This window comes from Dyadobacter frigoris, from assembly GCF_005280585.1.
GTDB lineage: Bacteria > Bacteroidota > Bacteroidia > Cytophagales > Spirosomataceae > Dyadobacter > Dyadobacter frigoris.
In genome coordinates, this window is record NZ_SZVO01000019.1 from 115,343 (window position 1) to 173,013 (window position 57,671).

Genomic DNA, 57,671 nt, shown 5'->3' on the forward strand with positions numbered 1-57,671 from the left:
CAAAACAGCCTTTACTTTAAACATAGCTGACTGATAATGCGATTTGGTAGAAAGATCCGTAAACTTTTCCATCAGTTTTTCGGCTGTTATGAAAGTCCTGGCTTCTTCTTTTGTAAACATAACCGGCGGCAATCGGTAGCCGTCCATGATAGAATATCCTATACCGGCTTCTCCAATAATGGGGACTCCGGCCTCTGAAAGGGTATTCATATCTCTGTAAACCGTTCGGAGGCTGATCTCAAATCGTTCGGCCAAATCCTGAGCTTTTACAATTTTTCTGGATTGCAGCTGAATTAAAATGGCGGTGATACGGTCAAAACGGTTCATAAGAGAGAATAGGAAAAGCAGGTTTCAGTGCACTAAAGTAGTCAGATTAAATGCTTCTGCCACCAATTCGAAAGAACGTTTTCTGGATTCAAAGCTAGCGGACATGGATGAAATAACAATTTCGTCTACTTCGAAATCGTTGGCAAGTTTTGTAAGCTGTTCTTTCACAAAATCTTGTGTGCCGGAAATGATCCGACCGCTGTTGTATTTTAATCGTTCAAGTTCGCCGGGTGTGAAACGATAATTTCTTACAATTTCCGGATCCGGGAAGGGTCCTGATTTTCCCTTTTCAAATTCAATTAAAATATAATCCATCATTTTTCGCATTGCCATGGCTTGTTCTTCGGTCTCTCCGCAGATCACGAAAATAGAAAGTATAGCTTGCGGGGTTTCAAATTGTGCCGATGGTTTAAAGTTTTTCCGATAGGTTTCAACGACGTCAGGTCCAACAAAACCGTTAATAAATTTGGCAACAGCAAGTCCCATGCCAAACCTGGCAGCAATTTTACTGCTACCGCCGCTCGAACTCAAAATCCATTGCATGGGAGTTGTGATAGATTGCGGAGTGGCATAAATAAATCCTCGTTCTGTGCCTGCGGTATCACCGAAAAAATGCTGTAAATGTTCCAGCTGTCTTAAATAACTTGACTCGCTGAAATCGTTGGAAGGATTTAAAATTGTGGAAGTAACGCGATCTGTACCTGGTGCACGTCCCATGCCCAAATCAATTCGGCCGGGAAAAAGCGTTTCCAGCATCCTGAAATTTTCTGCAACTTTTAAAGCACTGTGATTCGGCAGCATTATTCCGCCTGAACCAATCCGGATATGACTGGTTTCATCTGCCAGTTTTACCATCAACACTTCCGGTGTGGAGCCGGCAATAAAAGTTGAATTATGGTGCTCTGATATCCAGAAACGGCTGTATCCAAGCTTTTCGGCCAGTTTTGCTGTTTCAATAGTTTCGAGAATGGCTTCTCTTACATTATTTTCATGACGAACAACAGACTGGTCAAGTATTCCTATTTTTATATTATTCATGGTGATATTTACTCTTTTTAACAGAACAACAGGGGTGACATTTCTATTCCAATACGGAGAAAAGAAAAACCAGTGATTCTTGAAATTGTAAAATGAAGTCGTTTAAATTAAATCGATTCAACCCATTTCAAAAAATAACAACATAGCAAAAGGTTATTTCAAAACACGTATCCCACCATCACTATTCAAGTAATCTCAGCAGGCATTTTTCGATAACAGAAAAACAGTCATAGCAGCCTTCCAAGGTAGCCTTTGAAACAGCAACCGAACTATGAAAAGTCATATAGAGTTGTGCGGCGACAGTACTGAATTCTTTTGGTAATTATATTGTCTTCAAACCAATTTAAGACTTTTTATTTTAATCGTATTGGTATTATTTTAGATTTTCCCTGAATTTCAAATGCTGTTTCCTGGAAATTGGCTGCACGTGTTGCAGGGAATACATTATTAGAAAAACCATATTTTTCTTTTGGTATACCTAAGAAATTAAGATCCATTTTTCCATTATTGTTTTCATCCAGATAGATCGAAATTCCATATTTCCCATCGGGGATGTCATCAAACGGTATACTGATTTCGGATAAATTACGGACGTCAACTTCCTTCTTAAATTCAGGATTTTTTCCTGCGAAAGTTTCCTTGGAACTATACCAGCCAATAAATAGCTTTCCTGTTTTATTTTCAAGGTTGCTGATCAGCAAAGTTTGTTTGCTGTTAATGCTCAACACAAAAGAGGAGAAAAGAAAAAAAGCAAAAGTGGCAGTGTAAATTAATTTCATAATGTGCTTTGATAATGTGTTTAGTTATTTAAATGGTGAAGTTTGAATTATGAATTGCAAAAAACCATACTCAACCTATCAGGAAAAGCGGCATGGGAACACTAAACCAGAAATATTTTAACCCGTTTCCGTCGCAGGTGCTTTTTTGATAATCAAGCTGATTGATTGCTACATAAATGTTGGCAGGTAAAATGGTGATAAAAAAGAGTATTACAGTGAAGTTATTTTGAAAATTGAACTGTTTTGTATGCAATTAAATGATACGTAAATCAAAGGTTAACTTCTGGTTTATTTTGGAATTTAAGAATTATAATGGGATTGACTCTATTTCAATTTAATAGATGAATTATAGATTAAAATCAGGCACAGTTTTTATAAAACATAGTTTGAAGATTACACTTATCATCTCAAACATCATGACAGAATTTCAATACAACGACTTGTTCAACTCAATAATGAGCGAGTTTCCAGGGACTCAACTTCCTGATAGTTATCCGAATATAGGTAATCCAACAATTATGCCTCCAATGAATCCGACTCCGGATATTCCAGGCCCGGATGCTCCCGAAGTAGTTCCGGGTACAAATGTGGAGCCACAAACGGAGGATGGAGATGACGTACCAGCCAAGGATGGCAAACCATCCTGAGTAAATTAAAGAGAAATAAATGTATTTATCTGATTATTAGGTAGATATATTTATTGCTGCTGGCTATTTTATGACTTTCATTGCTATTATTTTGACAGGCAATTTAAGTGTCTGATTTTTCTCTCCATCTCCTGTTTCCCTTACCTGAATTTTTTTAACTACATCCATACCGGAAATTACCTCGCCGAAGGCAGCAAAACCTTGGCCGTCAGGATTTCTTTTTCCGCCGAAATCAAGTTCAGGCTGATCATTTATACATATAAAAAATTCCGATCCGGCAGATCCTGGGATATTTCTGGCCATGGATAATGTTCCGTTCAAATGTTTCAATCCGGTAATATTCGTTGACTCGTGCTTGATCCTGGGGAAGTTTTTGGTTGAATCATCGCCCAGGCCACCCTGGATTACCTCAATTTTAATTTTCTTATTTGCCTGATTATCCATACGCACCACCCGGTAAAATGTGGCTCCGTCATATCGATGCACATTTACATATTTGAGAAAATTGCTGACAGTCAGCGGTGCCTTTTCCGGGTTTAGTATTAAAACAATATTTCCAATTTCAGTCTCGACTAAAATTTTTTGAGCAGAAACGACAGAAGTGGAAAATAGGAATCCAGTCAAAAGCAATAAGATATTTAGTTTGAAGCTTTTCATTGATAGTAAAATATTAAAGGTTAATGCAAGTAGTCAAAATTTTGTCTGGGAATATGTTGATATTGGTTAATTTTTATGAGATTGATTTCTTTTACATAAATTGGGCATGTGAAGAAATCCCTCGTTACTTTTACACGATAGTAACACAGCTAAAATATTGATATGAATTACCCCCTTATTGCCCAGCAAACCAGCATTTCAGAAAAACAAATTCGTAATACAATACAATTATTTGATGAAGGAGCAACGTTACCTTTTATCTCCCGATATCGGAAAGAAGCAACCGGCGGTTTGGATGAAGTACAGATCGGAGCGATTAAAGATGCCTACCAAAAACAACAGGAAGTGGAGAAACGCAGGGAAGCAATCCTGAAAAATATTGAAGAACAGGGAAAGCTTACTTCAGAGTTAAAAAAACAAATTTCCGGCGTTTTTTCACTTGTAGAACTGGAAGATCTTTATCTGCCGTATAAACAAAAGCGAAAAACCCGTGCTTCAATGGCTATTGAAAAAGGCCTGGAACCACTTGCGAAGCTTATTTTCGAAGGTCGGGAATCTGATCCGGAAAGAAAAGCATTATCCTATTTGAATGATCAGGTTGAAAAAACGGACGATGCTTTGCAAGGAGCGCGCGATATCATGGCGGAATGGATCAGTGAAAATCAGGATGCGCGAGGCCGGGTTCGTTCCATTTTTCAGCGGAATGCACTAATCACATCAAAGGTAAAGAAAAAGAAAGAAGAAGAAGGCGTTAAGTATCGCGATTACTTCGAGTTTTCTGAGCCGCTTTCCAGAATTCCGTCGCATCGTTTACTGGCATTAAGAAGGGGAGAAGAGGAAGGTTTTTTGAGTGTGGACATTTCTCCGGATGAAGAACAGGCGATCAGTAATCTGGACAGGATTTTTGTAAAAGGTACACCAGGAAGCAAGGATCAGATTGAAACTGCGATTCGGGATAGTTATAAAAGATTGCTCAAACCGGGAATTGAGACTGAATTTACAAATCTTTCCAAAGAAAGAGCGGACCAGTATGCAATCCAGATTTTTACAGAAAACCTGAGACAGCTGCTTCTTGCATCTCCGCTTGGACAAAAAAATGTTCTGGCCATTGATCCAGGTTATCGTACAGGGTGCAAAGTTGTAGTGCTGGACAGCCAGGGAAATCTCATTTCGGACAAAGTCATTTATCCATTTGATAAATCTAATGAAGCAAGTGCGACTTTGTCTGATCTGATTCAGAAATTTAAAATTGAAGCAATAGCCGTTGGTAACGGAACAGCTGGTCGCGAGACAGAGGACTTTGTTAAAAAACTTTTGTCTGCAATTAAGAAGTCGGATGAAATCGGATTGTTCTCAGTAAGTGAACAAGGTGCGTCTATTTATTCTGCGTCGGATGTAGCCCGTGAAGAATTTCCTGATAAGGATGTTACCGTTCGTGGCTCAATTTCAATCGGCCGCCGTTTGATGGATCCTCTGGCAGAATTAGTGAAAATTGATCCGAAGTCAATCGGTGTAGGGCAATATCAACACGATGTTGACCAGAAAGCATTGAAGAATGCTTTGGATGTAGTCGTAGAAAGCTGCGTAAATTCCGTAGGCGTAAATCTCAACACGGCAAGTAAGCATTTATTGCGCTATGTTTCGGGTCTTGGACCCGCTTTGGCGCAGAATATCGTGGATTTTAGGTCGAAAAACGGAGATTTCAAATCGCGTCAACAACTTTTAAAAGTGCCGAAGTTAGGAGCAAAAGCTTTTGAACAGGCTGCCGGGTTTCTTCGTATTGAAAATGGGTCTAATCCTTTGGATAATAGCGCGGTACATCCGGAAAGCTACCCGATTGTCGAGCGTATGGCCAAAGATGTTGGTGCAACCGTCAAAGATCTTGTTCAAAAATCAGAATTACGCAAGGAAATTAATCCGTCTAAGTATGTATCTGATGCCGTGGGACTTCCGACTTTGAAAGATATTTTGCAGGAGCTTGAAAAACCGTCACGCGATCCTAGAACGCCTGTGAAAAAGTTTGAATTCGATAGTTCTGTCAGAAAACCGGATGATCTTCGGATAGGAATGATACTTCCGGGAATTGTTACGAATATTACTGCTTTTGGTGCTTTTGTTGATATTGGTGTTAAACAGGATGGACTGGTTCATTTGTCTCAGCTGGCAGATCAATACGTCAAAGATCCAAATGAAGTTGTGAAGCTTCAACAAATTGTTACAGTCAAAGTAACCGAAGTTGATTTGGGGAGAAAAAGAATTGCGCTTACTATGAAAGGTATCAATTAATTTGGCAGTAGAATAGATAGAATTTTATTGATTCTTCCGAAAGTAGAAACTAGAAATTTTTAACAAAGCAGGGCACCATTGTTTATCCGTTTGATTAAAATTATTCAAAACTTAATTTCTATACTTAGTTAATGCAAGAGTTATATTATACGCAGCAGTTACCAATTTCTCTGGAAGAAGCATGGCAGTTTTTTTCAAATCCGGCAAACCTGAAAGAAATTACTCCGCCGCATATGGGTTTTGTTGTTACTTCAAAACATTCCGGAGAACAAATGTATGCCGGACAAATTATTCGCTACATTGTCAAACCGGTTTTTGGAATACCTTTAAAATGGTGTACGGAAATTACACATGTAGAAGATAGAAAATATTTTATTGATGAGCAGCGTTTTGGCCCATATACGTTCTGGCACCATCAACACCATTTTACAGAAGTGGAAGGTGGAGTTTTAATGGAAGATATTTTAAATTACAAATTGCCGTTAGGGTTTTTAGGAGATATCGTTGATTCCGTTTTTGTCAATAATGAAGTAAAAGGTATTTTTAGTTATAGAAAGAAAATATTGACTGAGCGATTCGGCTCCTGAAAAATCAGCGAATTGATATTTTATAAAAAACCGGGCTTGGAGATTAATTCCAAGCCCGGTTTTTTAAGCCAGCGCATTAAAAATTATATTGAACCCTGCCCGTAAAAACATTGTCTTTTACATCTTCGGTAAAACCTGTCAAACCTGACTTTTCATTTTTGACAAAGTCATAATAAAACATAAATTTCAAGGATTCGTTGGCGCGGTAAACATAGCCAACGCCAAGTGTATTATACCGTAGATCGGCTTTGCTAAAACCGTTTACAGTGGCCACCTCTTTTCCGGAAATCTTTTTATTGGGATCATACCAGTCATATTTGAGAACAAATTGGTGGTCCAGACTATTGAGATTTTGAAGGAAATAAAAGTAGGCTCCGTCAAAACTTCTTGTATATAATGGATCTTTCAAACCATTGGTAGCGGGATAAGTTCCCGGAGTTTCGCTGCTGAGAGCCGTTGCAGTTTGTTCTCCTTTTATGTATTCTGCCCGAAATTCAGTTTGTCCGCGCTTGTTAGGGATTACAAACTGGATGTCAGCACCGGCATAATTTCTGGGTGCAGCTTTTCCAAAATTACTTTTGGAGCTGTCGCGCACCATCTCATAACGGTCACTTTTTTTCTGAACCTTATACAACACATTTGACTGACTGGTTATCCCTCCGGCATATCCGGAAACTGCCGCTGAAATTAATACGCGTGACGCCGGATTGATTTTCTTCGGCTTCATACTAACCCTTGCTATAACATCTTTATGGCTGTCGTAATCTGTTGGCCCCGACATTCCCTGACCGTTAAATACCCCAATATCCAGTTTGAAATCCGAAGCACGCCCATTTTTATTTCTTTTATTTACTGTCAGCATCATACCAATATCACGCTCTGTTTTCATCAATGTTTGTGACATTCTGCCCCTTTCAGGAGATTCACGATTTGCCGAAGAAAGGTTAACTTCATAGCCAAAAGGCCGCGCGAACATACCAGTTGTGAGCGCAAACAGTTTAAATTTATTTTCATAAAATCTTCCCCAGAAATCACGGATTGCAACGCCTCTTTCTGTCCCGTCAAACTGAAAAACGAAGTAAGAAGTAGGTTCTCCCTTTTCATTTAAATGTGCATAATCTACACGAAGTCTGCCACGTCTGAGCATAAAACGATTGCTAGAAATTTCCGAAAAATTTCCGCCTGCGAAACTTTCTGCACCTTTGGAATTTGTAAACTGAAACTGTGGTTGAATATAGCCACTGATCCGAACGCGGTTATAACGTTCATAAATTGATAACATTCCTTTTCCCATGGTGTTTGTAGTATCCACAAGATCCATTAAAAAACGCTGGGCAAAAGTGATGTTGGGCTTTAAAAATACAAGAAGAAATACGAACCCTAAGATCCATTTTTTTGTGAATTGCAAAATTTTTCTTTTTTATGGTGTCAGCAGATAATTGAAAATTATCTCAATTGGTTGTATATAAGCATTTTGTGTTTATATACTTTTTAGAAGTATATTTTTTGATAATACTTATTGTGCAATATTATAAGTATTTTTAGTATCAGAAGTATAGTACTTACTATAAGTAAAATATGAATGTAACATAAGAAATGTATTTATGATGAATGGTGTCAGATTAAACGTGCAAGGTACATCAATAATTAAGACTTCAATGTTAAGCCAATGTTAAATAAAATTGGTTGTCAGCTACATTGGAAATTGTATTTTTTGTCCAGCTGTGTTCGTTAAGGAAAGTAAGGTCTTGGTAATATAAGACTCCTTTTATTTAAAATTAAACCTGACTGATTACATAAGGATTTGTATTGTGAGAGTAGAATTTAATTGAGTTTACATTGAATTTTGTACCCTATTCTGAGGTGACTTTTGAGAATAATTTTCTAAATTAAAAGAGTAAAAACCGGTACCAAAAACCGAAAATGGCAATGGTACCGGTCAGATTTTTTTAGTGCGTTTTTAATTCAAGGATCTTTTTCAAATGAGTTAAAGTTTTCATCCAGTTCTCTTCTGCTGCAATTACTTTGTCATCGTCTTCAATATTATCCTGTGTTACGGTCAGCGTTGTTTCGTCATCATAAGGGGAAATATGATAAGTGATGACTGCATAGTTATCTTCAAAATCTTCTGTTCCTGACAAAGGGCTCCAATAGGTATAACTCAAAACTCTTTCCGGAATTATTTCGACAATTTCACCTTTGTCGATGTATGGAACACCTTCCCATTCGCCTCTGAAAGTAATCGGCGTGTGAAGTTCCCAGGTTGCCTGGGTTTCCGTTCCGTGCATATATTCCTTGATTATATCGGGATCAATCAGTGCTTTCCACACTTCAAGAGGGCTTGAAAATATTGAAATGGACGTGGTGGCTATGAGTTCTCGGTTCATGTTTTCCTGATTTTGGTTAAATATTTCTTACAAAATACAAAGAAAAATCATGCCATTTGATTCAGGTTTCAAGTTATTAAATCGTGTTCAGCAAAGAAAAAAGAGGTCTATGGAAATTTCCATAGACCTGATCGGGCATTTGTTATATATTTTCAACCTGGTATTAACCAATTCGTACAGAAGTCATTGTTAAAGAGCCCATTACGGCTTTGTCATTGAAAATGGCAGCCTGTTCCTTACTATTTTGTAACCCAAGAGAATAAAGTAAAGGATAATAATGATCGGGAGTCGGTATTGCATATTGTCCCGCAATGCCAAAATGCTGATAATTGATGATTGGCTCATGATTTCCGTTTAGAATCAGTTCTTTAAATTTAGCATTTAATTCAATCGCCCAATCAAAACCATATTCAGGTAGCTGCGCTTTATCCCATGCGATCATCCGTAAATTGTGGATCATATTTCCACTGCCAATAATCAAGACACCTTTTTTTCTTAAACCAGCCAGTTCTTTCGCGAGTGCATAATGATAAGCTGCGGGTTTTCCATAATCAATACTTAACTGTAAAACAGGAATATTAGCTTCCGGATACATCTGACGAACCACCGACCAGGTTCCATGATCCAAACCCCATTCATGATCAAGCCCTACATGTGTGCTTTTTATTAGTGAAGCAGTTTCCTGAGCAAGTGTGGGATCTCCAGGGGCCGGGTATTGTACATCAAATAATGCTTGGGGAAATCCCCCAAAATCATGGATCGTTTTCGGCGCCGTCATGGCTGTTATCTTCGTTCCTTTTGTTAGCCAGTGGGCGGAAATACATAAAACTGCGGTTGGTTTTGCAATTTCGTTTCCAAGTTTTTTCCAATATTCGGTAAATTCATTGTCTTCAATGCCGTTCATGGGCGACCCGTGTCCGGTAAAGAGAACTGGCATAAGATCGCTGCTTTTAAAATCGTCTGTTATGTTTTTCAGATCGTTTAATTTCATTGTATTTAGCGTAAGCGGTAAAAGCGAAATTGCTTTGATAAAATGCGCTCTATCCATCAGCATTATTTGTAGATCAAAAACAAAAGGACTTGAAAATGTTCAAAACTATCATCCTTTTGTTTTTGAAAACATGATTAATTCGAATGATCAGTACGCAGTAGTGAAACGCTTTTTGATGAACTTTGGTTGCTCCAATTCATCAACAATTGCCATACACATATCCTCAACTGAGATTACGCTACGGCCATTTTCATCAAAAACCGGACTGTTCTCGCCGATTCTGTAAACACCTTTACGAATGCCGGCAGTTCCCTGATGCATTTCAATAGCAGGACTGATAACCGTCCAGTCAAGTTCAGTTTCATTCTTTAAAATATCATAATATTCACGGGCAGCATTTGCGCCGGGTTTGATTTCTTCCGGGAAGCCCGGGGTGTCGATAAGTTGCACGCCAGGAGCAACTTCAAGGCTACCTGCGCCACCTACGGCAAAATATCTTTTTACTCCGGATTTCTTTGTTGCAGATTGAATTGCTGCTGATCCTTTAAGAAATTCAGCATAAATATCGGGATTTGTCCAGCCAGGGTTGTAGGCACTAAGTACTACGTCATTTCCCGTCAGTAAACCGGCAAGTTTGTCTTCATTAAAAACATCTCCCTCTACCACTTTAAGCAACGGACTTTGTGCTGTTACTTTCTCAGGGCTGCGAACAATGGCAGTAACTTCATGCCCGCGGTTTGTCAATTCTGTTACCAAATGTGAGCCAACAAATCCAGTTGCTCCGATTAATGCTACTTTCATTTTGATTGATTTTAAAGTTAAAACAGGTATTACTGAAATGAAAATTGTTACAGTTTAGTTTAAATAAATTAACTGAATTTTTGAAGAAATTCTGCCAGTGTCATTTTATCCAGACTTTGCATTAGAGCCCGCTCTGATTCCCGGTACAGATCATCCAAATGCTGATTGATTTGCCTTCCAATTGTACAGGCAGGGTTGGGTTCATTAATACTTTTGCCGAGGAATTGTTTTTCGCGAACGGCATCATAAATGTCGGACATGGCAATTAGTCCTGCTGATTTTGCCAGCGTACTACCGCCGGTTTTTCCTTCTTTACTTATAACTAATCCATGATTTCGTAAATTGACCAGTTCCTTGCGAACTAACACAGGATTAATATTGATACTGCCAGAAAGATATTCTGATGAACAATATTGTTCTGGTTCGCTTGCAAGCAATGTTAGAATATGTACTGATATCGCAAATCTTCCGTTACTCATACTGTAATTTTTATTATTACAGTACAAAGTTATATTAAGTTATTTGAAAATAAAACTTATCGAAGAAAAATAATTGGTTTGAACAGGAATAGAATTGGTGTGCAATTTTGATTGATATATTTATCTAAATTAAAAATTTAATTTTTTTATAAAATATTAGTAATATGAGTGTTATAGTTAAATATATTATTACTTTTAGTATTTATAAACCATATTATTAGTATTAATATTACTGTATTTTTAGTATTATCAATATATTTTATAAGAATCAATTTCGAATATTATTTTATACTTTTTAAATTCATTAAAAGTATTTAATGAATAATACTTTTAGTATAAATAAATAATATTTAAAGTTAAATAATTTGATAGCTTTCTATAAGTGTTATTAATATTAACCATTAAATGTTTCCCTGTCTGTTGCGTTCCAGTACAGCGTCGACAGCAAAACAGTTATAGGACTTTTCAAAGGTTAGTAAAACTGAGAAAAAGGCAGCATGAATTAATTGTGAAGGAATAGCTCCCCATTCTTCAATCATGGAACTACCAAAAATGAGGGCGATCATTACAAGTGAACCTGCTATTAGCGTCTGTTTGGTAAAGAGGCCAATCAATAGAAATATACCTACCAGTAATTCGGCAACAGGAAGGATATAGCTGAACGGAGTAACGACGATTTCTGGTAACATGGACTTTTCGAATTGCCCAACCATCCAGTTACTGAAACCATGAAGTTTGGGAAGTCTGACCAGTCCATGGCCAAACATGCTCATACCAACGGAAAGTCGGGCCAGAAGAAAAGATAATTGTTGTGGTGAAGTCATCATGTAGAGTTTAGTATAGAGAATAAAGAATTTGAATGTGTTGTTTGAACAAATCGAATTTTTAAAAATCCGTTTTTGAGCGATTGTTTTATAATTTGCCCTTTCATGATTTTACGAAAAATATCATGCTTAGAGCAAAAATCATTTTGGAAAACAATTATTTCAAAACGGTCAATCCACCTTTATATGTCCTTTTAGTATATTTTATGACATAATAGTAGTATCCTCCCGAAATGTCATTCGGGCACCAATCTTTGGTTTTATCTTTTGAAAAATAAATCTGTTTGCCCCAGCGGTTAAATATCGTCACATCTTTAAACTGATCATTACACGTGCCCGCAGGAAGTTCCTGAAAAACGAGACAGTCATTTTTCCCGTCGCCGTTTGGTGTAATTACATTGGGTAAATCAATTTCAGATTCTGTCTCTAAATCACGCAAAGATATGGTAACAGAGATTGTATCAAGGGAAGCAGTGCAACTCTTGTCCCTGGCGGTAAAATCGATGGTAAATAACTGGCTGCTGTCGCCATTCATGAGGGAACAGTCGGGATACCATGAAAAATCTGAAATTAACTGCTTGATCCCGGTCTTGTTTTCGAACGAAATGCCAACAGATTTCAGCTCAAAACCTCTTCCCGATGCACTGAGCGAGATTGTATTGGTGTCCGGATCTATGGCTTTGACTTGAAAAGTAATGCCTCCATGTGATCCCAACATATAGCTGACATCCGAAGTTACAAGAGAGGTTGTAATTGCCGGCGAATGGTTTGGAGATTGGTCAACGATGAAATATATGGTTTTAGAGGCTTTCAGGCCACTTCCGGCACATCTCAGATCTTCGGCAATAAAATCGACTTTTAAAGTATCTCCTTCAAGGGCATTACACGGCGGCACCCAGTTGAAATCAGATTGAACTGATGCTTTTCCGCCCGCAGTTTTGAAAATCATCGATTTTGAAGACAGTGTGAAATTTTCCCCCGCTCCTGATAAACTCAGTGTGTCTGAGTCTGAATCTTTTCCGAAAACTGTAAAACTTACTGCTGTTCCGGCAACAACATGTACATAATCGGTTTGTAGTGATGTTGTTACAACAGGAGGGTTGTTGCCGCTGCTTTCACGCCGGATGTAAATAACCAGCGTATCCATCAATGGAATCGGGCAGCTTTGATCCTGTGCAATTAATTCGATTCGAATAGGACGGTTGTCGTAAGTAATGAAACATTCATCCAGACAAACCTGAAAACGCATGGTGTCATTGGCAACTGTGGTTTTGTATTCGAGCGGAAAAAGTGAGAAGTAATCATTGGTTTGGTTAATTGCATGACCCTGAACTTTGATCAGGTCATTGATCGTCGGATCGGTTACCATGACTTCAAAGCAATTCGGGTCGCCATCTTTTATGGTGACGATCTGGTTGCTGTTATAAAATGAGCTGCTACCTTTTTGTTTGAAAAGTATTTTGGGTGCACTCATTTTCGGGCAGTCAACAACTTTCAGCTGGAAGTCTCTGGTTAATGTTCCAATTTTAACACCATTCCTGAATTCGTCAATCTGAACTGCAAAAACGTAGAGACCTAAATTTCCTGGTGTTACAGAGAGCATACCGGTTTTTGGATCCACGGTTAAGGGCTTGCTTCCGGGAATAATGTTGGCATTGGTGATACCATCGATCCAGGTTAAAGTGGGATAACTGGAAGAGCCTATTGCCTGAATACCCGGCCTGTCTTTGGTGGAATATCCCTGCAAAGGCGTAATAAGCCGGTATGTCAGGCTGTCTCCGTCAGCATCCGTTCCGCCAAAATTGAAATAGAAGGGAGAGTTTACGCAGGCATAATCTCCCTGGATGGCGGGGAAAACCGGCGAGGAATTTGAAAAAACTTTATTGTTTTTTACGATCGGCGGAAATTCCAGATAAAACAAACTACCGGCCGATCCGGGTGATTTTATATTGGTGATTGCAGCATTTCTGCAGCATCTGTCCCAGACCATATAATAGCCGCCAGGATCGTTAAAAACGGTAGATTCAAGCAGGACATCACTGGCATAAGAGATCATAATTGTCTCGGTCGAAGATATTCCGCATAGGGGATTTGCGTAGGTGACGTTTTTTCGTTCTATTTTTGGGGCTGAAACGTAACCTACGGATGCATTATCTCTTTTTCGGAACACGTAAATGTAGGCAACATCGTCTTCGGCACCGGGATTTCCGTTGAGTGCATCGAAGTACATGGTAAGCCCGATCTTGTAATTATAGGAACTGTTTTTGTTTTCTGTGATGAAAAGTTGCCCGCCAACAATGTGCGTGGCTTTGGCTTCAAGAATGCATAATAGAAGTACGAAGGATAAAATCAATCGGTTTTTCATAACGGACGCTTCAGTAAAAATTAGGCGATAGTATTAAAGTTTAGAAATAAAAAGGGAAAAAATGTCAAAGGGTACCAGGTATGAATACGTTGAAATTACTGATTTCGCGGCAGAAGGCAAGTGTATATTTAAATCGGAAGACGGGGTGATTTTTATTGAGGGTGACGTGGCGCCGGGTGATATTGTTGACCTGGAAGTGGTGCGGACCAAAAAGAAATTAAAGGAAGCTATTGTAACAAAAGTACACGCATATTCTTCATTGAGGACTGAGCCTTACTGCCAGCATTTCAATGTTTGCGGTGGCTGTAAATGGCAGCATATTGGCTATGAGCATCAGCTTGGTTTTAAAAGACAACAGGTTATTGATCATTTTCAAAGAATCGGTAAAATTAAAAATGTTGAGATTAATCCAATCCTGGCAGGACCGGAAACTACTTTTTACCGCAATAAACTGGAATTTACTTTTTCAAATTATCGCTGGGTAACGAAAGAGCAGCTTGATTCGGGTGAAAAGTTTTCGAAAAACGCTTTGGGTTTTCATGTACCAAAACGCTTTGATAAAATTTTTACCGTTGAAAAATGCCATTTGCAGCCAGACCCTTCCAATGCATTAAGAAACTCTCTTCATGCGTTTGGGGAAGCGCAGGGTATTCCATATTACGATGTGAAGTACAATGTCGGAATACTTCGAAATCTGGTTGTAAGGACGGCAAATTCGGGCGACGTCATGGTTATCGTTCAGTTTGGTGAAAAAAATGATGAAGCGATTGACAAGGTGATGAACTATATGAGGGATACGCATCCTGAAATTACCTCACTGAATTATATCGTCAACCTGAAAGGAAATGATTCGTATCAGGATCAGGAGGTGGTTAACTTTTCCGGAGAAAGAACGATTCGTGAAACGATGGAAGATCTGACCTTCTTGGTTGGCCCGAAATCATTTTATCAAACCAATTCTGAGCAGGCTTATAATCTTTTTAAAGTAACAAGAGAATATGCAGGGCTGACGGGAAATGAATCCGTTTATGATTTGTATACGGGCACGGGAACGATAGCAAATTTTGTTGCCAGGCAAGCCAAAAAAGTAGTAGGTGTGGAATACGTTGAGGCGGCGGTTAAGGATGCCAGAATTAATTCTGCTCTAAATGGCATTACGAATACCGAATTCTTCGCCGGAGACATGCGCTGGATCATGAACGAATCGTTTTTAGCAAAACATGGAAGACCTGATGTGATCATCACCGATCCTCCGCGGGCAGGAATGGATGTGCCGGTAATAGAAACTATTTTGAAAGCTGCGCCGGATAAAGTGGTTTATGTAAGCTGTAACACGGCTACACAGGCAAGAGATCTGGCGCTGATGTCGGAAGATTATGAAGTAACAAAAGTGCAGCCTGTGGACATGTTCCCTAATACACATCATGTAGAGAATGTAGCGCTTTTGGTTAGAAAAGACAGATAATTCGAAAAGTACTGAATAGAATTATTTCTATATAAATGCTGAAATTATTTGCCATTAATACTTAAAAATATTGTATTATTTTAATAAAAAGAAAGTCGCCGGAGAAATTTCTCCGGCGACTTTCTTTTTGAATATTTGTATGAGTTTTTGATGTTTTATATCAAAACGGAGGTTCGCTGTCGGGGCCTTTGTAATCAAAATTGTTTAAATCATTGGCACGGCTTCTAAGCGTTCCGCCCGTAGCCGGATTACTTGGTGCCGGATTATTTCTGCCCTGGCTTTCAAAAGAAGAAATCGGGTTAGCATTTGTTATCGGACGGTCAACAGAAAAAGGTGCAGGTGCAAACTGGGCATCGAGATCGGCAAATTTGGTGTATTTACCTATGAATCGAAGCTGAACAGTTTCCAGAGATCCTGCTCTGTTTTTTGCAATAATCACCTCACCGACACCGGCTACTGAATTTCCGGTTTCATCTTCTGTAATACCATAATATTCAGGACGATAAAGGAAAATAACCATATCGGCATCCTGCTCGATAGATCCGGATTCCCTTAAATCTGAAAGTTGTGGTCTTTTTTCTCCACCGCGTGTTTCAACGGCCCGGCTTAGCTGTGACAGCGCTATCACCGGTACATCAAGTTCTTTTGCGAGGTTTTTCAATGAACGCGAAATCATGGCAATTTCCTGTTCCCGGTTACCAGCGCCTTTTCCACCCGTATCGCCTGTCATTAGCTGCAAGTAGTCAATTACAATCATTTGAATATCGTGCTGTGCCTTTAACCGGCGGCATTTTGCACGAAGTTCAAGAATCGATAGGGCAGGCGTGTCATCGATATAAATCGGGGCATTGGTAAGTCTGTGAATACGGTGGTGCAATTGTTCCCATTCATGCGGCGCAAGACTTCCTTTTCTTATTTTCTCACTATCAATTTCAGCTTCTGCCGATATTAGACGATTCACTAACTGAACCGAGGACATTTCAAGGGAGAAAATGGCTACTGCCATGTTAAAATCAACCGCAGCATTTCGCAGTGAGGAAACCACAAACGCAGTTTTTCCCATACCGGGACGCGCTGCAAGAATAACGAGTTCCGTCTTTTGCCAGCCAGAAGTAATTCTATCCAGCGCGCTGAAACCTGACGGAACGCCGGTTAATCCGTCTTTATTATTTTTCTTTTTATCAAGTTCATCCAGGGCTTGGCGCATCAGCGTTCCCATGTCAGAATAGTTTTTCTTGATATTGGATTCCGAAATCTGGAACAGTGCCTGTTCCGTTTTATCAAGCAGTTTGAAAACGTCCGTAGTATCCTCAAAAGCTTCTTTTTGAATCTCGGAAGAAATCGTAATTAATTCCCGCCTGATGGAGGCCTGCGTGATGATCCGGGCGTGGTATTCAATATTGGCCGCCGAATTTACCTTTGAGGTAAGGCCGATAATGTACGACGCCCCGCCTATGATTTCAACTTCGCCGGTGCTCCGTAACTTGGAAATCACGGTAAGCATATCAATTGGCTCAGAATCAGCAAATAAGGTTAGTATCGCTTTGTATATCCGCTGATGAGAATCTTTGTAAAAACTTTCAGGTCGCAAAATATCTACAACCGCAGTTAATGCATCCTTTTCGATCATTAAAGCGCCAAGAACCGCTTCTTCAAGATCGGTTGCCTGGGGTGGTAGTTTGCCATAATTTTGGTCAAAACTTTGGGTGCGCGTGTTTGAAGATCTTCCATTGGAAGAACCTGTTTTACTACCTGTCTTGCTGTATTGATTTGGTGCCTTGTCATTTTCCATGTAAGACAAAATTAATCATTAGGCAGCTGTGAGAAAAGGAACTTGCAACAACTATTTTTTTATTAATTCTAAAATAGACCTGTATGACTGATACTGAAATAGTTGATCAGGATATATTTATTTAACGACGTTAAAATGAAGTCCGAAATTTTTAATTATGCATCATAATCGAAAATTTGTTGGTTATTATTACTAAATTTTATGAGAATTTAATTCACGCTAAAACGATCATTCATTTGCTAGAAAAAATCATCACGCTCGAAGACGTCTCTATGGTCGATTTTTTGGGCATTCACAATTCGAATATTAAAGAAGTGTCCGCTGCTTTTCCAAAAAGCAAAATTATTTCCCGCGGAAATGAAATCCGTATTCAGGGTACTGCGCCAGAAATTATGCGCATTACGGATATACTGGAATCGCTGGTTGCTCACTACCAGAAATACGGAAAAGTTACCAATGAAAATGTTAAAGTTTATTTAAACGGCATTTCAAGACCAGCCGTTCAGAATGCAGAAGATGATGCGGATGTTATCATTTATGGTAATAAAGGTCTGGTAGTCAAGGCGAAAACGGCTAATCAGAAATTGCTGGTTGAGGCTGCTGCAAAGTTTGATCTGGTCTATGCAGTGGGGCCGGCAGGAACGGGAAAGACCTATACGGCTGTGGCTATCGCAGTGCGTGCACTGAAAAATAAAGAGGTTAAGAAAATTATAATAACACGTCCGGCCGTTGAAGCAGGGGAAAATCTGGGTTTTTTGCCTGGTGATTTAAAAGAAAAAATAGATCCTTATTTACGGCCGATTTATGATGCGCTGGACGATATGATCGCTCCGGAAAAGCTGAAATTGTATCTGGAAAACCGGACGATAGAAATTGCACCGCTCGCTTACATGAGAGGCCGGACACTGAACAATGCATTTATTTTGCTTGATGAGGCCCAAAATACCACACCAATGCAAATGAAAATGTTTTTGACACGTATGGGGCCAAGTTCCAAGGCGATCATTACTGGCGATAAATCACAGATTGACCTTCCCAAAAACCTGAAATCCGGTTTGATTGATTCTCTGACTATTTTGAAAGGTATTAAAGGAATCAGTTTCGTTGAACTTGACGGATCTGACGTTGTACGCCACCGTTTGGTTAAGGACATTCTGGCTGCATATGAAAAATCTGAGAGCTAAATTAAAACTTTTTATTGGTTTTGGAATAATAGGATTTTTTAATCCTGTACATGTTGATGCGCAAGTGGCCGATTCATTATTGATCCGCTGTGTAACGCATGAGCGGGATATTATCAGAGAAAGGAAAAATCCTGATTATCAGCAATCTAAAATTAAGACAGAAGAAGCAATACAGGAATACTTGAAAAATAACCGGTCGCAGCTTCGTAAGTCTGCGACCGATGAAATTATAAGAATTCCAATCGTGGTACATGTTGTTTATGATGGTGCAGTTGGTAAAATCGGTGGTGAAAACAATCCGAATATATCCGACGAGCAAATCCGTAGCCAGATTGCCGTGCTTAATGAGGATTATCGTCGTAAGTCAGGAACGAACGGCTTCAATACTGATCCTGTTGGCGTGGATGCCGGTATTGAATTTTATCTGGCAGAATACGATGACAATGGGAAAAGTACAACCGGAATTACAAGAACTCAATACACCGAAAGAAGTCTTTTTAATCCAATAACGGACGACGATTTGCTTGCCAGTATTGTTTATTGGCCTTCTGACAAATACCTGAATATCTGGATTTGCAGGTTCATAGACAGCTATTTGGGTATTTCTCAATTCCCGTCCGTAGTAGGTGTTGACGGATTGTCTACCAAAAATGAAATCTATGAAAAAACAGACGGAGTCATTATTGATTTCCGCTATTTTGGGCGAAATGGACCCGCAAATACAAGCAAGATTTACAATCTCGGAAGAACCACCACACATGAAATCGGCCACTGGCTTGGTTTAATTCATACCTGGGGAGATGCATTTTGCGGGGATGATTTTTGTACTGATACACCACCCGCTGAGGGATCGAACCAGACTACCGTCTGCACCGATAAATATTCCAATTGTTCTGGTTTTAGAACACGGAATATGATTGAGAATTATATGGATTACTCTCCTGATTCGTGTATGAATATTTTTACTGCGGACCAGTTGGCCAGGATGAAAGCAGTTTTGGCTCTCAGCCCACGAAGGATTAAATTGGTTGAGTCAGCCAAAATTGGCAGGCTGGATCCTTCTGATAATTTACTTGTTGATGTTTTTCCAAATCCGGCCATTGCAGAAGTTAATGCCAATATTCGTTTTTCTGACTTTCAGAATTTTTCTGTTACACTTTATGATCAGTTGGGAAATGCGCTTCAATACCAGAATTTTACAGACGTTTGGAGCCGGAAAATTTCAGTCGACATTAATAAATTTAAAACCGGATTGTATTATTTAAAAGTGACCACCAACAAAGAAACCGTCACAAAGAGGATCGTAATTAAATGACAGTGCAGTATGCTGCCACGTGTTCCCTTTGTAAGTTTTGTACTGGTTTTCGTCCTTGGTATTATAGCAGGAGATTTCTTGATCTCCCGGAATTTATTTGATACTTTTTCAATTTCCTATGTGGAAACGGTTGTGATCCTGGCGATTGCAGCCGTTTCTTTTTTGTTTTATCAAAAGAGAAATTATTCAGGTTATGGAAAATGTTGTCTGTTTTTTCTATGTGTTTCCGGCATGTTATGCATAGGCTTACGCAATAGTGATCTGAATAAAGACATTGAAAAACTGACTGTAAATAAATATGATTTTTACGAAGCCGTCGTAAGATCTTTACCCGAAAAACGGCTGAAATCTTTACGGATTGAAGTGTTGATTCAGCGGATTTATACCAATAAAAAATGGGTTAGAGTTGATGTTAAAGCACTTTTGAGTATTCCACTTGCTGCTTCCCTGGTGCCTTCTGCTAATGATATTTTGATTGTGAAAGGAAATGCAGAGCAAACAAAACCACCAATGAATCCGGAAGAATTTGATTACAAAATATATTTGTGGAACAAAGGAATTGTCTGGACTGACTATCTTCCCGAAGGGTCTTATCAGGTTGTTAAAAACCAAAATATTTCCGGAAACATAAAACTTTGGAGTATACAGATTTCAGAATGGGCGGACCAACAATTCCGGACAAATCTCAAAGATGAGAAGTCTTACGGATTAGTAAAAGCAATGCTTCTCGGCCGCCGCGACGATCTCCTCTCTGATCAAATTGACGATTATACAGCTTCCGGAACAGTTCATATTTTATCCGTTTCCGGTATGCATGTTGCAATTATTTTTATTGTCCTAACCTTTTTGCTGGGCTGGCTCAAAAAGTTAAAAGGTGGGAAATATCTCTATCTGTCAGTGGTGATTTCACTGCTATGTTTTTACGCTTTGGTTACAGGCCTTCCACCTTCTGTTCAGCGGGCGACGCTTATGTGTATTGTTTTTGTGCTGGCAGAAGTTTTTAGCAAAAAGAACAATGGCATTAATACACTTGCACTATCTGCTTTTATTATTCTTTTGATTGATCCGCAGGCATTATTTGATGTTGGTTTTCAACTTTCGTATTTGGCTATGATAGGAATATTTCTGCTGTATAAGCCAATATATTCAATTTGGTCACCATCTGGTAGGCTGCTGAGATATTTATGGCAAATTACTGCACTTTCTTTTGCGGCTCAGCTGGCGACATTTCCTCTGAGTTTATATTATTTTCACCAGTTTCCATTTTACTTCTGGCTGGTAAATCCTTTTGTTATAACGTTTACCAATGGACTTTTACCTGCCGCGCTTTTATTGCTTTTAACATGCCTGGTGCCGTTAACCGCTCTACACTTGATGGTTGGCTATATCGTAGATTTTCTATCTTACCTGACCAATTTTTCTGTTGCTGTCCCGAAAGCATTACCGGGTTATCTGATAGAGAATTTATATCTGGACAAAGCTGAGGTTTTGATCCTCTACGCGGCATTATTTATGTTCTGGTTTGCTTATAACTCACGGGAATTCGAAAGGCTGAAATACGGTGTTTTACTTATTTTAATATTCATAGTTTATTCCTCTTCCATAAGCATTCAGACTTACGTCAGCCCAAAAGGAATGATACACGCAGTTCCAAAACATGCCGTGATGAGTTTTAGAGAAAGAAATAAAATGTATATTGCTTCGGATAAAGCATTTGAAACAGATACAAATGCGTACAAGTTTTATATTAAAAATTATGCTGTAAGTGAGGGAGTTAAAGATATTATTTTCCTGAAAAATGGTATAATCAGTCGGACTGAAAATCTATCAATACGACATCTTGATTCTGGTGATTTATTTTCATGGCGTGGAAAAATAATTTATAAGGGAAATTATATTCCAACGAATTCAGCCATTGATTATGAGTTTATTATTTCACCGCGTTATCCAAAAATAAAAATAGTTCAGGCACATCTGAACACCATTTTTCTACTAAGCGGAGAAATAAAAAAGAAGACACAAGAACGGTGGACGGATCTAATTTCAAAAGGAAATCACCACGCTCATAATCTTCTTTCTGAGGGCTCAATCTTATTGCCTTGAATAAATATCCAGAATTTCTTTCGAAATTTTTCTATCCCAGGCCGCCTGTTCACCGGCATTTAATCCATGACCTGTGGCATTATCATACGCTTCCTGTTCGGTATTCATTTCACGGAAAGCTTCCAGAAACTGATACTGAATTTCGCTGTCGTAATCTTCTATGGTAAGCTCCGCAGCTTCAAGCCGTTTTTTAAAACGTTCAACAACAATTCTGGTAATGTCAAAATGCAGCTGCTCATGACGTAAAGTTCCTGCGTTTTTAGCTTCTGCCAGCCCCCAGGACATACTTTTAACCATAAAAGTTTTTAAATCAAGCTGTAAAACGATATCATTATCTTTTGGATAGGAGTGCCCTTCATACGCAAAACTGGTAAAAACAGCAGCAGCATAGCGGCTTCCGGGCCTGTTTTTCTGTCCCTGGAAATCGCTCCAAACCAGTGGTCGGCGTATACTGTAAAAAACCGTATCTGATTTGTCAGTGGATGTTATTTCATTAAAAACCAGTTTCAGATTTTTCGCAAGAACAGGATTTTTTCCGGTATTGGTAACCATCCATTTCTGAAAATGTATTAAAGCCGGATCCAGTAATTGTTTTATCAGTTTGGGGTAATCAAAATCCTTTTCCGGGCGGGTATAGACAGCGGAAGTCTGGTAATTGGTTAATTCAACAGGAACCGTATTTCGGTAATATCTGAAAGTCACTTCCAGTTTTATATCACCTGTCACTTTGTTGGGGCCGGTACGTTTCTCACTGATCTGAAAATCTTTTACAGAAATATAGAGCGGTAAAAAATCATCATTTCTTTTTGGAGCCGAATAGGACCAATAAGACAAAAGTTCTTTTTCAACGGTATTGCCCAAAGAAACAGGCTTTTCTTTTCCAAAAACAATCAATTTTCCAATACCTGCTCCTTTTATTTTTCTCTTATCTTCGACATTTTGAACAAAAAATTTGTTCGTTCTGATAACGGACGATGCATCTTTTGGGAGTGCAATAATTTCAGGGTCATTTTGGGCAAATGACAGTAATGATGATGAAATAAAAAGGATCATCGGCAGGATACTTTTAAGCATATTTGCCAATCTATATTGAATCCAATTCATGCTTTATTTAAGTTTGCAGGTAATTTTAAGTTTAAAAATCGAATGAGTTTAGACATAACGAAAATCAGGCCGGAATTTGATGATATATTTATGGAGCTGGCTAAAAATTTAGCACAACGCTCTCATTGTATAAAAGCTCAGGTTGGCGCGGTACTGACAAAAGATACGCGGATTATTTCAATTGGTTACAACGGACCACCGGCCGGAACCCACAATTGTGACGAAGAATTCCCGGAAGCAGGTTGTCCCCGTGATGCAAAAGGAAGTTGTTCGCTGGCACTTCACGCAGAACAAAATGCAATTCTTTTCGCCGTGAAAAATGGCTCAAACATCGAAGGTGCAACACTTTTTGTCACCTTGGCACCGTGTATCGCATGCGCCAGGGTAATTTATACAATGAAAATAAGTAAGGTAATCTTTCTGCACTCGTACGCAGCGTACAAGGGTATTGGAAAAGAAGAAGGTGTTGAGTTTTTAAGAACTTTTGGCGTGGAAGTCGAACAATACTTCAAGTAATGATCAATTATTAATGATTAATTGTTAATGAGCCACTAACACTAACACTAACCATTAATAATTAATCATTAACCATTATCAGTGGTGATGTCCGCCTTCGCCGTGAACGTGTCCGTGGCTAATTTCTTCATTAGTAGCAGGACGGATTGAAAGAATTGAACCTGCAAAGTGCATTTCTTTTCCAGCCAACGGATGGTTGAAATTCATCACAACAACATCATCTTTCACTTCAACAACTTGTCCGTGCATCCGTTCGCCGTCTTCATTGGTCATAGGAACGATATTTCCGATTTCCAGAAGTTCATCCTGATCGATATCATCCGACTGGAAAACAGCCTTTGGTAATTCAACGATTGCTTCCGGATCAAATTCGCCGTAACCTTCTTCCGGAGCCACTGTGAAGTCGAAGGTATCGCCAACAGCAAGTCCTTCAATTTTGCCTTCAAAGCCTTCCGGAAGCCCGCTGATGCCCTGGATGAAATACATCGGATCTTCTTCCGTTACTACTTCTACGATATCCATTTCGCCGTCGTTGTCAGGAATTCTAAGGCTATATATGAGTGCTACAACATTATTCTTTTCGACTTTCATTTGCTTGTTTGGTTAAAATATTGGTTGTTGTAAAATAATTGTTCCATGTTGAAATAGGAAAAACAAACGTACGGGAATTTTGCCAAAATGTCTTTTTTTATGAATTTTTTAGCGCATTTATTGCTTTCCGGGGAGAATGAGGAGGTTATAACAGGTAATTATGTCGGGGATTTTATAAAAGGCAGATTGTCCGGGGAAAAAATTACGGGTTGGAGTGCTGATTATCTGCTTGGTTTAAAATTACATCGCCATATTGACATGTACACCGATGAGCACCCTACCGTTCGGGAAGCGAAAAGAATGGCTGCAAAAGTTTTGGGGAAAACGGCCGGAATAGCAACGGATATTTATTTCGATTATTTTTTAGCCAAATATTTTTACCAATTTTGCGACGAGTCGTTGAAATCATACAGCGATCGTATGTATCGGATCATTGAAAATAATGACAGATTAATTCCTGAACATATGAAATCTATGGTAAGAACTATGATTCGTCAGGACTGGCTTAATACTTACGAAACGCTGGAAGGGATAAGAATCACATTTAGCCGTTTGTCCGGACGCGCCGATTTTCTGGATGTATTGGTATTGGCTGAAGGCGATCTGGCTGAAAACGAAGCATTTTATCATGACAAATTCAATATCTTTTTCCCTCAGTTGCAGGCAGAGGCGGCGAGATTTATTCAAGAAAACCAAGCGTAGAGTACCGCGTTTAAATTATACTATTTTCAAATTTTAGATTAAAAAAATGGCTCAAACGCCTGATATTGTTCTTAAAGAAATTAAAGCCAAGAAGTTCAAACCTGTATACTTTCTTTACGGAGACGAACCTTTTTATATTGATGCCATTTCAGATGCGCTTGAAGCGCGTGTGGTATCTGAGTCAGAAAAAGGCTTTAATCAATTCGTTTTGTATGGAAAGGACACGGACGTGGCCGGGGTGATTGGTTATGCCCGTCGATATCCTTTTATGTCTGAACGTCAGCTGATTATTGTAAAAGATGCGAATAAACTTGGCGGAATTGAGCAGAAAGATTACCAGGCGAGACTAGAAGATTATGCTTTAAACCCGCTCCATAGTACCGTGTTGGTTTTATGTTTTCATGCCAATGCGGATGAGCGTAAAACTTTCGTGAAGGCATTTAATACGCATGGTTATGTGGTGCAGTCCAAAAAGATGTACGACAATAAATTGCCGGATTGGGTTGCATCGTATTGCCAGGGTGAAGGCGTGAAAATAAGCCCCAAGGCAGTACAAATGATGGTGGATAATATTGGAAACGACCTGAAAAGATTAACCAATGAGATCCGCAAAATCATGGTCAATCTTCGTGTTGATCAGGGAATTGATGCCGAAGTTGTCGAACGCTTTGTCGGAATCAGTAAGGAATATAACGTTTTTGAATTTCAAAAGGCTTTGCTGATGCGTGATGTTATCAAAGCTAACAGGATCGCATCTCATTTTTCTGCTAATCCGAAAGACAATCCGCTGGCTCCTGTTCTAATTATTCTTTTTGGCTTTTTTTCCAAGGTTCTTCTGGTACATGTAAGTCAGGATAAATCTGAAAAGGGTTTGGCCGCGGCGCTGAGCGTTAATCCGTTTTTTGTGAAAGATTATTCACTGGCGGCAAGGAATTATCCCTTACCAAAGGTCGCTCATATTATACATTATCTGCGTGAATGTGATGCGCGGATGAAAGGACTTGATGGTGTGAGTACACCAGAAGGAGAATTATTAAAAGAACTGGTTTTTAAAATAGTTCATTGATAATATCCTACAAATCTAACGATGATAGTTTATCTTACTTTGATAGTTATTGTGAATGAGTAAATTGAATACAGAATTACAAAAAATGCTTGCCGGTGAGTTGTACGATGCTTCGGATGCAGCATTGCTGCAAATGCGTATTACGGGACGTCAGATTTTTACCAAATACAACCTATCAAGATATATATTCTAACTCAGTGCATCATGAAAAATGATGCCTAATGTGCAGCGGTTTCCTTCATGAACCTCACTTACGCCATGTTTCATATTTGCCCTGTAATAACCTTTACTTCCTTTTACGGGGCGATAATTTGTAGTGAAAATCAAAATGTCTCCCTTTTTGGGTTTCAAAACAATAGCTTTTGATTGTGCTCTCAGTGTTTGCTGAATAAGTACAAATTCACCGCCCTTGTAATCAACCTCCGGTTCGTTGAGAAAGAGTACAAGCTGCATTGGGAAAAATATTTCTCCATATAAATCCTGATGTAATGTATTAAAACCACCTTTGCCGTATTTGAGAATAAGAACAGTCGGCTTTGTCTGGTTATTATCGTGACAGAGTTTTTGCAGTTCAGAAAATGAATCGGGGAAAGTTTTGTCAATATGCAATACCTGCATCCATTTGTTGGCAATGAGAGCCAGTTTTGGATAAATACCTTCACGAATGCTTTGTATGAGCTCAGGAAGTGGATATTGAAAATATTTATATTCTCCCAGCCCAAAGCGGTAACGTTCCATGAGAATGGTTTTTCGGTAAAAAGCTGCCTTGCCGTAGTCCTGAATTAATTGATTACATGCATCATCATTTACTATTTTTGGCAGCAGACAATAACCGGTTTCGTGCATCTTTTCGGTAACGGTATCCCAATCAATTGTTTCTAAATTTTTATAATCAGCCATTTTTAGATTTTGTTTTTGACAGGACAAAAATATTAAACCCCTGAAAGCTGAAAAACCTGAATCTTGCTCAGTTGAGCAGGATTCAGGTTTTTCAATGTGAAATTTTCCCGTTTTAAGATTGAAGCGCGTGCGTATCTTTTCTCTCTCCGATCTGCTGGCGCCACATGGCATAATAAAGCCCTTTTTCTTCGAGCAGAGCGTTATGGCTTCCGGTTTCTATAATGTTTCCCTTTTCAAGAACATAAATCCTGTCAGCGTACATAATCGTTGAAAGTCTGTGTGCGATCATAACCGTAATATGCTGGCGTTGGCTGGTGATACTTCTGATGGTCGTAGAAATTTCTTCCTCGGTAAGAGAATCAAGCGCGGAGGTAGCTTCGTCAAAAATCATCAAATGCGGATTTCTCAGAAGTGCCCGGGCAATGGATAAACGCTGGCGTTCACCACCTGACAATTTCAAACCACCCTCACCAATAACGGTGTCAATTCCATTTTCTGCTCGTAGTAAAAGATTATAACAAGCCGCCTTTTTCAAGACTTCGGTAATTAGTTCGTCTGTGGCAGAAGGATTTACAAACAGCAGATTTTCCTTAATTGTACCAGAAAATAATTGTGTATCCTGAGTCACAAATCCGATCTGATGTCTTAATTCATCAAAATCTATACTGTTGTCGCTGTGGTTGTTATAATAAATATGGCCATTGTTGGGATGATATAAACCCACAAGCAACTTAACAAGTGTCGTTTTTCCGGAGCCCGACGGACCAACAAAAGCAATTGTTTCTCCACGTTTTACTTCAAATGAAATTTCCTCCAGTGCTGGTTTTCTCGCTGTTTGATGCTGGAAATGTACATTTTCAAAACGAAGGGATTCAACGGCATCAATTTTTTCAGGATGTTCAGGCTTGCGTTCAATTGGTCTGCTTAGTAATTTTTCAAGATTAATAAGAGAAGCTTCTGCCTCACGATACGACAATATTACGTTTCCCAATTCCTGTAACGGCGTGAAAATGAAGAAGGAATAAAACTGCATCATCATCATTTGTCCCACCGTAATTTTTTCGTGAAAAACAAAAAACAACAATGAAAACATAATACACTGTTGCAGGAAATTTACGAAAGTTCCCTGTATAAAACTTATAGAACGAATGCTTTTAACCTTTTTCAATTCCAGCCTAAGAATTTTAAAAGTGGTAGCATTCAGACGGCGGATTTCCTGTTGTGTTAGTCCAAGACTTTTTACCAGCTCGATATTTCGCAGAGATTCAGTTGTTGAACCAGCGAGCGCGGTCGTTTCTTTGACAATATTTTTTTGTACTTCTTTTATTTTTCTGCTTAAAACACTTGTCAGCAAAGCCAGTACGATGGAGCCAATTAAATAGATAACCGGCAGCATTGGACTCAATTTAAAAGCAATAATGGTAACGAAAACGATACCCACAAGTGTAGCAAAAAGTACATTAACGAAGTTTGTGATGAATTTTTCACAATCTGCCCGCACTTTTTGAAGAACGGATAGCGTTTCACCACTTCGCTGATCTTCAAAATCCTGATAGGGCAGGCGCAGCGCATGGCGAAGACCGTCTGTATATAAATCCGCTCCAAATTTCTGGATTACGACATTGACTACATAATCCTGAAAGGCTTTTGCGATTCGGGAAACCATGGCTGCGCCGATGATCATAAGCAAACCCATGGTGATGCCACGGAAAAATTCATTGCTTAGTCCGTTGTCACGGAAATGCTGCGCTTTATTGGCGAAAGGGTCAATTAATACATTTCCTAAAATGTATGGATTCAATAAGGAAAATACCTGATTAATAGATGCAAGCAAAAGTGCAAGGAGTATAAGCCCTTTGTATCGGCTTAAATATTTTAGTAATAATTTCATTTGTATTGGTTTGCAGAATATAGGCTGGTACAATGATCAAACCGAAAAGTGTGACATTTAATTCTGTTAAAATAAAAAAGACATATTACTAATAATGTTTTGAGTGAAATGTGAAATCAATTTTGTTGATTTTTTCATTATACGCCTGCTGTGTGAAGTGTAAGAAAACCCAAACTTCAATTAAAACCATTACTTAACTTAATTGCTGAATCTTTTTTTGAAAGAAAAGCCGGGCAGAAACATCGTTATTTCGTTCTTGCTTGTTTCAAGTTGTGCTTCTGTGGCATAAACAAGCATTTTTTGTTCATAGTCCCTGATGGCTGCTTCTATGGTTTCAAATTTTCCGTTCGTTAGGTTGTCCGATAAAATTAATGCGTCCGTCAGCCCTATATTTACGCCCTGACCAGCAAAGGGAGGCATTATATGTGCCGCATCTCCAATAAGCGTTACAGGCAAAGGGCGGTTATTTTTCCAGGGTTTTTCCAGCGGTATTTTTCGCGTTGGCCATATAACAAAAGAAGATGTTGAACGGAATAATTGCTTGTAAGATTCATGCCAATGAGGGAATCTGTTTAAAAGGAACGTAATAATGCTGTTGGTATCCTGAAAGTTTAATCCATTTTCCTGATCCCATTCTTCAGGCTTTTTAAACATTACACCGTAGCTCAATATGCCTCCGTTCCTGGGGTTTGCAACTAATAAATTGCCTTCGGTTGCAGTCATTAGTATGTTGTCGTTGCAGAGTTGGTAAAACTCTGAACATTTCATTTCCGGCTGAGGTACTTCACCTTGTAAAATAAGTGTTCCGGTGTATTCGATTTCAGCGTCGGTAACGTGTTTTCTTGCTTTAGTCATTCCCCCGTTAGCGCCGATAACAAGGTCTGCTGTTGCAGTCACATTATTTTCAAAATGCAAAAGCCATTTTCCGTTGTGTTCTTCAAGTTTTGTAAATTTTCTGTCCCAAACAACTGTATCGCTTGTTAAACTGTCTAGCAGTATTTTTTTTAAATCGTTTCTGTTGATCTCAGGATTGTCATATTGATCTTGGGAAGTAGGTTTTTTAGAGAACAATACTTTGCCTTGTTCGTCAGCCACGGTTCTTCCCATGGGTATGGCCATTGCATAGTAATGTTCCAGCAATCCTGCCTTTTTCATTGCTTCCTGGCCCGAACCTTTATGCAGGTCAAGCGGACCACCCGAAATTCTTGTTACTGCGTCTTTGTCTCTTTCGTAAACGGTTACATCTATTCCTTTTTGCTGTAATAATTTTGCCATCGTCAGGCCAACTGGTCCCGCACCGATAATGACTACTTTTTTATTTTGTAGTAACAAGATTTTGCATTGTTTAATTATGAAACACAAAATTCGGGAATGCTCCTGGGTTAGGCTTGTATAAATGCGACAAAATTGCTTCAGCTCTTACTTTCTTGGATTTTCGCTCAAATTCCCTACCCTGGTAGGGGCTGGAATATCAAAAAAACAGCATACTTATCGTGCTGTTTTTTTAATATTCTAGTTTTGTAGTAGCGGATTAGTATTAAACAACCTTTGATTGCTCTACTGTTAAGGCTCCCACAACTCAATCTTGTTGCCTTCTGCGTCCATAATATGTACAAATTTTCCATAGTCGTAAGTCGCAATGCTATCAAGTATGGTTACTCCGTTTTCCTTGAGTTTGTCTACCAATCCTTCAATATTCTGAACCCGATAATTAATCATAAAATCTTTTTTGGACGGAGCAAAATATTCATCTCCTTTTTTGAAGGGACTCCATTGAAGAGGGATTATTTCCTCAGGTTTGTCAATATCTCTGTATTCAAAACTCACAGAACCCCATTTATTGACATCAAATCCTAAATTTTTGGCATACCATTCTTTTGTATCCTTCGGATTATCCGAAAAAAAGAAAATGCCGCCAATTCCTGTCACCTTTGGTGTTGTGTCAGCCGATGAAGTTGTGTTTTCTTTCGGGTTTTTGGGATCTTCCATATAGTTTATTTTTTTAGTTGCTGTGTCACAGCTTGAAAGAAGTACTACAAGCGAAATCATGATCAACAATCGTTTCATCCTGTTCTATTCGTATAGGTTTGTACTGAATTGTTGTGAATGATGCCACTAACTTCTGTGTAGAGGCCATTAAATTACTGCAATCGGGTTAATTTTGCAAGATTGGAATCCAGCTATTTTACCAGCTGGTATTAAATCGGCAAAAGTAAGTTTTAAAATGCTTTTATTGCCTCATGGTCAGGCTTATTGCGGGCAATAAAAGCATATTTCAAACAAATCGTATGGAATTAAGCAAGTTCGCCTTGTCCGCCGGTAACAAAATGATTATGTCCGGTGATATAGGAAGCACGGTCAGAAGCAAGAAAAGCAATCATTTCAGCCATTTCCTCTGCTGTACCGGCTCTGCCGTTAAGGGGGATTCTTGAAAATAACTGCTCCGGGGTAGTGCCCATTGCGGCAGTCAGCAGCTTACGGCCTTCGTCACCTCCGGGGGTTATGATCGCTCCCGGGGTTACCAGGTTTACACGTATACCCGCCGGTGCCAGTTCTTTTGCCAAGGATTTGGTATAACTGTTCAGCGCTGCTTTGGACGCCCCGTAATGTGCCAGAAAACCATGAAAAGGAAGTAGGCCACCAGCCGATATATTTACAATAGCACCGGAACCGCTTTCACGAAGTGCATTTAATAACGGATTGGTGACGCGTACGGCGCTCATAAAATTGATCATCAGGGATTCTATCCACGCATCATCTGGAATTCTTTCAATACCCGGAAGTTTTGCAGTAGCCGCGCCCGCGTTATTTACCAGGATATCGAGGCCGCCAAGGATTTTCAATGCTTCTTCTGCGACAGCGGTTGCACCCGCAAGTGTACTTATCTCACCTTGAATAAATGTTGCTCCCGGCGGAGTTTGCTCATGAATTGAACGTGCAGAAACCACTACGGTAGCACCACCGTCAAGCAGGCGTTGTGCTGTTGCTGCGCCAATTCCACGTGAACCTCCTGTTACAAGGGCCTTTTTTCCCTTGAACTCATTTGCGTAATCTTTCATTGTTATCTAACTTTTATACTTTGTCTTGATTGACAAAGCAAAGGTCAGATAAGCGGCTGAAAGAAAGTGTGAAGTAGGTTACCAAATGACTGTGAACTGGTTCACATACTTTCAGATCAGCTCTTTGAATTCATTTTTTGATTGCGAATTTTAGAGAGAAATTCCCGGGTCATTCCCAAATAGGAGGCGATGATATAAAGAGGAAACCTCTGCAGGAATACCGGATATTTTGCCGCGAATTCTTCATATCGTTCTTCCGCTGAAAGACTTAATTGTGATATAACCCTTCTTTGTATCATAACAGCAATTTGCTGGGCTCTTTTCATCATAACCATTGCGAACTGCGGTATTTCTTCCAGCAATAATTGCTCACTTTCATAACTCCACTGGATAAGGATACTATCTTCCATGGCTTCAATAAATAAAGTTGCCGGCTCTTGGTACAGGAAACTGCCGGGATCGCCTATCCAGCCGTCATCCACTGCCAATGAAATAGTATGTTCCTGTCCGTCAATACCTATAAAAAAACCTCTGAGCGCGCCTTCGACTACATAAGTGCGATACTTTGACACATATCCGGGTTGTTCGAGGAATTGTTTGCGTTTCACTTTTTTAATACTCAGCACCGAAATAAATAATTCCTTATCGTGTTCATTAAGCGTGATGTGAGGCGCGATATGGCTGAGTATTGAAGAAAAATCCTGCATAGTTTTTAAACAGATAATTGATCCGGAAATCATATGTTTCCTTTTTACTAAGTTAGTCAAAGTAAAGCGATCAATCTTAAAAGTTCTTCAAAAGCTTCCTCATCCAGCCTTCTGGCGTGGTACCCAAGGTACTCCTAAGCAATTTTATGGTGGCATAAATGTCCGGAACCACCCAGCCGTTTTGTGCGAATTCGAGTCTGGCTATGATCTTATTGATATCGCTCATCTTTGTTTGCTTTCAGGTTGTGGATCAGGCAAATTTAAGACAAACGGAGTACTGGTGCAGGGGCATTTGCGACAATATATAGGTAATTTAAGACAATGTGGATGTTTGCGAATCGAGGATAAACATTATTTACTTATACTTGATGTTAAAGCGAAAGTAGGTTCGTGAAAATTTTGGTTTTTTTGGTTATAAGTACCTGTAATACATTAGATTATGAACTACTGCGTCGGTGCTGTGTTCAAATATAACTTCGCACAAACATTAAACTAATTGTAACAAAATGAGGAAGATCAGAATCATGGAACACATCTCACTGGACGGCGTGATTCAGCACGAAGATGGTGAAGGCTTCGCACATGGCAATTGGACGGGACCATATAGAACTCCGGCTGGGCTGGAGGCCGTAATGGAGGCACAGGGCAGTATCTTCGATCTGTTGCTTGGCCGCCGTACCTACGATATCTGGGCTGGGTTCTGGCCGAATGCCGGGAATAGTCCGATAGCCAATGGCCTGAATGCTGCGAGGAAATATGTCGCGACACACAGGCCGGACAGCCTCGGATGGGGCCCGGTCGGACACTTAGGGGCGGACATCATTGAGGGTATTCGCGGCGTCAAGTCAACAGATGGTCCTGACCTGATCCTATGGGGAAGTTCAACGCTGACGTCCGTCTTGCTTGATCAGGGATTGGTCGACGAGGCTGTGCTGCTTGTATACCCGGTCTTGCTGGGCCGTGGCAAACGTTTTTTTTAGGACAATGCCGTCCCGCGCGAACTCGCTTTCGTCAGCACGAAGGTTACCTCCACGGGGGGTGCTCATAAACACTTACCGGCATGTGGGATCGCTGAAATGCTAAGTCTGTTACTGAAAAAGGGAATAGGTTTGTCTTCTGTCAATCAGGTTCCGGAGCAATTTTATCGCCTTGTTTACGATGCGTTTAAATGCTAAAAGGCAACTGTATCGGTATTCCTTTTGCGAATAGCTTCTTCGGTTCTTGGAATAAAACTTTCTTTTACATTTAGTTCAGCAGTGGCTTGAACTTCTTCAATAAACGGACGCAGATTTTTATTGTAATCCTGAAAAGCCAGTTCAAAATTTCTGTCATGTTTTTCCAGAGCATCCGCTAATGCAGCCGCCCCAATTATTGACAACGATGCACCTATTCCCGCTGCTGGCGAAGCGCAATAGCCTGCATCGCCCACCAACGCCACTCTGCCTTTTGTCCACGACGGCATTTTTATTTGACAGAACTTATCAAAGTAAAAATTTTCCGAATTCCTTATTTCTGCCAGTAATTCTTCGGTTCTCCAGCTTTGCCCGGCAAACTGTTCCAGAATAATTTTTCTTTGTTGCTCTTCATCACGATAATCGTAAGGAATTTCTTTTTCTGAATTAAAACAAAAAATGATATCAGTCTTATTGTTGTAAGCATTAAGCATAATAGCCTTGTCCGGCACATTATACATTTGCATTGTTTTTTGTTTGATCAATAATTTGTTCAGGATTGTGATCGAAGAATAGGCTTCAAGAAAATGTGAGTATTCCGATTCGTCACCAAACCAGATTTTTCTTACACCCGAATGTATACCGTCGCAGCCAAATACGAGATCAAACGCATGTTCCGAACCATTTTTAAAAGTAACTTGTATATCGTCTTTTGTTTCGTTTAACGCTGTGATACTGTTGTTGAAAATAAATTCAATATCATTTTTTAGTTTATAAAATAAAATATTCACGAATTTATCCCGTTCAATTTCGATATCATCATCGGGAAGTTCGGCGCCCTCGTTGATCAGTGAAATTGAACCTTCCGTGATATCTTCGGCATTTTTGAATTCTATCATTTCCACATGCAACCTGTGTGATTTTATTTGCTCAAAAATTCCCATTCGTTTAGCGGCGTCTGCGGCAGTTCCCTTTATATCAACAGCCCCACCGGCAGTTCGGGGTTCGTTTGCAATTTCAACAACAGTTACTTTGTAACCTATCTTATTCATCCACCAGGCGGTTGAAAGTCCGGCCATACTGGCACCAGAAACGAGTACGGTTCGCCGCGCAGCGGTATGCCGCCCAACATTTTTTTCTTTTAACGATTCCATTTTTATACGATTTATTTGTAGGTGCAAAGCAACATCGTATAGCAAGGATAAAAAACAGCAATACAAAGTATATATTGGACTAATCGCGGTTTTTGTTGCGGAAAGCCAAAGCAGTCATTTCTGTAACTTTGGTAAAGAGCCTGGAAAAATAGGGGTAGTCGTCATAGCCCAATTCAGCAGCAATTTCTTTAACCGATTTATCGGAATAATAAAGCAAACGTTTTGCTTCTAAAATTACACGTTGCTGTATGAGATGAGAAACGGAATAACCTGTCGTGTTTTTAACACATTCGTTCAGGTAGGATGTAGATATATTGAGGGTTTGAGCGTATTCTGTCGGTTTTTTGGCAGTGATAAAGTCACGTTCCAACATTTCCCTGAATGCTTTGGTAATAATTTCAAATCTTGAAAGTCTGTCATTTGATTTAGATTGCTCTAAGTATTGAGAAACAACCAATGCGACCAATGCGTTGCAACTATCTTTTAGCAAAGAATGATATAGTTTGTCATTTTTCCTTTCAGAAAACTTTATACCCAGTGATACCGCTTCTGAAATAATGGAGAACGTTTCTTCATCTAACGCTAATGGTTTTGCCGGTGTGATATCTTCCAGCAATTTCAGATATTCAGGATTCAGATTTTCATTATTGATTGCCCAGCTGCTCACTGTTACATTTTCAAATGCTATCATACGATGCACCTGATCCGGGTGCATGTAGATGACTGACGAGGGCATAATTTTATACTTTTGAAAATCAATTTCAATGGAAACTGTCCCACTTTCAAGAAGGAAGAAAGAATGACGGTCGTGTCGATGTGATTGTTGTGCATCTTCAAAACTGTTTTCGGATGCTTTTTCCAAAGCGCGTAAGTTGATAACAGATATCTTTTCAATGGAAATATCTCCGCCGAAATTGTCGGTCATCGTATTTACAGGTATGGATTTGGTTCTTTTACGCATGATCTGTTTACTTCACAATGCAAATTTACTGGTTTGAATGGCTGCTTGCTGATGTGAAAATCCTCCGGCGTTAAGGTTGTACAAATTCGATAAAACCGTTATTTAAAGCCTGTTTCTTTGCTTTTCGCGCAAATGCCGCTGGCGTGGTGCGGCTATAACGTTTGAATTCCCTGCTCAGGTGGGATTGATCCGTATAACCCAGCTCATGGGCTAATGCTGCAAGGTTGGAATCAGGATCAAGCCACAATTGGTTTCGCACCTGCTCAAAGCGCATCAGACCGGATACGTCTTTAACCGTATAGCCGGATGATTGCCTGAATTTCCTTTCCAATGTACGAACCGTCGCATGAGCTACCGAAGCCACCTGGCTTACCGGCATGGTGCCGTTCGCTTCCCTCATGGCAGCTCCCGCTTTGAACAGCATACCGTGGGTAGCAATCCGGGACCGCACATTCAGGAAATACTGTTTTACCTGAGTCACTGCTTCATCTATCCTGCCAGCATTGATACACTCATCCAAAGTAGATTGAAGCTGGGCAACCGGATGCTCAAATATGCGCACTCCATCTTTACCGGACGGTAATCCCAGCAAATCAAACACGGTCCAGGGAAAGCACCTGATTCCAATGATTTCTAAACGGTTTTTCGAAGTTAAGAGAACAGGCTGGTTGAGCAGCCCCATCAGAAACGGGGAGGGCAAAGGTTGCAAGCCTGCATTGGTAGAAATGCCGCAGGCGCTGCCAAAATAAAAAATGATTTCAGCGTAGCCATCAGGTATCACCTCAAAACCAGATTGGAGCTCTCCGAAGTCTATACTTGTGTACCAAAAGCAGGTAATAATATCCCGTAGCTCTTCTGGAGGGTCAAATTCTTGGTGCCGCATTTTCAAAGATAGCACATTTGGGATGTATTCTATTTAAGTAGGAAGGAAAGTAACGTCAGTCGAAGGCAATGAAATCGTCTTGTCAGTTAAACGTTTGCCGAAACTCCAAAGGAGAAATGTTCATTTTCTTTTTAAACAGTTTGTTGAACGACTGAGGATATTCGAAACCTAATTGATAAGCGATTTCTGCAACTGATAAATTTGTTGCTGTAAGATATTCCCTGGCTTTTTCAAGGAGTTTTTCCTGAATATGCTGCTGAGCACTTTGTCCTGTAAGTGACCGCAGCATATCACTTAAATAATGAGGTGACAAATTGAGGTTTTTTGCCAGAAGTTCAACCGTCGGAAGTCCGTTCCTAAGCGTTTCTTCCTGTTCGAAAAATTCACTTAAAAATTTTTCTATTTTAGTCAGCAAATCATGGTTTACGGCTTTTCGGGTAATAAACTGCCTTTCGTAAAACCGGTTACTGTAATTTATCAATAAATCAATTTGAGACAGAATAATACCTTGTGTATGCTTGTCTATGTGCTGATATTCTCCATCAATTTTTTGAAAAATCTCTACAATGTTTTTTTCTTCCTTTTCCGAAAGATGCAGTGCTTCATTAACGGCATAAGAGAAAAAACCATAATCTCTGATCGTTGTGGCAAGCGGATGTTTATATAGAAAATCGGGATGGAACATCAGTACATACCCCGTTCCGGTTTCCTGGTTTGTAATATTAGTTTCCGGAGCATCAAGGCCATGAATCTGTTTAGGAGCAATAAAAGTCATTACGCCTTTGTCATAATCGTAATATTGCTGACCATATTTTACTTTTCCTAAAACATCTTTTTTTAATGAAACACAATAGAAATTCAAAGAAAACTGTTCCCAGATCGCATCGTCGGCAAGACGCATATCCTGAACGCGCACCACGCTTACCAGCGGATGTAAAGGCTCCGGCAGGGATAGCAAACGATGAAACCGGGATATAGAATTAATGATATTCATTTTGATTTTTTTATAAACTTACAACAGGCAACTGTCTTCTGAAGTTGCCTGTTTTTTATCAGCTAGCCAAGAATCTGTTTCCTGATCTCTTTTCTAAATTCTTCGGTTCCTATTTCCAAACGTCTTGCGTACAACGCTTTTGCGTCGTTGCCTGCTATGTAACGAATCTGGTCTTTGTCATCCGTCGCTGCTTCGTAAACAATTTCAGCAATTTGTCCGGCAGTTGAAGCTGAATCCATCATTGAATCTACAATTGAGAATAATTTATCCTCAATTTCCTGATATTCAGGCTTTGAGTTTCTGTCGAGCGACCGGCCTATAAAATCGGTTGCTATACCGCCCGGTGCAATGGTTTTGATTTTTATATTTTGCAGGCCGAGTTCGAACGACATACTTTCCGACCAGCCTTCTATGGCAAATTTCGTGGCGTGATAAATTGAATGTAGCGGAAATGCAAGAAGTCCGCCCATGGAAGTGGTGCTGATAAACAAGCCAGCTTTCTTTTCTCTAAAATAGGGGATAAATTCATGCGTAACACGCAATACACCTATAAGGTTTGTATCAATCTGTTTTAAAATCTGTTCATCACTAAACGCTTCCATGGCACCCATTAATCCATAACCTGCGTTATTAAACACCACATCAATTGCATACAGAGAAATGGCTTTGGCTACCGTACTTTTAATTTGTTCAGGGTTGGTAACGTCAAGGGGGAAAAGAGTAACGTTTGTCAATTGCGTGAGTTCTGTTTCCTTTTCGGGATTTCGCATGGTGGCAATAACATTCCAGCCTTTTGACTGAAATAATCTGGCAGTTGCCTTTCCCAAACCTGTTGATGCGCCTGTAATGAAAATTGTTTTTTGCATTTTTCTGCTGTTTGAATTTTACAATGCAAAAATCAGACAATAAAAAATGCCCTTTGTTTCCAAATCGCGGTTAGTTGTTTCCAAATCGGAGGTAATACAGAAATTATAACTTTTAAATACAGTAGGGGGCTGTGTTTCCGGAAAAAGCCGGTTGGAATTTTAGTTATAATAGTTTTTAGGGCAAAAAAAAATGGCAAACCAAAAAATTGATTTACCATTTCTCGTAGCGGGAAGCAGGATCGAACTGCTGACCTCAGGGTTATGAATCCTGTGCTCTAACCATCTGAGCTACCCCGCCGGACTGTTATTGTGGTGCAAAAGTATGTTAAATAAATTTATGACGCAATAGTTTTTGGTAAAATCCTGTTAAAAAAGTAATTTAAATTAAAACGAAAAAGTACATTGCTGCTTTTTATTAGTGAATTATGCTATATTACAACTTTTAAGATCAGCAGGTTAACTTTCAAGAAATGGACGCACCATTAAACCCAGTCAATATGGAAAAATTTAAATTTATTACTGAATTTGAATTACGCTCATCCCCAAAAGTTTTATTCCCATATATATCCACGCCTTCCGGACTTGAACAATGGTTTGCAGAGAAGGTAATTGTGATGCCAAATCAAAGATTCGATTTTCAATGGGACGGAGATAGCCATGTTGCAAAACAAACCGGTTTACGAATTAATAAAGGTGTCAAGTTTGAATTTGAAAATACAAGTCCTGACGAGCTTGACAATAATCACCTGGAAATGAAGTTAGAAGTAAGTGAATTAACCCAGACAACGTTTCTGAGAGTTACGGATTATTCCGCAAATCGGGATGAGGCTGAACTATTATCGTTATGGAATGGGTTTATGGATAATCTAAAAGAAATTGTAGGGAGTTGATGAAAAAGCTGGATAAGCTTATACTAATGTCCTTTTGGGGACCGTTTTTGGTTACTATGTCGGTGGTGGTTTTCATATTTCTGATGAAGATCATGATTTTTTACATTGACGATTTTGTGTCTAAGGATTTAGGCATTTGGGATTACTCCCGGTTATTCTTTTTCTTTAGCCTGATCACTGTTCCCACCGCTCTTCCGCTCGCGATGCTGCTGTCTTCACTTATGGCTTTCGGGAATCTGGGCGAATTTTTTGAATTGACGGCTATAAAAAGCGCAGGAATATCTGTTGTGCGCGCTATGGCTCCTTTATTTATTGTGGCCGTCGCGATCAGCATTTTTTCTTTTTATTTTAATGACCGGATTTCTCCCTGGGCAAATCTGAAAGGGTATAGTCTGCTTTATGATATAAAAACGACCAAAGCAACGCTGAAAATTAAGGAAGGAATATTCTACAACGATCTTCCTGGTTACAGCATCAAGGTTGACAAAAAAATGGCCGATGCCCAATCCATGAAGGGTATGGTGATTTATAAACATGATAACCGTTCTTACGAGCATGGAAATACAACGATTATTCTTGCCGATTCGGGGAAAATGTATACCATCAATGAAAACTCCAACCTGGTCATTGAGTTGTTTAATGGCACGATGTACACCGAAGATAATGACAATGGAGGGCGCCCTGCCTATATTGTTTCACCGGTAGGGCAGGCTCCGCCAGCGCATACAAAATTTACAAGAAATATTTTTGACCATTACAAATTAGTTGAAAGCCTTTCCTCTTTTGGCATGAAACGGACGGACGAAGGGCAATTCAAGTATCATGAGTTCATGAAGAATATCAATGATCTGAATCATACTTCCGATTCGATCAGGACTTCATACAATGAGACAAAAAAGAATTTGTTACCGAACAGTCAGCAGTATTTTTCCTACAACTATAAGCAGGGAACGGATAAAAAACTAAAATCCGGCGTCTGGATTGATTCTTTGCTGAATAAGCCATTATCTGATAGTTTGAAAAAAGAAATACTTACAAATGCCAAAAGTTCCGCGGCCAGTATGCAGAGCTATGTAAAATCCAACGCGGATTATTTGCAGGCCAAAATTAAAGATGCCAGTAAATATGAATTGGAAAAACATCATAAATATACACAGGCACTTTCTTGTCTGGTGATGTTTTTGATCGGCGCTCCGTTAGGCGCCATTATTAAAAAAGGAGGATTCGGTGTTCCGGTACTTGTTTCGGTTCTGTTTTTTATTTTACTATATGTGCTTATTAATCAAGGCGATAAGTGGGTAAAGGAAGGGCTTGTTATCGTTCCGGTTGGTGCCTGGCTTGCCAATACTGTTTTATTTTTGGCAGGAATGTATTTCATCGACAGGGCGCGCAGCGACTCCCGTCTTTTTGATAAGGATGTTTACCAAATGCGTATTAAAAGAATTAAATCTTTTATCGCAAGTAGATTCGGTAAAACGCCGCTTATCAATTCATAGTAAAATTATATTTTCTTTATATTAAAAGAATTTGTACTTTTGCGACCTTGTTTACGGTATAGTGCTGTAAATGTATTCATTTATTAATCTGTTGTTACAATCATGTATTTAACTACGGAAAAGAAGAGAGAGATCTTCGAAACCAAAGGTTTTAAGAAAGAAGGCGGAGACACAGGATCGGCCGAATCACAAATTGCTTTATTTACGTACCGTATCAATTATTTGAACGAGCACTTAAAGACGCACAAAAAGGATAATGACACTCGCCTTGGACTACTTAAAATGGTAGGAAAGCGTAGAAGATTATTGGATTATCTTTTCAAAAACGACATTTCTCGTTACCGTGCGATTATCGCGGAATTGAACATCCGTAAGTAATTTTTTAGATCAGGGAACTTGCAGCATCGTAAGTTCCCTGATTTTTTGCGGAAATTGACAGAATTCACAGGAAACGTTCTGGTGACGTTTTCACAGCTACCAAACATTACATATTCTATGCTATTTAACATAGTGACCAAAACGATACCATTGCCTGATGGTAGAGAAATTACAATTGAAACAGGAAAATTAGCAAAACAGGCAGATGGATCGGTCGTGGTACGTATGGGTAATACCATGCTATTAGCTACTGTTGTTGCCAATAAAGATATTAGAGAGGGAATTGATTTCTTGCCTCTTTCTGTTGATTATCAGGAAAAATTTGCTTCGGCAGGTAGAATTCCCGGAAGTTTTATGCGTCGTGAAGGAAAACTTTCAGACCATGAAGTTTTGGTAAGCCGTTTGGTGGACCGCGTTCTTCGTCCTCTTTTCCCTGACGATTACCACGCAGAAATTCAGGTTAATATTATGTTGATCTCTGCTGATGCTGAGGCTTTGCCTGACGCATTGGCTGCATTGGCTGCTTCTGCTGCTATTGCTGCATCGGATATTCCCTTCGGCGGACCTGTTTCGGAAGTACGCGTGGCTAAAATTGACGGACAATTGGTGATCAACCCAGGTTCTTCTGTTTTGGAAAAAGCTACATTGGAGCTTTTGGTAGGTGCTACTTACCAGGATATCACAATGGTTGAAGGAGAAATGGACGAAGTTTCGGAAGAAGAAGTTATCGAAGCTTTGAAATTTGCTCATGAAGTGATTAAACAACAGTGTCTTGCTGTTAAAGAATTCGAAGCTGCTGTTGGAAATACAGTAAAACGCGATTACGTTGGAGACGTTCAGGATGAGGAATTGGAAGCACGTGTTCGTGAATTCTGCTACGATAAAGTGTATGCAGTAGCCCAATTGGGTTCAACAAATAAAAATGTTCGTAAAGAAGCTGCAAAAGCAGTTCTGGCCGAATTTCTTGAAACGATTGGTGACGAAGAAGAAGTTAGTCTTTCTCTTGTAAAACGTTATTTCCACGATTTGGAATATGACGCATCCCGTCGTTTGGTATTGGATGAAAGAAAACGTCTTGACGGGCGTGCATTGGATGAAGTTCGTCCGATCGCTTCTGAAATTGATTTCCTTCCAAATGCACACGGTTCTGCTTTGTTTACACGTGGAGAAACTCAGTCGCTTACAACAGTAACGTTAGGTACGAAAAATGATGAGCAGATTATTGATACGCCGTTGAAATATGGTTACAGCAAATTCTTGCTTCATTATAACTTTCCGGGCTTTTCAACTGGTGAAGTAAAACCTAACCGCGGGCCGGGACGTCGTGAAGTGGGTCATGGAAACCTTGCTTTGCGTGCTTTGAAAAAAGTACTTCCCGCACCAGAAGATAACCCATACACAATCCGTATCGTTTCTGATATTCTGGAATCAAACGGTTCTTCATCTATGGCAACTGTTTGTGCAGGTTCTTTGGCACTTATGGACTCTGGTTTGAAAATCAAGGCTCCTGTGTCAGGAATTGCAATGGGATTGATCTCGGATGAAAAAACGGGTCAATACGCTGTGCTTTCAGATATTTTAGGTGATGAAGATCATTTGGGAGATATGGATTTCAAGGTGACTGGTACTGAAAAAGGTATCACGGCTTGTCAAATGGATATTAAAGTAAACGGACTTTCGTTTGAAGTATTGTCAGAAGCGCTTTTGCAAGCAAAAGCTGGTCGTCTGCATATTTTGGGTGAAATGAATAAAACGATTAAAGAACATCGTCCTGACCTGAAACCTCACACGCCTCGCGCCGTCATAATCAAAATTGACCGTGAGATGATTGGAGCTGTTATCGGGCCCGGAGGTAAAGTTGTTCAGGATATTCAGAAAGAATCTGGTGCTACTGTTTCTATTGAAGAAAAAGATGGTGCAGGTTATGTAAGTATATTTTCGGCAGACAAGACTTCAATGGATAAAGCGGTTGCACGGATTCGTGGAATCATCCTTGTTCCTGAAATCGGAGAGGTTTATTCCGGTAAAGTGAAGTCTATTATGCCTTTTGGTGCGTTCGTTGAATTTTTACCAGGTAAAGACGGATTACTTCATATTTCAGAGATCAAGTGGGAGAGAATTGAAACGATGGATGGTGTTCTTGAAGTTGGGGAAGAAGTGCAGGTAAAATTGGTTGAGGTAGACAAGAAAACAGGCAAGTATCGTCTGTCTCGCAAAGTGTTACTTCCAAAGCCAGAGAACAAAAACGCATAAAATTGTGTTTTCATCAACAAGGGCATTTTTTAATGTCGTTATTTATACATATTAATATTTGAATTTAGATGAGACAGCTAAAGATCAGTAAGCAGATCACCAACCGTGAAAGTCAGTCGTTAGATAAATACTTGCAGGAAATCGGGAAGGTAGATTTGTTAACGCCGGATGAGGAGGTGACGTTAGCTCAAAAAATCAGGGACGGGGATCAGCTAGCATTGGAGCGATTGACTAAAGCTAACCTTCGTTTTGTTGTTTCTGTTGCGAAACAATATCAAAATCAAGGTCTTTCTTTAGGAGATTTGATCAATGAAGGTAACTTGGGATTAATTAAAGCTGCACAGCGTTTCGATGAAACACGCGGTTTTAAGTTTATCTCCTATGCAGTTTGGTGGATCCGCCAGTCTATTCTTCAGGCGCTTGCTGAACAATCACGTATTGTACGTCTTCCATTGAACCGTGTTGGTTCTTTGAATAAAATTTCAAAGACTTTTTCTGAGCTGGAACAACGTTTTGAGCGTGAGCCATCTCCGGAAGAGTTAGCGGAAGTATTAGAAATTTCTTCTTCGGAAGTTGTTGATACTATGAAAATATCCGGAAGGCACGTATCCATGGATGCGCCTTTCGTACAAGGTGAAGAAAACAGTCTTTTGGACGTTCTTGAAAATGATTTGGAAGACAAACCGGATTCTGGTTTGGTTAACGAATCATTGCGTAAGGAAGTACAGCGTGCACTTTGCACATTGACACAGAGAGAAGCTGATGTAATTGCCCTTTATTTCGGCTTAAATGGCGAACATGCGATGACTTTGGAAGAGATTGGTGAGAAGTTCAACCTAACCCGTGAACGCGTTCGTCAGATCAAGGAAAAGGCTATTCGCAGATTACGTCACGTATCAAGAAGCAAAGCTTTGAAAACTTATTTAGGTTAAGACCTGAAAATCCTTATTTTAAAATTAAAATGGCCTCTTTTTGAGGCTATTTTTGTATATAATCGAAATGGCAGTATTACAGCCCCTCATTGATCTGGCCGAAGTTTGTTATGCGCAAGGCATACGGCATGTAGTAATTTCTCCCGGTTCGCGAAGCGCAGCGCTAACACTGGCTTTTTCGCGCCATAGAGGCTTTGAAAAGCATGTGGTGATGGATGAACGCTCGGCGGGCTTTATAGCGCTGGGGATGGCGCAGCAATTAAAGCAAACCGTTATTTTGATCTGTACTTCCGGAAGCGCAGCCTATAATTATGCTCCGGCTGTTACCGAAGCATTTTTCCAGCAAATTTCTTTACTGATATTAACCGCAGATCGACCTCAGGAATGGATCCATCAGCTGGACGGACAAACGATTTATCAGGCGGAAATCTATGGAAAACATGTGAAGAAATCTTTCACAATTCCATCTGATTATGGGCATAAAGACGCCCGTTGGCTGATCAACAGAACTACTAACGAAGCCGCTATTTTAGCATATTCACAACCTTATGGACCGGTGCACATAAATGTCCCGATCCGTGAGCCTTTTTATCCTGAAAATGAAGAAGAATTAAGTCCGTCAGCGGATGTACGTGTTATAAAAAAAGTAGAAACAGAAGCTACATTATCCGTTGAAACCTGGCATGAATTATTGAACGAATGGGATGATGCTGAACGTATTTTGATCGCAGGTGGACAGCATGAAAACAGTGAAAAGCTTAATATTGTTTTATCAAAAATAACCGAAGAACTGGACGTTCCCGTTGTTGGAGATTCTATATCGAACCAGAAGGGGAATCAAAGTTTTATCACGTTCCAGGACTTGTTTTTGGCTGATGCAGATACCGGGAAATTACAGCCGGATCTGCTGATTACATACGGATTGTCTTTCATTTCAAAGGCATTTAAACAATTTCTTCAAAAGAATCCATCGATCAGACACTGGCATATCAGTGAAGATAGCCATATCGTGGATACTTTCTTTTCATTGACCCAAATTATACCGGTTTCTCCGGAATATTTTTTTAATAATACTTTTGAAAAGATTGATTATCAGTTATTTGTGCAAGGGTCGGATCCGGAAAATGATTCTTCTTATAAGACATCGTGGACCGGATATGACCTGAAAGCGAAAGCATTATCAGCTGAATATCTAAAAAATCTATCAGTGTTAAATGATCTAACATCTGTTAATTCAATCATAAATTCACTTCCGGAGGGTTCACAACTGCATATTGCCAACAGTATGCCGATCCGGTATGTGAATGCGTTAGGGAGCGGAGTTTCTCATCTTGAAATTTTCGCAAATCGTGGCACGAGCGGTATTGATGGCTGTGTAAGTACAGCCATCGGAGCAGCTTTGGTTAATAACAAACCTACCTTTTTATTGGTAGGCGATGTAGCGTTTTTATACGATAGAAACGGATTGTTAATTCAGCCTTTACCAGGTAATTTAAAGATCATCGTTTTGAACAATAGCGGTGGAAATATATTCAGAATGATCGATGGTCCTGCCAGTTTGCCGGAGCTTGAAAACTACTTTGAAACACGTCATCCTTTTACTGCCAAACGGACATCAGAAGATTCGAAAATTGAATACTTTCAGGCGACTGATTTTGATGGTTTAAAGACGGAATTGTCAGCATTCTTAGATACAGATAAAATCAGTTTGTTAGAAGTATTTACTGACCCGGCAGAAAATGCAAAATCCTGGAAAGGATTGAAGTCTTACATACGTTCAAATTGGTAAACTATTTGCAGTTTTTGGCAAATTCTTCAATAGCAATGGAATCTTTCAGGATCGTACCTTTTTTCCAGATCTCACAGGCTTTTGTTTTGTCTTTTTGTTTGAAATAAAGTCTTCCCGTAAAGCCATAGAGCATTTCCACTGGTTCAGCCATCTCCATGGCTTTATTGTATTCCAAAAGCGCCTTATCCGGCTCATTTGAGAGGTCATAATACATTCCCAGATTTCTCAGTGCATAGCCATTCTTAGGATTTGTGTCCAATGCTCTTTCTATGAGCTTTTTAGCGTCTTCTAAGGCGCCTGTTTGTAATAATACATATCCTTTATTATTTAAAGCCAGCGCATCGTCTGGATGGAAATTCAGGATTCTGTCAAAATAGAAAATGGCGTTTTTCCACTCTTTGTTATTCGTCGCAATAAGTCCAAGATTATTTAATGCTTCGGGTTGGGCTGGATTTAATTTAATCGCCGAAGCAAAATCTTCCCGGGCAAGACGGTAGGAGTGAAGTTTGTAATAGACCGCACCACGATTTACAAAGGCTTCGGTATTTTCTTTGTCAAGCAAAATGGCTTTGTCATAATCTGCGATTGCTTCGGAAGTCTGGCTCATAGCATCCATCAAATTTCCTTTTATCAAAAAATATCGGGTGGAATCTGCATACTCCTTCGAGATTTTTTTTAAATCTTCTTCCGCACTCTTTAAATCACCCAAACGCAGCGAAGATTCCGATCTTACGAGAATTGCCTGTATAAGTGTAGGGTCGAGCTTGATTGCTTCTGTCAAAACCTCACGGGCATCATTTATTTGGCCCATTTTCATTAATGTGATGCCTTTGTTAAGATAAGCATCCGGGAAATCAGGATTTTTGGCGATGGCCTCATTATACAGACGAAGTGCTTCGGTATAATTGTTTTGTATAAAAGCTACATTACCCTTTAAAAAAAAATCTGCTGAATCTTTTTTATCCTGACCACCACAAGATAAAATATTTAGCACTATAAATATTAGTAATATACTATGTTTTGACATTGAATTCATCCCAATTTTGAATTGATTACTTTTGCAAAAAAATATTTACCTATGCGATATATAAAGGATATACCCAACCAGCACTTCAAGATTAGTATTTACCAATGGAATAATAAGTACATTATCAAGATTGAAACTGGTATGTTCGAGCAAACTTACAAAATCGAAGAATACGAGATTGCAAACGTTGAAGAAATAGAAAAGAGTATGGATATTGAGTTCCTGGAAAAGGTATCCGCCAGATTCTCTGGTATGCAGGACGATTTTGCGAATACATTACACCGTAATGATGTTATTTTTTAAAGTTATATCAAGATATTAGATGTTGCTTTTTCTCTATTTATACGCTTTCAAAGGCCTTTTCGTTTATTACCAAATAGTTTTAGCAGGTAGGAGCCGAACAGCTTTATCTTTTAATTACATATGATCGCAAACAATAAATCACCACAAAAATCCACAAAACGAACCCCTATGCTTTTAAAACATAGCACTTATGCGCTCGGTTTAGGCTTATGCGTTGGTACGTATACGGTTAATGCTCAGAGTACTTTGAGTTATACGGCACCGGAAGCGCATTTTCGTAATGGCCTTGAATATTATGAAAAATTAAACTTTGTTGCCGCCAGGCAGGAGTTTGGAGACTATTTGAATGCAAATGATAATCTGTTAAGTACGAGTGATTACAACAAAGTGACAGCTGAATATTATGTAGCAGTTACCGGTTTGTATTTAAATTATCCGGAAGCAGAAGTTCAGGTGGACAGATTTGTGAGAAATCACGCTGAACATCCTAAGGCTCAGCAGATTTATGGAGATTTGGGGAAATATTACTACGAAGCCGGAAATTACGAAAAAGCGATCACCTATCTGGAAAAGGCGGTAAAACTCCCGGGTAATGGCGGGAAGAAGATGGAAAATACATACCAGCTTGCCATGTCTTATTATAACACCAGGCAACTTGATGCGGCTTTGCCCTTATTTAATCAGGTAAAAACGGATCCTTCCTTTACTAATGCCGGAGACGCTTCGTTTTATGCGGGAGTTATCAATTACCAGAAAAATAATTTCGAAGAAGCTTATCAGGATTTTGTAGCCGTAGAAAATCATCCCAACTATAAAGAGGAAGTTCCCAATTGGATCATTTCTTCTTTATATCAGTTGAAACAATATGACAAACTACTGGCCTATGGGGAGAAAATTCTTGCACAACAAAGAGGCGGAACGAAAATTGCCGAAGTGGCATTGTACGTAGCAGAAGTATATTACGAAAAAGGTGACTATGCTGCTGCTGTAAAAGCATACGAACGATATAATAAAATGAAAGCTGGTTCTGTTCCTCCGGCAGTTGCTTTGCATTACGGACATTCTTTGTTTCGTACAAACAACTATAATGGAACGATTTCTACACTTAAAGGTGTTGCAGTGGGTAAAGATTCTGTATCGCAATACGCTTCATACCTGCTCGGTGTCAGCTACTTAAAGACAAGTAATTTAAGTTATGCTTTAACAGCACTTGACAATGCGTCAAGGTTAGATTACAATCCTGTCATCAAAGAAGAAGCAAGTTACAACCATGCAAAAGTACAATTGGATCTTGGCAACAATAATGACGCTGTAAAAGAATTCAATGCCTTCATTGCTAAATATCCAAACAGTAAACATCAGGAAGAAGCTACGGAATTGGTTGCGGAAGGATACTCCGGAGCAAGCAATAATACAGGAGCAATAACTTATATTGAAGGTTTAGCAAAACGCAATACCAAAATCAATACTACCTACCAAAGACTTACTTTCAATCAGGGCGTGGTAGAATTCAATCAGGAACGTTTTGAGCAAGCGCTTGCTTTCTTTAACAAATCGATCAAATTCCCGATTGACGAAAATATTTTTGTAGCTGCCACTTTTTATAAGGCGGAATCAAATACCGGATTAAAAAAACTGGATGATGCTGTCGCTATTTATACTCAACTCTCTAAAAATTCCAAAGCCGGCATCTACACGCGTAAAAGTCTTTATGCCTTGGGATACGTTTATTACAACCAAAAGAAATACAGTCAGGCTCTGGGTTACTTCAAAGAGTTCACAAACAATACGGAAGGTATTGACGGAAACATTATTGAAGATGCTTACGTGCGACTGGCAGATTGTTATCTGGCTGCAAAAAATTACAACGAAGCCATTGGTACGTATGACAAAGTTTCGGCGAACGGAAAAGTGGACAAGGATTATGCATTGTTCCAAAAGGGGCGTGCCTATGTTTACATGAACCGTGAGCAGGATGCGCGCAAAAACTTTGAACAATTGATCAGTCAGTTTCCTGGATCGCGATATTTGGATGATGCCTATTTCCAGATAGCTGATATTGATTTCAAAAACGGAACATACTCCGCGGCTGTGAAGGGATTCACGCGGATGATCAATGAAAAACCTAAAAGTTATCTGATCCCGGCCGCTCTTTTACGTCGTGCCCAGTCGTATTACAACTTACAGGTTTACGAACAGGCGATCGTTGACTTTAAGAAAATTCTTTCAGATTACCCGGATTCACCATCTGCCAGCAGCGCGCTTGAAGGGATTCAGGAAAGTTATACAGCCGTGGGTCGTCCGGAAGAATTTACCCAGGTGCTTGGTGTTGTGCGTAAAAACAACCCTGGGAACGATAAACTTGAAGACGTTGAGTTTGATAACGTTCGAAACCTTTATTATGCAGAAAAGTATGATAATGCGAAACAGGCCTTGCTTGAATTCTTAAATAGTTATCCATCAAGCAAATATCAGTATGACGCAAGATATTTTGTAGCGTCATCTTTTGACAAAACAGGAAATGTTGCCGAAGCTTTACAATATTACAGCAAAGTTGTTCAGGAAAACCGCTCCACATTTGTAGCTGCGGCTGCTCAGCGTTCTGCTGAACTGGAAATTGGAAGAGGTAATTTCAACAATGCCGTTACGAATTTCAGAGTTCTTCTTCGTAATTCAGAAAACAAAAAAGAGCAGACACAAGCCTGGATTGGTTTGATGGATACTTACTACAATCTGAAAAGCTACGATTCAACGCTTTATTACGCAAGGGAAATCATCAATGTAGGAAATGTTGTTCCGGGTGGTTTAGGAAAAGCGCAGCTTTATTTGGGTAAAGTCCCTTATGAAAGAGGAGATTTGACAAAAGCTTCTGAAGAGTTTAAGAAACTGGCCAGCACGTCAAAAGATGAATACGGAGCAGAAGCAAACTATATGGTTGCTACAATTTTGTTTAAAAATAAGAAATACAAGGAAGCAGAAACGGCTATCCTGGATATGAGTAAAACCTTCGAAGGGTTTGATTACTGGCGGGTTCGTTCATTCATTTTACTTGCGGATGTGTACATGGGCATGAAAGAAGTTGGACAGGCCAAAGCAACGCTGAGCTCGATTATCGACAATTCGGATGATCAGGAAGCAGTGAAACTTGCGAAAGAAAAACTGGCCCAGTTTGAAAAACAAAAATGATAAATTCCTGTCGAAGCAAACAGCAAAAAATATTTCTTATGACGCATTCAAGAACAATTCGTACATCCATATTTTTATTAACTCTGGGTTTTTCATCTAATCTGGCATTTGCTCAGAGAGGGGAAATTGAAAGCCAGACTTATGAAATCGTAAAGGAGAAAAGCATTGAGTTTGCCCCGGCAAACCGGCTTTTTGATAAGGTGCAGCCGGTTCAGGGCACATCGAATGAAAAGAAAGTGAATTACCAGATCCTGGATCCACAGATTAATATAGCATCTCCGAAAATAACACCAACTGTAGCCGCTTCTTCTGATGAGAAAGCACGCCAGGATCAGCCAGATGCTTTAAATAATTATATCAAACTTGGAGCTGGTAATTACGGCCGTTTTCTGGGAGAAGCTTTTGTAAGCGGTCGCCGTGCAGAGGATCTTGTTTTTACCGGACAACTGAAACATTTATCAGCAGGTAACGGTCCGGTGGATGGTAAAAATTCTGCCAACGCCAACACGAATATTAAAGTAGGAGGCAAGTACATTATGAGCACCTATAAAGTGGACGGCTCTTTGGAATACGATCGTAAAAACTATTATTTCTACGGTTACAAACCTCAGATAGAATCTTACGTTGTTAACCGCGATAGCTTGCGCCAGACGGTCAATAATTTTGGTTTCAATCTTGGTTTTGAAAATACAGATCCTTCGGTTGCAGTAGATTATTCGGTAAAAACAAGTCTGAATACTTTGCATGACCGGTATAACGCGTCTGAACTTGACTGGGGGACTACACTAACCGCTTCGGTTCCAATTTCAAATTCGTTTCATGCACAGCTGGAAGCAGGCGCTTTCATCTCGCAACGTGTCGATGCTTTAACATACAATCGTAATTTGTATCGTGTTAAACCTACGTTCAAGTATACATCGGATATTTTCACAATTACAGCGGGTATCAACGCAGTGAACCAAACGGATAACCAGTTGAAGATCAACAAAACGAAAGCATTCCCGGTATTAAATATTGACGTAAGCCCGATTGATGGTATTCATGTATTTGGTGGATGGAACGGTGATGTGGTCAGAAACACGTTAAAGGGGATGTTAGGCGAGAATCAATGGTTAGGGCCTAATGTATTGATTGTCAATACAGAAAAAAACTCTGATATATTTGCGGGTGTTAAAGGAGAAGTTGCCGGTGGCTTTAACTATGAAGGTAAAGTTTCTTATACTTCTTATCATAACTTCTATAACTTTAATAACTCTCTGGCAGATACCTCGAAATTTTCGATCATTTATGATCCGCAGAAAACAAAGGTGTTGAATATTTCCGGACAGGCCGGATATGCTTACAACGATTTATTCAAGACATCCCTTAAAGTTAATTACTACGATTATTCGATGGGATCGGTTGAAGAAGCCTGGCACCGCCCGGATCTTACTTTGAACTGGTTTAATGCTTTGACGATAAGTAAAAAGTTATTTGTGACTGCTGATTTTTATATGTTAAAAGGAATTAAAGCGAAAAATTTTCAGAGTGGGGTTGTTACCAAATTACCGGTAATTGCAGACTTGAATTTGAAGATAGATTACCTGTTAACCAGGAACTTCTCAGCTTTTGTATCGATCAACAACATATTGGGTAAACAGTATCAGAGATATCAGTACTATCCGCAGCAGGGATTGAACTTTGTTGGAGGATTATCTTTTTCTTTTTAACTTCGCTTCATTCACCTCAAAATGCACTTCATGATAGCTGTTGAAACGGTAATAAGAAAACTGGTAACTGATTACGAATTTGTGATCATTCCGGGCTTTGGCGCGCTGCTTTCTCATCAGGCTCAGGCCTTTTATAATGCAGAGACAGGTATGTTTTCTCCACCGGATAAGCGGTTGGCTTTCAATGAGTTTCTGAAACTTGACGATGGATTATTAGCTAACTATATTTCCCGTCACGAGCAGATATCCCATGCAGAAGCAGTTATCTATGTAAAGAGCTACACGGATAAACTTCGTGTTTCTCTACAAACAAATGAACATGCTACGATTGAAGGAATAGGCGAGTTCAGTATGAACGTTGAGGGGAAACTGGTTTTCGAACCTAATACAGACAGATATTTCAAAGACGAATGGTACGGTTTCAGAAGTACAACAGCCAAACTTGTTGAGAAACGGGTTTCAGTTTTAAATGCACCGGTTGTTCATGTTCATGACGAGCACATTGAAGTATTTGAAAAGGAAGAGCCAAGATCTGTTAAAGTAAATTGGATAGCCTGGACATCGGCTGCAATGATTGCCGGTTTGATGTTTTATTTCAGTTTGTTTTATGTTTCTTCAAATGGTGAAAACAGAAGTACGCTGAATCCTTTTACCAGCTTTTTTGATAAAATGAGGAACAGTAGTGTTCCTGTGGCAGCAAAAAAAGTAACAGTTCCTGCAAAAAAAAGAATTGTTTACGTTGTTAGAAAACCAATCGTCGAAAAGACTGACAGTGTTTCAACACCAATAGCTGAGCCGGTTGAAAAAGAAAAACCGCTGGAAGTTAAGCCAGAGGTTGTTGTGCCTTCAATAGCAGCTTCTGCTTCGAGTAAACAATTTTATTTAATCGCTGGTACTTTCAAAGGAAACAAACAAGCGAATGTTCTTTTGGAAGAAATGAAGAAAAAGGGTTATGCTGATGCAATTGTAATTGAAGCGGATCAATACAGCAAAAAAGTTAAAGTAGCTGTTGAAGGTTTTGAACGTGAAGGCGATGCTTACCGCGCTTCGGCAAAACTTAAAAAGATCATAGGAGAAGAGGGCTGGGTTTACAAAAAAAGATAGACCAGGTTTTAAGATAAAAGTACCGGGAAGGAGCCAAAAAGGCTCCTTCTTTTGTATTTATACGAAAATGACATATTTTTACGTTCAACACGAAATCACAAAAAAATTAGCCAATGTTTGAATTACAAGCAGAAGATCGTCAGAGAATAGCAATATCCTGGGCTATGTCTATCGGCATAACGATGGCCATGCTTGGACTTTTCTTCTTCATACGTCTCAACAGTTCTATTCCGAAAGTAGAGCCCATGGAGCTTTTTGTTGAGGTCAATTATGGTACAAGCAAAGTTGGAAAGGGTGATATACAAACTTTCAATAAACCAAGTAATTCGAAGGTTAGGGAAAATATGCGTGCAGAGGCAGAAGAAGTGAAACAGCGTAAATCTGTTTCTCAGCCTAAACCAACGCCGCCGACACCTCCAAAAGTGGAATCAGTAAAACCTACAAAAACCGTTGCTGAAAAACCTGTGATCACTTCAAAAGCGGAAAGCCCGGTTGAAGCTCCTGAAAAAACGGAAACAAAAAAATCAGCAGGGAGTGCTACTTCTTCGGCACCGGTAAGCAAACCTGCTCCTGAAAAAGCGGTTAATAAAGATGCACTTTTCACTAAATCTTCAGGAAGTAAATCGGGAAGCAATGGTACTAACGGAACAAAAAGCGGAGTTGGCGGAAATAATAATGGAGATGATGCGGAAGGTGTAGGTGATAAAGGCTCGAAAACAGGGAGTTTATTTGCAAAAACATACAAAGGTGAAGGAGGCGGTGGCGGAACGGCCGTAGGGCTTAGTTTATCGGGCTGGAAATGGTCTCGCAGACCAGTTGTTAATGATAAATCTGATGCAACGGGTTCAATCACTTTCAAAATCACGGTTGACAAGAACGGTCGTGTAAAAAATATCATCACACAAAGTACCACGGTTACAGATTATGCGGTAGTGAATCAATACCGCAGTGCTGTGAGAGAACTTACTTTTATCTCACAATCATCAAACGTTCCTGAGGAATCTACCGGAACGATCACTTTTAAAATCAGTTCGCAGTAACACAGATAATGAATTATCAGGAAACAATCGACTATCTGTATAGTCGCCTACCAGTCTTTCAAAATATCGGGGCCCGTGCTTTTAAGCCGGGCCTTCATACTACCCTCCAATTGTGTAATCATCTTGGAAATCCACAGGAAAAATTCAAAACAATTCATGTAGGAGGTACCAATGGAAAAGGAAGTACCTCTCACATGCTCGCGTCTGTTTTGCAGGAAGCAGGTTATAAGGTAGGACTTTATACTTCGCCTCATTTAAAGTCATTTACAGAGCGTATACGGGTGAGCGGAGCTAGTATTGACGAAGATTTTATCGTAGAATTTACCGCTGTTAACAAATCTTACATTGAAAGTTTAAGTCCTTCTTTCTTTGAAGTGACCGTTGCTATGGCATTTTCTTATTTCGAAAGGTGCCAGGTTGATGTTGCTGTCATTGAAGTAGGAATGGGCGGTAGACTGGATTCAACCAATATTATTACGCCGGTCCTTTCTGTGATCACAAATGTGAGTTTTGATCATGTTCAGTTTCTGGGAGACACGCTTGGAAAGATAGCTTTTGAAAAAGCGGGGATTATAAAGAATGAAGTTCCGGTTGTCATCAGTGAAAAGCAGGAAATTGAAATTTCTAATGTTTTTGATCAAACTGCATCAGAAAGGAATTCTGAAATTGATTATGGTGCTGATTTATTTGAGATATCAAATGCGAAACATATAAACGGTGCGTTGTCTTTGAATATAGTTTCAAAGGTATCCGGCCAGCTTGTTTATCCTGATTTAAATCTGGATTTGGCTGGTGAGTATCAACTCAAAAACATTTGTGGCGTTCTTGCTGCCATCGAGAAATTACAAAATGCAGGTTTTGAAATTAGTAAGGATGCGCTTTATAAGGGCTTATCTCACGTGCAAGGTAATACTGGTTTGAAAGGGCGTTGGCAGAAATTGTATGACAAGCCTTTGGTTTACTGTGATACCGCTCATAATTATGCAGGTGTATCAGAAACAATGAAGCAATTCAATAGTTTGGTATCAAAACAAAAGAGATTTGTGATCGGTTTTGTATCAGATAAAGATATATCTTCCATTCTTAATTTATTCCCCGGAGAAGGGATATATTATTTCTGTCAGCCTTCTAATCTCAGGGCGCTGGATGCCTCAGAATTACAGCAGGAAGCCTTTAAATCAGGTTTGAAGGGGAATGTTTATCCCAATGTTAATTTGGCTTTGGAGGCCGCAATTTTAGAGTCAGATCAGGAAGATACCATTTATGTCGGCGGAAGTACTTTTGTGGTGGCCGATCTGGATCAGTTATAGTTTGTTGAATTATATTTTAAGCATGTCAAGAAGAAAATTATCCCACTATCAGTTTAGCGCAGAAGCTGCAAATGTTATCGAAATTGGAAAACCACTTTATACCGGGATTAAAGGTAAATGGAATGAGCTTTACTTTAACAACAATAATCCCGTCGTTTTAGAGCTGGCCTGCGGAAAAGGTGAATATACTGTGGGACTTGGAAAGATTTTTCCGGAAAAGAATTTTATCGGAATGGATATTAAAGGAGATCGGATTGCTCGTGGAAGTCTGGCAGCAACTGAATCCGGCTTAACCAATGTCGCTTTTCTTCGTGCAGGAATTCAGTATTCTGAAGAGTTTTTTCAGGAAAATGAACTGGACGAGATCTGGCTCATTCATCCGGATCCACAGGTAAGAGATCGGGACGAACCGAAGCGGTTAACAAATCCTTCGTTTTTGAATAATTATGCCAAATATTTAAAGAAGGGTGGTTTGTTTTGTTTGAAAACGGACAGCACTTTTTTGTATGAGTACAGCCTTGGTACGTTGGAGAATTCTGAAAATTATAAAATTATTGAGCACACAGACGATTTGTATCACTCTCCGTTATTGGAGGAACACCATGGAGTAAAAACCCATTATGAAAGTATTTTTGTGGCAAAGGGCTACACGATCAAATTTATTAAGTCTGTGGTGGAATAAAAAAATAAGCCGTTATGAAATCTTATCATAACGGCTTATTTTTTAGTAATACTAAATACTAATTATTTGCTTATTAAAGTAGCAAAGTAATTAACAGTACGAACTAACTGAGAAACGTAAGACATTTCATTGTCGTACCAGCTCACAGTTCTTACCAATTGAGTATCTCCGATTTTTTGAACTTTCGTCTGGGTAGCATCGAAAAGTGAACCATAGCTGATACCGATAATGTCGCTGCTCACGATTTCGTCTTCTGTGTAACCGTAGCTTTCGTTCGCAGCAGCCTTCATAGCAGCGTTGATTTCTTCTACCGTCGTTTCTTTACCCAGGATAACAGTCAATTCAGTAAGTGAACCCGTAAGAGTCGGTACACGTTGCGCAGAACCGTCTAGTTTACCTTTCAATGAAGGCAATACCAATCCGATTGCTTTTGCAGCACCTGTACTGTTAGGAACGATGTTCTGAGCCGCTGCGCGAGCTCTTCTCAAATCTCCTTTTGGATGTGGAGAATCCTGTGTATTCTGGTCGTTTGTATACGCATGGATGGTAGTCATCAAGCCGTTTACAATCCCGTATTTTTCTTCTAAAACCTGTGCCATTGGCGCAAGGCAGTTAGTAGTACAAGATGCTGCGCTGATAACTGTTTCTGATCCGTCAAGGATATTGTGGTTTACGTTAAACACGACAGTTTTAAGATCACCGGTAGCAGGAGCGGAGATAACCACTTTCTTGGCACCAGCTGTAATGTGCGCCTCAGCAGACTCTTTGCTGGTAAAGAAACCCGTACACTCAAGAACTACATCAACATCATGAGATCCCCAAGGAATTAAAGAAGGATCTCTTTGAGCATATATAACAACGTTTTCGCCATTAACGACGATTGAATTTTCAGTTGAAGTTACTTCTGCATTAAATCTGCCTTGTGCAGTATCATATTTAAGTAGGTGAGCAAGCACTTTAGGACTTGTAAGGTCATTGA

At 39.5% G+C, this 57,671-nt stretch carries 53 protein-coding genes and 1 tRNA gene (2 of these 54 running past the window's edge); 25 read left to right on the top strand and 29 right to left on the bottom strand.

The genetic code is table 11. The features are described from left to right. The 3 genes from FDK13_RS29755 to FDK13_RS29765 form a co-directional block, all read right to left on the bottom strand. Positions 1-327: the 5' portion of a helix-turn-helix transcriptional regulator gene (locus FDK13_RS29755; RefSeq protein ID WP_137343667.1), read on the bottom strand. Its footprint begins 624 nt before the window's first position; 327 of the gene's 951 nt are visible here — the first part of the coding sequence; its start codon is at positions 325-327; its stop codon lies off the left edge, out of view. 24 nt (positions 328-351) lie between these two features. Next, the gene (locus FDK13_RS29760) at positions 352-1,365 is read right to left on the bottom strand and encodes an LLM class flavin-dependent oxidoreductase (protein ID WP_137343668.1); all 1,014 of its coding nucleotides are present in this window, start codon (positions 1,363-1,365) and stop codon (positions 352-354) included. 353 nt (positions 1,366-1,718) lie between these two features. After that, complete coding sequence (locus tag FDK13_RS29765) at positions 1,719-2,144, bottom strand: DUF2141 domain-containing protein (protein WP_137343669.1); 426 nt, start codon at positions 2,142-2,144, stop codon at positions 1,719-1,721. A 416-nt stretch (positions 2,145-2,560) separates the two neighbouring features. Between FDK13_RS29765 and FDK13_RS29770 the strand changes: the two genes are divergently transcribed. Next, positions 2,561-2,791 (top strand): hypothetical protein, encoded by a 231-nt coding sequence (locus tag FDK13_RS29770; RefSeq protein WP_137343670.1) that lies wholly within the window; start codon positions 2,561-2,563, stop codon positions 2,789-2,791. Between the two features lie 63 nt (positions 2,792-2,854). Here FDK13_RS29770 and FDK13_RS29775 read toward each other — a convergent pair whose 3' ends face one another. Beyond that, the gene (locus FDK13_RS29775; protein ID WP_137343671.1) at positions 2,855-3,448 is read right to left on the bottom strand and encodes a peptidylprolyl isomerase; all 594 of its coding nucleotides are present in this window, start codon (positions 3,446-3,448) and stop codon (positions 2,855-2,857) included. Positions 3,449-3,610: 162 nt separating this feature from the next. On the opposite strand from FDK13_RS29775, the gene FDK13_RS29780 reads away from it, so the two are divergent. Together FDK13_RS29780 and FDK13_RS29785 are read left to right on the top strand one after the other, a co-directional pair. Continuing rightward, positions 3,611-5,734, top strand: a complete 2,124-nt coding sequence (locus FDK13_RS29780; protein ID WP_137343672.1) for a Tex family protein — start codon at positions 3,611-3,613, stop codon at positions 5,732-5,734. Between the two features lie 131 nt (positions 5,735-5,865). Continuing rightward, positions 5,866-6,321, top strand: coding sequence for an SRPBCC family protein (locus FDK13_RS29785; protein ID WP_137343673.1), 456 nt, complete (start codon positions 5,866-5,868; stop codon positions 6,319-6,321). A gap of 76 nt (positions 6,322-6,397) precedes the next feature. On the opposite strand, the gene FDK13_RS29790 is transcribed toward FDK13_RS29785, so the two are convergent. The 7 genes from FDK13_RS29790 to FDK13_RS29820 all read right to left on the bottom strand — a co-directional run bounded on the left by FDK13_RS29790 (position 6,398) and on the right by FDK13_RS29820 (position 14,168). Next, positions 6,398-7,729 (bottom strand): putative porin, encoded by a 1,332-nt coding sequence (locus tag FDK13_RS29790; protein WP_229216273.1) that lies wholly within the window; start codon positions 7,727-7,729, stop codon positions 6,398-6,400. A 541-nt stretch (positions 7,730-8,270) separates the two neighbouring features. Next, complete coding sequence (locus tag FDK13_RS29795; protein WP_137343674.1) at positions 8,271-8,708, bottom strand: SRPBCC domain-containing protein; 438 nt, start codon at positions 8,706-8,708, stop codon at positions 8,271-8,273. 163 nt (positions 8,709-8,871) lie between these two features. Next, positions 8,872-9,699 carry a 4,5-DOPA-extradiol-dioxygenase gene (gene ygiD / locus FDK13_RS29800; RefSeq protein WP_229216274.1) on the bottom strand — a complete coding sequence of 276 codons (828 nt, stop codon included), beginning with the start codon at positions 9,697-9,699 and terminating at the stop codon, positions 8,872-8,874. Between the two features lie 147 nt (positions 9,700-9,846). Then, positions 9,847-10,500 (bottom strand): NAD(P)-dependent oxidoreductase, encoded by a 654-nt coding sequence (locus FDK13_RS29805; protein ID WP_137343676.1) that lies wholly within the window; start codon positions 10,498-10,500, stop codon positions 9,847-9,849. 68 nt (positions 10,501-10,568) lie between these two features. Next, entirely contained in the window at positions 10,569-10,979 is a 411-nt protein-coding gene (locus FDK13_RS29810) for an RrF2 family transcriptional regulator (protein ID WP_137343677.1), read from the bottom strand. Positions 10,980-11,380: 401 nt separating this feature from the next. Then, positions 11,381-11,806, bottom strand: a complete 426-nt coding sequence (locus FDK13_RS29815; RefSeq protein WP_220417459.1) for a DoxX family protein — start codon at positions 11,804-11,806, stop codon at positions 11,381-11,383. A gap of 154 nt (positions 11,807-11,960) precedes the next feature. After that, positions 11,961-14,168, bottom strand: a complete 2,208-nt coding sequence (locus FDK13_RS29820; protein ID WP_137343678.1) for a T9SS type B sorting domain-containing protein — start codon at positions 14,166-14,168, stop codon at positions 11,961-11,963. A 61-nt stretch (positions 14,169-14,229) separates the two neighbouring features. On the opposite strand from FDK13_RS29820, the gene rlmD reads away from it, so the two are divergent. Continuing rightward, complete coding sequence (gene rlmD / locus FDK13_RS29825) at positions 14,230-15,633, top strand: 23S rRNA (uracil(1939)-C(5))-methyltransferase RlmD (protein ID WP_137343679.1); 1,404 nt, start codon at positions 14,230-14,232, stop codon at positions 15,631-15,633. Between the two features lie 160 nt (positions 15,634-15,793). Here rlmD and dnaB read toward each other — a convergent pair whose 3' ends face one another. Further along, entirely contained in the window at positions 15,794-17,425 is a 1,632-nt protein-coding gene (dnaB, locus tag FDK13_RS29830) for a replicative DNA helicase (protein WP_137343680.1), read from the bottom strand. Positions 17,426-17,661: 236 nt separating this feature from the next. Between dnaB and FDK13_RS29835 the strand changes: the two genes are divergently transcribed. From FDK13_RS29835 to FDK13_RS29845, 3 genes are read left to right on the top strand one after another with little or no spacing between them, the layout of a single operon-like run. Beyond that, complete coding sequence (locus FDK13_RS29835; protein ID WP_137343681.1) at positions 17,662-18,609, top strand: PhoH family protein; 948 nt, start codon at positions 17,662-17,664, stop codon at positions 18,607-18,609. Continuing rightward, entirely contained in the window at positions 18,590-19,924 is a 1,335-nt protein-coding gene (locus tag FDK13_RS29840) for a M43 family zinc metalloprotease (protein ID WP_137343682.1), read from the top strand. The genes FDK13_RS29835 and FDK13_RS29840 overlap by 20 nt, the downstream gene beginning before the upstream one ends. 9 nt (positions 19,925-19,933) lie before the next feature. Further along, entirely contained in the window at positions 19,934-22,027 is a 2,094-nt protein-coding gene (locus tag FDK13_RS29845) for a ComEC/Rec2 family competence protein (RefSeq protein ID WP_137343683.1), read from the top strand. On the opposite strand, the gene FDK13_RS29850 is transcribed toward FDK13_RS29845, so the two are convergent. Then, on the bottom strand, positions 22,016-23,131 hold the full coding sequence (locus FDK13_RS29850; protein ID WP_229216275.1) for a DUF922 domain-containing protein: 1,116 nt from the start codon (positions 23,129-23,131) through the stop codon (positions 22,016-22,018). The genes FDK13_RS29845 and FDK13_RS29850 overlap by 12 nt on opposite strands. Before the next feature lie 42 nt (positions 23,132-23,173). Between FDK13_RS29850 and FDK13_RS29855 the strand changes: the two genes are divergently transcribed. Continuing rightward, positions 23,174-23,647 (top strand): deoxycytidylate deaminase, encoded by a 474-nt coding sequence (locus tag FDK13_RS29855; protein WP_137343684.1) that lies wholly within the window; start codon positions 23,174-23,176, stop codon positions 23,645-23,647. Positions 23,648-23,725: 78 nt separating this feature from the next. Here the strand turns inward: FDK13_RS29855 and FDK13_RS29860 are convergent, their stop codons facing one another. Continuing rightward, positions 23,726-24,238, bottom strand: coding sequence for an FKBP-type peptidyl-prolyl cis-trans isomerase (locus FDK13_RS29860; RefSeq protein WP_137343685.1), 513 nt, complete (start codon positions 24,236-24,238; stop codon positions 23,726-23,728). A gap of 99 nt (positions 24,239-24,337) precedes the next feature. On the opposite strand from FDK13_RS29860, the gene FDK13_RS29865 reads away from it, so the two are divergent. The 3 genes from FDK13_RS29865 to FDK13_RS29875 are packed head-to-tail and all read left to right on the top strand — an operon-like array spanning position 24,338 to position 26,199. Further along, positions 24,338-24,940: an acyl carrier protein phosphodiesterase gene (locus tag FDK13_RS29865; RefSeq protein ID WP_137343686.1), complete on the top strand. Its 603-nt coding sequence runs from the start codon at positions 24,338-24,340 to the stop codon at positions 24,938-24,940. Between the two features lie 46 nt (positions 24,941-24,986). Beyond that, on the top strand, positions 24,987-26,006 hold the full coding sequence (gene holA / locus FDK13_RS29870; protein ID WP_137343687.1) for a DNA polymerase III subunit delta: 1,020 nt from the start codon (positions 24,987-24,989) through the stop codon (positions 26,004-26,006). A 55-nt stretch (positions 26,007-26,061) separates the two neighbouring features. Beyond that, positions 26,062-26,199, top strand: a complete 138-nt coding sequence (locus tag FDK13_RS29875) for a maltose acetyltransferase domain-containing protein (protein ID WP_229216276.1) — start codon at positions 26,062-26,064, stop codon at positions 26,197-26,199. On the opposite strand, the gene FDK13_RS29880 is transcribed toward FDK13_RS29875, so the two are convergent. The 7 genes from FDK13_RS29880 to FDK13_RS35600 form a co-directional block, all read right to left on the bottom strand. After that, positions 26,196-26,906, bottom strand: coding sequence for a 2OG-Fe(II) oxygenase (locus tag FDK13_RS29880; RefSeq protein WP_137343688.1), 711 nt, complete (start codon positions 26,904-26,906; stop codon positions 26,196-26,198). The genes FDK13_RS29875 and FDK13_RS29880 overlap by 4 nt on opposite strands. A gap of 112 nt (positions 26,907-27,018) precedes the next feature. Beyond that, positions 27,019-28,797, bottom strand: coding sequence for an ABC transporter ATP-binding protein (locus tag FDK13_RS29885; RefSeq protein ID WP_137343689.1), 1,779 nt, complete (start codon positions 28,795-28,797; stop codon positions 27,019-27,021). Positions 28,798-28,995: 198 nt separating this feature from the next. After that, positions 28,996-30,129 carry an FAD-dependent oxidoreductase gene (locus FDK13_RS29890; RefSeq protein WP_170982950.1) on the bottom strand — a complete coding sequence of 378 codons (1,134 nt, stop codon included), beginning with the start codon at positions 30,127-30,129 and terminating at the stop codon, positions 28,996-28,998. A 231-nt stretch (positions 30,130-30,360) separates the two neighbouring features. Then, entirely contained in the window at positions 30,361-30,786 is a 426-nt protein-coding gene (locus FDK13_RS29895; RefSeq protein ID WP_137343690.1) for a VOC family protein, read from the bottom strand. A gap of 305 nt (positions 30,787-31,091) precedes the next feature. Continuing rightward, positions 31,092-31,856, bottom strand: coding sequence for an oxidoreductase (locus FDK13_RS29900; protein WP_137343691.1), 765 nt, complete (start codon positions 31,854-31,856; stop codon positions 31,092-31,094). A gap of 116 nt (positions 31,857-31,972) precedes the next feature. After that, the gene (locus FDK13_RS29905) at positions 31,973-32,563 is read right to left on the bottom strand and encodes a Crp/Fnr family transcriptional regulator (RefSeq protein WP_137343692.1); all 591 of its coding nucleotides are present in this window, start codon (positions 32,561-32,563) and stop codon (positions 31,973-31,975) included. A gap of 76 nt (positions 32,564-32,639) precedes the next feature. Further along, entirely contained in the window at positions 32,640-32,789 is a 150-nt protein-coding gene (locus FDK13_RS35600; protein ID WP_170982951.1) for a hypothetical protein, read from the bottom strand. 280 nt (positions 32,790-33,069) lie between these two features. On the opposite strand from FDK13_RS35600, the gene FDK13_RS29910 reads away from it, so the two are divergent. Then, the gene (locus FDK13_RS29910; RefSeq protein WP_220417460.1) at positions 33,070-33,543 is read left to right on the top strand and encodes a dihydrofolate reductase family protein; all 474 of its coding nucleotides are present in this window, start codon (positions 33,070-33,072) and stop codon (positions 33,541-33,543) included. A 191-nt stretch (positions 33,544-33,734) separates the two neighbouring features. Here the strand turns inward: FDK13_RS29910 and FDK13_RS29915 are convergent, their stop codons facing one another. From FDK13_RS29915 to FDK13_RS29940, 6 genes are all read right to left on the bottom strand, one after another. Further along, entirely contained in the window at positions 33,735-34,889 is a 1,155-nt protein-coding gene (locus FDK13_RS29915; RefSeq protein ID WP_137343693.1) for an FAD-dependent monooxygenase, read from the bottom strand. 79 nt (positions 34,890-34,968) lie between these two features. Further along, positions 34,969-35,850: an AraC family transcriptional regulator gene (locus FDK13_RS29920; RefSeq protein ID WP_137343694.1), complete on the bottom strand. Its 882-nt coding sequence runs from the start codon at positions 35,848-35,850 to the stop codon at positions 34,969-34,971. Between the two features lie 70 nt (positions 35,851-35,920). Beyond that, a complete protein-coding gene (locus FDK13_RS29925) occupies positions 35,921-36,733 on the bottom strand; it encodes a helix-turn-helix domain-containing protein (RefSeq protein ID WP_137343695.1) in 813 nt (270 codons plus the stop codon). An 82-nt stretch (positions 36,734-36,815) separates the two neighbouring features. After that, positions 36,816-37,727 (bottom strand): helix-turn-helix domain-containing protein, encoded by a 912-nt coding sequence (locus FDK13_RS29930; protein ID WP_137343696.1) that lies wholly within the window; start codon positions 37,725-37,727, stop codon positions 36,816-36,818. Between the two features lie 62 nt (positions 37,728-37,789). Continuing rightward, entirely contained in the window at positions 37,790-38,593 is an 804-nt protein-coding gene (locus tag FDK13_RS29935; protein WP_137343697.1) for an SDR family oxidoreductase, read from the bottom strand. 224 nt (positions 38,594-38,817) lie between these two features. After that, a tRNA-Met gene (locus FDK13_RS29940) sits at positions 38,818-38,891 on the bottom strand. Between the two features lie 199 nt (positions 38,892-39,090). Here FDK13_RS29940 and FDK13_RS29945 point away from each other — a divergent pair. The 6 genes from FDK13_RS29945 to menD all read left to right on the top strand — a co-directional run bounded on the left by FDK13_RS29945 (position 39,091) and on the right by menD (position 46,331). Further along, on the top strand, positions 39,091-39,483 hold the full coding sequence (locus FDK13_RS29945; RefSeq protein WP_137343698.1) for an START-like domain-containing protein: 393 nt from the start codon (positions 39,091-39,093) through the stop codon (positions 39,481-39,483). Next, a complete protein-coding gene (locus FDK13_RS29950) occupies positions 39,483-40,979 on the top strand; it encodes an LptF/LptG family permease (protein WP_137343699.1) in 1,497 nt (498 codons plus the stop codon). The genes FDK13_RS29945 and FDK13_RS29950 overlap by 1 nt, the downstream gene beginning before the upstream one ends. Positions 40,980-41,081: 102 nt before the next feature. Beyond that, entirely contained in the window at positions 41,082-41,357 is a 276-nt protein-coding gene (gene rpsO / locus FDK13_RS29955; protein ID WP_137343700.1) for a 30S ribosomal protein S15, read from the top strand. 117 nt (positions 41,358-41,474) lie between these two features. Continuing rightward, positions 41,475-43,610: a polyribonucleotide nucleotidyltransferase gene (gene pnp / locus FDK13_RS29960; RefSeq protein ID WP_137343701.1), complete on the top strand. Its 2,136-nt coding sequence runs from the start codon at positions 41,475-41,477 to the stop codon at positions 43,608-43,610. A 68-nt stretch (positions 43,611-43,678) separates the two neighbouring features. Continuing rightward, on the top strand, positions 43,679-44,542 hold the full coding sequence (locus tag FDK13_RS29965) for a sigma-70 family RNA polymerase sigma factor (RefSeq protein ID WP_015810559.1): 864 nt from the start codon (positions 43,679-43,681) through the stop codon (positions 44,540-44,542). Between the two features lie 67 nt (positions 44,543-44,609). Further along, entirely contained in the window at positions 44,610-46,331 is a 1,722-nt protein-coding gene (gene menD / locus FDK13_RS29970) for a 2-succinyl-5-enolpyruvyl-6-hydroxy-3-cyclohexene-1-carboxylic-acid synthase (RefSeq protein ID WP_137343702.1), read from the top strand. Between the two features lies 1 nt (position 46,332). On the opposite strand, the gene FDK13_RS29975 is transcribed toward menD, so the two are convergent. Further along, entirely contained in the window at positions 46,333-47,358 is a 1,026-nt protein-coding gene (locus tag FDK13_RS29975) for a tetratricopeptide repeat protein (protein ID WP_229216277.1), read from the bottom strand. 51 nt (positions 47,359-47,409) lie between these two features. On the opposite strand from FDK13_RS29975, the gene FDK13_RS29980 reads away from it, so the two are divergent. The 7 genes from FDK13_RS29980 to trmB all read left to right on the top strand — a co-directional run bounded on the left by FDK13_RS29980 (position 47,410) and on the right by trmB (position 56,692). Next, positions 47,410-47,661: a hypothetical protein gene (locus FDK13_RS29980; protein WP_137343704.1), complete on the top strand. Its 252-nt coding sequence runs from the start codon at positions 47,410-47,412 to the stop codon at positions 47,659-47,661. A gap of 168 nt (positions 47,662-47,829) precedes the next feature. Then, positions 47,830-50,847 carry a tetratricopeptide repeat protein gene (locus FDK13_RS29985; RefSeq protein WP_229216278.1) on the top strand — a complete coding sequence of 1,006 codons (3,018 nt, stop codon included), beginning with the start codon at positions 47,830-47,832 and terminating at the stop codon, positions 50,845-50,847. A gap of 38 nt (positions 50,848-50,885) precedes the next feature. Beyond that, positions 50,886-52,556: a TonB-dependent receptor gene (locus tag FDK13_RS29990; protein WP_137343706.1), complete on the top strand. Its 1,671-nt coding sequence runs from the start codon at positions 50,886-50,888 to the stop codon at positions 52,554-52,556. Between the two features lie 30 nt (positions 52,557-52,586). Further along, on the top strand, positions 52,587-53,660 hold the full coding sequence (locus tag FDK13_RS29995) for an HU domain-containing protein (protein ID WP_137343707.1): 1,074 nt from the start codon (positions 52,587-52,589) through the stop codon (positions 53,658-53,660). 113 nt (positions 53,661-53,773) lie between these two features. Next, a complete protein-coding gene (locus FDK13_RS30000; RefSeq protein ID WP_137343708.1) occupies positions 53,774-54,700 on the top strand; it encodes a hypothetical protein in 927 nt (308 codons plus the stop codon). Between the two features lie 8 nt (positions 54,701-54,708). Continuing rightward, positions 54,709-56,010 (top strand): bifunctional folylpolyglutamate synthase/dihydrofolate synthase, encoded by a 1,302-nt coding sequence (locus tag FDK13_RS30005; RefSeq protein WP_137343709.1) that lies wholly within the window; start codon positions 54,709-54,711, stop codon positions 56,008-56,010. Positions 56,011-56,032: 22 nt separating this feature from the next. Further along, positions 56,033-56,692, top strand: coding sequence for a tRNA (guanosine(46)-N7)-methyltransferase TrmB (gene trmB / locus FDK13_RS30010; RefSeq protein WP_137343710.1), 660 nt, complete (start codon positions 56,033-56,035; stop codon positions 56,690-56,692). A gap of 62 nt (positions 56,693-56,754) precedes the next feature. Here the strand turns inward: trmB and gap are convergent, their stop codons facing one another. Continuing rightward, positions 56,755-57,671, bottom strand: the 3' portion of a protein-coding gene (gene gap / locus FDK13_RS30015; protein ID WP_137343711.1) for a type I glyceraldehyde-3-phosphate dehydrogenase. Its footprint extends 97 nt past the window's final position; the window shows 917 of its 1,014 coding nt (coding positions 98-1,014); its start codon lies off the right edge, out of view; the stop codon is at positions 56,755-56,757.

Coding starts and splice junctions, on each gene's coding strand:
- FDK13_RS29760 (WP_137343668.1), bottom strand. CDS start 1,365: ATGAATAATATAAAAATAGGAATACTTGACCAGTCTGTTGTTCGTCAT.
- FDK13_RS29765 (WP_137343669.1), bottom strand. CDS start 2,144: ATGAAATTAATTTACACTGCCACTTTTGCTTTTTTTCTTTTCTCCTCT.
- FDK13_RS29770 (WP_137343670.1), top strand. CDS start 2,561: ATGACAGAATTTCAATACAACGACTTGTTCAACTCAATAATGAGCGAG.
- FDK13_RS29775 (WP_137343671.1), bottom strand. CDS start 3,448: ATGAAAAGCTTCAAACTAAATATCTTATTGCTTTTGACTGGATTCCTA.
- FDK13_RS29780 (WP_137343672.1), top strand. CDS start 3,611: ATGAATTACCCCCTTATTGCCCAGCAAACCAGCATTTCAGAAAAACAA.
- FDK13_RS29785 (WP_137343673.1), top strand. CDS start 5,866: ATGCAAGAGTTATATTATACGCAGCAGTTACCAATTTCTCTGGAAGAA.
- FDK13_RS29795 (WP_137343674.1), bottom strand. CDS start 8,708: ATGAACCGAGAACTCATAGCCACCACGTCCATTTCAATATTTTCAAGC.
- ygiD (WP_229216274.1), bottom strand. CDS start 9,699: ATGAAATTAAACGATCTGAAAAACATAACAGACGATTTTAAAAGCAGC.
- FDK13_RS29805 (WP_137343676.1), bottom strand. CDS start 10,500: ATGAAAGTAGCATTAATCGGAGCAACTGGATTTGTTGGCTCACATTTG.
- FDK13_RS29810 (WP_137343677.1), bottom strand. CDS start 10,979: ATGAGTAACGGAAGATTTGCGATATCAGTACATATTCTAACATTGCTT.
- FDK13_RS29815 (WP_220417459.1), bottom strand. CDS start 11,806: ATGATGACTTCACCACAACAATTATCTTTTCTTCTGGCCCGACTTTCC.
- FDK13_RS29820 (WP_137343678.1), bottom strand. CDS start 14,168: ATGAAAAACCGATTGATTTTATCCTTCGTACTTCTATTATGCATTCTT.
- rlmD (WP_137343679.1), top strand. CDS start 14,230: ATGTCAAAGGGTACCAGGTATGAATACGTTGAAATTACTGATTTCGCG.
- dnaB (WP_137343680.1), bottom strand. CDS start 17,425: ATGGAAAATGACAAGGCACCAAATCAATACAGCAAGACAGGTAGTAAA.
- FDK13_RS29840 (WP_137343682.1), top strand. CDS start 18,590: ATGAAAAATCTGAGAGCTAAATTAAAACTTTTTATTGGTTTTGGAATA.
- FDK13_RS29845 (WP_137343683.1), top strand. CDS start 19,934: ATGCTGCCACGTGTTCCCTTTGTAAGTTTTGTACTGGTTTTCGTCCTT.
- FDK13_RS29850 (WP_229216275.1), bottom strand. CDS start 23,131: ATGAATTGGATTCAATATAGATTGGCAAATATGCTTAAAAGTATCCTG.
- FDK13_RS29855 (WP_137343684.1), top strand. CDS start 23,174: ATGAGTTTAGACATAACGAAAATCAGGCCGGAATTTGATGATATATTT.
- FDK13_RS29860 (WP_137343685.1), bottom strand. CDS start 24,238: ATGAAAGTCGAAAAGAATAATGTTGTAGCACTCATATATAGCCTTAGA.
- FDK13_RS29865 (WP_137343686.1), top strand. CDS start 24,338: ATGAATTTTTTAGCGCATTTATTGCTTTCCGGGGAGAATGAGGAGGTT.
- holA (WP_137343687.1), top strand. CDS start 24,987: ATGGCTCAAACGCCTGATATTGTTCTTAAAGAAATTAAAGCCAAGAAG.
- FDK13_RS29875 (WP_229216276.1), top strand. CDS start 26,062: ATGAGTAAATTGAATACAGAATTACAAAAAATGCTTGCCGGTGAGTTG.
- FDK13_RS29880 (WP_137343688.1), bottom strand. CDS start 26,906: ATGGCTGATTATAAAAATTTAGAAACAATTGATTGGGATACCGTTACC.
- FDK13_RS29885 (WP_137343689.1), bottom strand. CDS start 28,797: ATGAAATTATTACTAAAATATTTAAGCCGATACAAAGGGCTTATACTC.
- FDK13_RS29895 (WP_137343690.1), bottom strand. CDS start 30,786: ATGGAAGATCCCAAAAACCCGAAAGAAAACACAACTTCATCGGCTGAC.
- FDK13_RS29900 (WP_137343691.1), bottom strand. CDS start 31,856: ATGAAAGATTACGCAAATGAGTTCAAGGGAAAAAAGGCCCTTGTAACA.
- FDK13_RS29905 (WP_137343692.1), bottom strand. CDS start 32,563: ATGCAGGATTTTTCTTCAATACTCAGCCATATCGCGCCTCACATCACG.
- FDK13_RS35600 (WP_170982951.1), bottom strand. CDS start 32,789: ATGAGCGATATCAATAAGATCATAGCCAGACTCGAATTCGCACAAAAC.
- FDK13_RS29910 (WP_220417460.1), top strand. CDS start 33,070: ATGAGGAAGATCAGAATCATGGAACACATCTCACTGGACGGCGTGATT.
- FDK13_RS29915 (WP_137343693.1), bottom strand. CDS start 34,889: ATGGAATCGTTAAAAGAAAAAAATGTTGGGCGGCATACCGCTGCGCGG.
- FDK13_RS29920 (WP_137343694.1), bottom strand. CDS start 35,850: ATGCGTAAAAGAACCAAATCCATACCTGTAAATACGATGACCGACAAT.
- FDK13_RS29925 (WP_137343695.1), bottom strand. CDS start 36,733: ATGCGGCACCAAGAATTTGACCCTCCAGAAGAGCTACGGGATATTATT.
- FDK13_RS29930 (WP_137343696.1), bottom strand. CDS start 37,727: ATGAATATCATTAATTCTATATCCCGGTTTCATCGTTTGCTATCCCTG.
- FDK13_RS29935 (WP_137343697.1), bottom strand. CDS start 38,593: ATGCAAAAAACAATTTTCATTACAGGCGCATCAACAGGTTTGGGAAAG.
- FDK13_RS29945 (WP_137343698.1), top strand. CDS start 39,091: ATGGAAAAATTTAAATTTATTACTGAATTTGAATTACGCTCATCCCCA.
- FDK13_RS29950 (WP_137343699.1), top strand. CDS start 39,483: ATGAAAAAGCTGGATAAGCTTATACTAATGTCCTTTTGGGGACCGTTT.
- rpsO (WP_137343700.1), top strand. CDS start 41,082: ATGTATTTAACTACGGAAAAGAAGAGAGAGATCTTCGAAACCAAAGGT.
- pnp (WP_137343701.1), top strand. CDS start 41,475: ATGCTATTTAACATAGTGACCAAAACGATACCATTGCCTGATGGTAGA.
- FDK13_RS29965 (WP_015810559.1), top strand. CDS start 43,679: ATGAGACAGCTAAAGATCAGTAAGCAGATCACCAACCGTGAAAGTCAG.
- menD (WP_137343702.1), top strand. CDS start 44,610: ATGGCAGTATTACAGCCCCTCATTGATCTGGCCGAAGTTTGTTATGCG.
- FDK13_RS29975 (WP_229216277.1), bottom strand. CDS start 47,358: ATGTCAAAACATAGTATATTACTAATATTTATAGTGCTAAATATTTTA.
- FDK13_RS29980 (WP_137343704.1), top strand. CDS start 47,410: ATGCGATATATAAAGGATATACCCAACCAGCACTTCAAGATTAGTATT.
- FDK13_RS29985 (WP_229216278.1), top strand. CDS start 47,830: ATGCTTTTAAAACATAGCACTTATGCGCTCGGTTTAGGCTTATGCGTT.
- FDK13_RS29990 (WP_137343706.1), top strand. CDS start 50,886: ATGACGCATTCAAGAACAATTCGTACATCCATATTTTTATTAACTCTG.
- FDK13_RS29995 (WP_137343707.1), top strand. CDS start 52,587: ATGATAGCTGTTGAAACGGTAATAAGAAAACTGGTAACTGATTACGAA.
- FDK13_RS30000 (WP_137343708.1), top strand. CDS start 53,774: ATGTTTGAATTACAAGCAGAAGATCGTCAGAGAATAGCAATATCCTGG.
- FDK13_RS30005 (WP_137343709.1), top strand. CDS start 54,709: ATGAATTATCAGGAAACAATCGACTATCTGTATAGTCGCCTACCAGTC.
- trmB (WP_137343710.1), top strand. CDS start 56,033: ATGTCAAGAAGAAAATTATCCCACTATCAGTTTAGCGCAGAAGCTGCA.